This window comes from Tritonibacter sp. AK171 (assembly GCF_030127025.1).
Taxonomy (GTDB): Bacteria; Pseudomonadota; Alphaproteobacteria; order Rhodobacterales; family Rhodobacteraceae; genus Epibacterium; species Epibacterium mobile.
The window spans coordinates 2437675-2491544 of sequence record NZ_CP126134.1 but is presented as its reverse complement, the minus strand read 5'-3'; the positions used below and the strand labels follow the sequence as shown (position 1 = coordinate 2491544).

Annotated in this window: 59 protein-coding genes and 1 riboswitch (2 of these 60 only partly in view); of the genes, 39 read left to right on the top strand and 20 right to left on the bottom strand. The window is 58.2% G+C overall.

The genetic code is table 11. The annotated features are described in order from the left end of the window. From QNI81_RS11665 to uvrC, 3 genes are all read left to right on the top strand, one after another. On the top strand, nucleotides 1-405 hold the 3' end of the coding sequence (locus QNI81_RS11665; protein ID WP_005614283.1) for a calcium/sodium antiporter. Its footprint begins 540 nt before the window's first position; the window shows 405 of its 945 coding nt (coding positions 541-945); its start codon lies off the left edge, out of view; its stop codon occupies nucleotides 403-405. A 36-nt stretch (nucleotides 406-441) separates the two neighbouring features. Then, nucleotides 442-1218 carry an SDR family oxidoreductase gene (locus tag QNI81_RS11660; RefSeq protein ID WP_283966599.1) on the top strand — a complete coding sequence of 259 codons (777 nt, stop codon included), beginning with the start codon at nucleotides 442-444 and terminating at the stop codon, nucleotides 1216-1218. A gap of 334 nt (nucleotides 1219-1552) precedes the next feature. Further along, on the top strand, nucleotides 1553-3433 hold the full coding sequence (gene uvrC / locus QNI81_RS11655; protein WP_404976724.1) for an excinuclease ABC subunit UvrC: 1881 nt from the start codon (nucleotides 1553-1555) through the stop codon (nucleotides 3431-3433). A gap of 106 nt (nucleotides 3434-3539) precedes the next feature. Here the strand turns inward: uvrC and rpsU are convergent, their stop codons facing one another. After that, nucleotides 3540-3746: a 30S ribosomal protein S21 gene (gene rpsU / locus QNI81_RS11650; protein ID WP_005614280.1), complete on the bottom strand. Its 207-nt coding sequence runs from the start codon at nucleotides 3744-3746 to the stop codon at nucleotides 3540-3542. 117 nt (nucleotides 3747-3863) lie between these two features. Between rpsU and QNI81_RS11645 the strand changes: the two genes are divergently transcribed. Both QNI81_RS11645 and QNI81_RS11640 read left to right on the top strand, forming a co-directional pair. Continuing rightward, a complete protein-coding gene (locus QNI81_RS11645) occupies nucleotides 3864-4565 on the top strand; it encodes a COQ9 family protein (RefSeq protein ID WP_283966598.1) in 702 nt (233 codons plus the stop codon). Nucleotides 4566-4693: 128 nt separating this feature from the next. After that, nucleotides 4694-5698 (top strand): NAD(P)H-quinone oxidoreductase, encoded by a 1005-nt coding sequence (locus tag QNI81_RS11640; RefSeq protein ID WP_283966597.1) that lies wholly within the window; start codon nucleotides 4694-4696, stop codon nucleotides 5696-5698. 54 nt (nucleotides 5699-5752) lie between these two features. Here the strand turns inward: QNI81_RS11640 and QNI81_RS11635 are convergent, their stop codons facing one another. After that, a complete protein-coding gene (locus QNI81_RS11635; protein WP_126137641.1) occupies nucleotides 5753-6619 on the bottom strand; it encodes a DUF2189 domain-containing protein in 867 nt (288 codons plus the stop codon). A gap of 481 nt (nucleotides 6620-7100) precedes the next feature. Between QNI81_RS11635 and pyk the strand changes: the two genes are divergently transcribed. The 4 genes from pyk to rplT all read left to right on the top strand — a co-directional run bounded on the left by pyk (nucleotide 7101) and on the right by rplT (nucleotide 9503). Continuing rightward, complete coding sequence (gene pyk / locus QNI81_RS11630; protein WP_283966596.1) at nucleotides 7101-8546, top strand: pyruvate kinase; 1446 nt, start codon at nucleotides 7101-7103, stop codon at nucleotides 8544-8546. A gap of 37 nt (nucleotides 8547-8583) precedes the next feature. After that, nucleotides 8584-8805 (top strand): hypothetical protein, encoded by a 222-nt coding sequence (locus QNI81_RS11625; RefSeq protein WP_009177727.1) that lies wholly within the window; start codon nucleotides 8584-8586, stop codon nucleotides 8803-8805. Nucleotides 8806-8921: 116 nt separating this feature from the next. Then, a complete protein-coding gene (rpmI, locus tag QNI81_RS11620; RefSeq protein WP_209360579.1) occupies nucleotides 8922-9122 on the top strand; it encodes a 50S ribosomal protein L35 in 201 nt (66 codons plus the stop codon). A gap of 15 nt (nucleotides 9123-9137) precedes the next feature. Further along, entirely contained in the window at nucleotides 9138-9503 is a 366-nt protein-coding gene (gene rplT / locus QNI81_RS11615) for a 50S ribosomal protein L20 (protein ID WP_011539832.1), read from the top strand. 131 nt (nucleotides 9504-9634) lie between these two features. Here rplT and QNI81_RS11610 read toward each other — a convergent pair whose 3' ends face one another. Next, nucleotides 9635-10618: an adenylate/guanylate cyclase domain-containing protein gene (locus QNI81_RS11610; protein WP_283966595.1), complete on the bottom strand. Its 984-nt coding sequence runs from the start codon at nucleotides 10616-10618 to the stop codon at nucleotides 9635-9637. A gap of 226 nt (nucleotides 10619-10844) precedes the next feature. On the opposite strand from QNI81_RS11610, the gene pheS reads away from it, so the two are divergent. Next, the gene (gene pheS, locus QNI81_RS11605) at nucleotides 10845-11918 is read left to right on the top strand and encodes a phenylalanine--tRNA ligase subunit alpha (protein ID WP_005614259.1); all 1074 of its coding nucleotides are present in this window, start codon (nucleotides 10845-10847) and stop codon (nucleotides 11916-11918) included. A 144-nt stretch (nucleotides 11919-12062) separates the two neighbouring features. Here pheS and leuD read toward each other — a convergent pair whose 3' ends face one another. Genes leuD through QNI81_RS11590 form a run of 3 tightly spaced genes read right to left on the bottom strand, consistent with a single transcriptional unit; the run spans nucleotide 12063 to nucleotide 14239 of the window. Further along, the gene (leuD, locus tag QNI81_RS11600; protein WP_283966594.1) at nucleotides 12063-12668 is read right to left on the bottom strand and encodes a 3-isopropylmalate dehydratase small subunit; all 606 of its coding nucleotides are present in this window, start codon (nucleotides 12666-12668) and stop codon (nucleotides 12063-12065) included. A gap of 12 nt (nucleotides 12669-12680) precedes the next feature. After that, nucleotides 12681-14084 carry a 3-isopropylmalate dehydratase large subunit gene (leuC, locus tag QNI81_RS11595; RefSeq protein ID WP_283966593.1) on the bottom strand — a complete coding sequence of 468 codons (1404 nt, stop codon included), beginning with the start codon at nucleotides 14082-14084 and terminating at the stop codon, nucleotides 12681-12683. A gap of 56 nt (nucleotides 14085-14140) precedes the next feature. Beyond that, nucleotides 14141-14239: an isopropylmalate isomerase gene (locus tag QNI81_RS11590; protein WP_074712509.1), complete on the bottom strand. Its 99-nt coding sequence runs from the start codon at nucleotides 14237-14239 to the stop codon at nucleotides 14141-14143. A 129-nt stretch (nucleotides 14240-14368) separates the two neighbouring features. Between QNI81_RS11590 and QNI81_RS11585 the strand changes: the two genes are divergently transcribed. The 3 genes from QNI81_RS11585 (at nucleotide 14369) to rlmH (ending at nucleotide 16875) form a co-directional block, all read left to right on the top strand. Further along, on the top strand, nucleotides 14369-15772 hold the full coding sequence (locus QNI81_RS11585) for a mechanosensitive ion channel family protein (protein ID WP_283966592.1): 1404 nt from the start codon (nucleotides 14369-14371) through the stop codon (nucleotides 15770-15772). Between the two features lie 130 nt (nucleotides 15773-15902). Continuing rightward, nucleotides 15903-16262 carry a ribosome silencing factor gene (rsfS, locus tag QNI81_RS11580; RefSeq protein ID WP_239322409.1) on the top strand — a complete coding sequence of 120 codons (360 nt, stop codon included), beginning with the start codon at nucleotides 15903-15905 and terminating at the stop codon, nucleotides 16260-16262. Nucleotides 16263-16404: 142 nt separating this feature from the next. Then, entirely contained in the window at nucleotides 16405-16875 is a 471-nt protein-coding gene (rlmH, locus tag QNI81_RS11575; RefSeq protein WP_283966591.1) for a 23S rRNA (pseudouridine(1915)-N(3))-methyltransferase RlmH, read from the top strand. 6 nt (nucleotides 16876-16881) lie between these two features. Here the strand turns inward: rlmH and QNI81_RS11570 are convergent, their stop codons facing one another. Next, nucleotides 16882-17241, bottom strand: coding sequence for a hypothetical protein (locus QNI81_RS11570; RefSeq protein WP_283966590.1), 360 nt, complete (start codon nucleotides 17239-17241; stop codon nucleotides 16882-16884). A gap of 35 nt (nucleotides 17242-17276) precedes the next feature. Next, nucleotides 17277-17999, bottom strand: coding sequence for a DUF599 domain-containing protein (locus QNI81_RS11565; RefSeq protein WP_168611427.1), 723 nt, complete (start codon nucleotides 17997-17999; stop codon nucleotides 17277-17279). An 81-nt stretch (nucleotides 18000-18080) separates the two neighbouring features. Between QNI81_RS11565 and QNI81_RS11560 the strand changes: the two genes are divergently transcribed. The 7 genes from QNI81_RS11560 to QNI81_RS11530 all read left to right on the top strand — a co-directional run bounded on the left by QNI81_RS11560 (nucleotide 18081) and on the right by QNI81_RS11530 (nucleotide 24669). After that, nucleotides 18081-19529, top strand: a complete 1449-nt coding sequence (locus QNI81_RS11560; RefSeq protein WP_283966589.1) for an FAD-linked oxidase C-terminal domain-containing protein — start codon at nucleotides 18081-18083, stop codon at nucleotides 19527-19529. A gap of 58 nt (nucleotides 19530-19587) precedes the next feature. Next, nucleotides 19588-20679, top strand: coding sequence for an FAD-binding protein (locus tag QNI81_RS11555; protein WP_283967885.1), 1092 nt, complete (start codon nucleotides 19588-19590; stop codon nucleotides 20677-20679). 2 nt (nucleotides 20680-20681) lie between these two features. After that, nucleotides 20682-21050: a hypothetical protein gene (locus QNI81_RS11550; protein ID WP_283966588.1), complete on the top strand. Its 369-nt coding sequence runs from the start codon at nucleotides 20682-20684 to the stop codon at nucleotides 21048-21050. Nucleotides 21051-21054: 4 nt separating this feature from the next. After that, nucleotides 21055-22374: a glycolate oxidase subunit GlcF gene (gene glcF, locus QNI81_RS11545; RefSeq protein ID WP_283966587.1), complete on the top strand. Its 1320-nt coding sequence runs from the start codon at nucleotides 21055-21057 to the stop codon at nucleotides 22372-22374. A gap of 92 nt (nucleotides 22375-22466) precedes the next feature. Further along, nucleotides 22467-23321 (top strand): trypsin-like serine peptidase, encoded by an 855-nt coding sequence (locus QNI81_RS11540; protein WP_283966586.1) that lies wholly within the window; start codon nucleotides 22467-22469, stop codon nucleotides 23319-23321. Between the two features lie 141 nt (nucleotides 23322-23462). Continuing rightward, nucleotides 23463-23930, top strand: a complete 468-nt coding sequence (locus QNI81_RS11535) for an Hsp20 family protein (RefSeq protein ID WP_283966585.1) — start codon at nucleotides 23463-23465, stop codon at nucleotides 23928-23930. Between the two features lie 136 nt (nucleotides 23931-24066). Next, a complete protein-coding gene (locus QNI81_RS11530; protein ID WP_283966584.1) occupies nucleotides 24067-24669 on the top strand; it encodes a TetR/AcrR family transcriptional regulator in 603 nt (200 codons plus the stop codon). Here the strand turns inward: QNI81_RS11530 and QNI81_RS11525 are convergent. Together QNI81_RS11525 and QNI81_RS11520 are read right to left on the bottom strand one after the other, a co-directional pair. After that, nucleotides 24649-25542 carry a DMT family transporter gene (locus QNI81_RS11525; RefSeq protein WP_283966583.1) on the bottom strand — a complete coding sequence of 298 codons (894 nt, stop codon included), beginning with the start codon at nucleotides 25540-25542 and terminating at the stop codon, nucleotides 24649-24651. The genes QNI81_RS11530 and QNI81_RS11525 overlap by 21 nt on opposite strands. An 89-nt stretch (nucleotides 25543-25631) precedes the next feature. After that, a riboswitch (FMN riboswitch) is annotated at nucleotides 25632-25766 on the bottom strand. Nucleotides 25767-25900: 134 nt separating this feature from the next. Next, the gene (locus QNI81_RS11520) at nucleotides 25901-28072 is read right to left on the bottom strand and encodes an esterase-like activity of phytase family protein (protein WP_283967884.1); all 2172 of its coding nucleotides are present in this window, start codon (nucleotides 28070-28072) and stop codon (nucleotides 25901-25903) included. A 37-nt stretch (nucleotides 28073-28109) separates the two neighbouring features. Here QNI81_RS11520 and QNI81_RS11515 point away from each other — a divergent pair, with 37 nt between their 5' ends. Continuing rightward, on the top strand, nucleotides 28110-28673 hold the full coding sequence (locus tag QNI81_RS11515) for a globin domain-containing protein (RefSeq protein ID WP_283966582.1): 564 nt from the start codon (nucleotides 28110-28112) through the stop codon (nucleotides 28671-28673). Nucleotides 28674-28683: 10 nt separating this feature from the next. Here the strand turns inward: QNI81_RS11515 and QNI81_RS11510 are convergent, their stop codons facing one another. Then, nucleotides 28684-30156, bottom strand: a complete 1473-nt coding sequence (locus QNI81_RS11510) for an NAD-dependent succinate-semialdehyde dehydrogenase (protein WP_283966581.1) — start codon at nucleotides 30154-30156, stop codon at nucleotides 28684-28686. Nucleotides 30157-30259: 103 nt separating this feature from the next. Here QNI81_RS11510 and QNI81_RS11505 point away from each other — a divergent pair, with 103 nt between their 5' ends. Then, nucleotides 30260-31045, top strand: coding sequence for a hormone-sensitive lipase (locus QNI81_RS11505; protein WP_065324206.1), 786 nt, complete (start codon nucleotides 30260-30262; stop codon nucleotides 31043-31045). On the opposite strand, the gene QNI81_RS11500 is transcribed toward QNI81_RS11505, so the two are convergent. Next, on the bottom strand, nucleotides 31046-31225 hold the full coding sequence (locus QNI81_RS11500) for a hypothetical protein (protein WP_110362607.1): 180 nt from the start codon (nucleotides 31223-31225) through the stop codon (nucleotides 31046-31048). It abuts the gene before it with no gap. On the opposite strand from QNI81_RS11500, the gene QNI81_RS11495 reads away from it, so the two are divergent. Beyond that, entirely contained in the window at nucleotides 31224-32432 is a 1209-nt protein-coding gene (locus QNI81_RS11495) for an aminopeptidase P family protein (RefSeq protein ID WP_283966580.1), read from the top strand. The two genes, QNI81_RS11500 and QNI81_RS11495, sit on opposite strands and share 2 nt — an antisense overlap. A 168-nt stretch (nucleotides 32433-32600) precedes the next feature. After that, a complete protein-coding gene (locus QNI81_RS11490; RefSeq protein ID WP_009177472.1) occupies nucleotides 32601-33242 on the top strand; it encodes a DUF1523 family protein in 642 nt (213 codons plus the stop codon). 32 nt (nucleotides 33243-33274) lie between these two features. Here the strand turns inward: QNI81_RS11490 and QNI81_RS11485 are convergent, their stop codons facing one another. Next, entirely contained in the window at nucleotides 33275-34852 is a 1578-nt protein-coding gene (locus QNI81_RS11485) for a DUF5928 domain-containing protein (RefSeq protein WP_283966579.1), read from the bottom strand. A 138-nt stretch (nucleotides 34853-34990) separates the two neighbouring features. Between QNI81_RS11485 and QNI81_RS11480 the strand changes: the two genes are divergently transcribed. Beyond that, nucleotides 34991-35809, top strand: a complete 819-nt coding sequence (locus QNI81_RS11480) for a sulfotransferase family protein (protein WP_225261677.1) — start codon at nucleotides 34991-34993, stop codon at nucleotides 35807-35809. A gap of 236 nt (nucleotides 35810-36045) precedes the next feature. On the opposite strand, the gene ilvD is transcribed toward QNI81_RS11480, so the two are convergent. Both ilvD and QNI81_RS11470 read right to left on the bottom strand, forming a co-directional pair. Beyond that, the gene (gene ilvD / locus QNI81_RS11475) at nucleotides 36046-37890 is read right to left on the bottom strand and encodes a dihydroxy-acid dehydratase (protein WP_283966578.1); all 1845 of its coding nucleotides are present in this window, start codon (nucleotides 37888-37890) and stop codon (nucleotides 36046-36048) included. 125 nt (nucleotides 37891-38015) lie between these two features. Then, nucleotides 38016-39206, bottom strand: a complete 1191-nt coding sequence (locus QNI81_RS11470) for a benzoate/H(+) symporter BenE family transporter (RefSeq protein WP_283966577.1) — start codon at nucleotides 39204-39206, stop codon at nucleotides 38016-38018. Between the two features lie 142 nt (nucleotides 39207-39348). Between QNI81_RS11470 and QNI81_RS11465 the strand changes: the two genes are divergently transcribed. The 5 genes from QNI81_RS11465 (at nucleotide 39349) to QNI81_RS11445 (ending at nucleotide 42116) form a co-directional block, all read left to right on the top strand. Continuing rightward, the gene (locus QNI81_RS11465; protein ID WP_065328643.1) at nucleotides 39349-39912 is read left to right on the top strand and encodes a helix-turn-helix domain-containing protein; all 564 of its coding nucleotides are present in this window, start codon (nucleotides 39349-39351) and stop codon (nucleotides 39910-39912) included. Nucleotides 39913-39987: 75 nt separating this feature from the next. After that, entirely contained in the window at nucleotides 39988-40851 is an 864-nt protein-coding gene (locus tag QNI81_RS11460) for a DMT family transporter (protein ID WP_283966576.1), read from the top strand. 97 nt (nucleotides 40852-40948) lie between these two features. After that, nucleotides 40949-41425, top strand: a complete 477-nt coding sequence (gene smpB, locus QNI81_RS11455) for an SsrA-binding protein SmpB (protein ID WP_005644169.1) — start codon at nucleotides 40949-40951, stop codon at nucleotides 41423-41425. A gap of 128 nt (nucleotides 41426-41553) precedes the next feature. Next, nucleotides 41554-41925, top strand: a complete 372-nt coding sequence (locus tag QNI81_RS11450) for a hypothetical protein (RefSeq protein ID WP_009177428.1) — start codon at nucleotides 41554-41556, stop codon at nucleotides 41923-41925. Continuing rightward, nucleotides 41922-42116: a helix-turn-helix transcriptional regulator gene (locus tag QNI81_RS11445; protein ID WP_005644176.1), complete on the top strand. Its 195-nt coding sequence runs from the start codon at nucleotides 41922-41924 to the stop codon at nucleotides 42114-42116. Before QNI81_RS11450 ends, QNI81_RS11445 begins: the two co-directional genes overlap by 4 nt. Before the next feature lie 66 nt (nucleotides 42117-42182). Here QNI81_RS11445 and QNI81_RS11440 read toward each other — a convergent pair whose 3' ends face one another. Continuing rightward, a complete protein-coding gene (locus tag QNI81_RS11440; RefSeq protein ID WP_005644179.1) occupies nucleotides 42183-42773 on the bottom strand; it encodes an MlaC/ttg2D family ABC transporter substrate-binding protein in 591 nt (196 codons plus the stop codon). Between the two features lie 3 nt (nucleotides 42774-42776). Beyond that, nucleotides 42777-43538, bottom strand: coding sequence for an MlaA family lipoprotein (locus QNI81_RS11435; RefSeq protein WP_065321032.1), 762 nt, complete (start codon nucleotides 43536-43538; stop codon nucleotides 42777-42779). Between the two features lie 192 nt (nucleotides 43539-43730). Between QNI81_RS11435 and QNI81_RS11430 the strand changes: the two genes are divergently transcribed. The 6 genes from QNI81_RS11430 to QNI81_RS11405 all read left to right on the top strand — a co-directional run bounded on the left by QNI81_RS11430 (nucleotide 43731) and on the right by QNI81_RS11405 (nucleotide 49310). Beyond that, nucleotides 43731-45494 carry a type I secretion system permease/ATPase gene (locus QNI81_RS11430; protein WP_283966575.1) on the top strand — a complete coding sequence of 588 codons (1764 nt, stop codon included), beginning with the start codon at nucleotides 43731-43733 and terminating at the stop codon, nucleotides 45492-45494. Beyond that, complete coding sequence (locus tag QNI81_RS11425) at nucleotides 45491-46801, top strand: HlyD family type I secretion periplasmic adaptor subunit (protein WP_283966574.1); 1311 nt, start codon at nucleotides 45491-45493, stop codon at nucleotides 46799-46801. The genes QNI81_RS11430 and QNI81_RS11425 overlap by 4 nt, the downstream gene beginning before the upstream one ends. 112 nt (nucleotides 46802-46913) lie before the next feature. Further along, nucleotides 46914-47375, top strand: coding sequence for a RidA family protein (locus tag QNI81_RS11420; protein WP_283966573.1), 462 nt, complete (start codon nucleotides 46914-46916; stop codon nucleotides 47373-47375). 8 nt (nucleotides 47376-47383) lie between these two features. Further along, nucleotides 47384-47785, top strand: coding sequence for a glycerophosphodiester phosphodiesterase family protein (locus QNI81_RS11415; RefSeq protein WP_283966572.1), 402 nt, complete (start codon nucleotides 47384-47386; stop codon nucleotides 47783-47785). Nucleotides 47786-47832: 47 nt separating this feature from the next. After that, the gene (locus QNI81_RS11410) at nucleotides 47833-49020 is read left to right on the top strand and encodes a GNAT family N-acetyltransferase (protein WP_283966571.1); all 1188 of its coding nucleotides are present in this window, start codon (nucleotides 47833-47835) and stop codon (nucleotides 49018-49020) included. Then, nucleotides 49017-49310, top strand: a complete 294-nt coding sequence (locus QNI81_RS11405) for a 4a-hydroxytetrahydrobiopterin dehydratase (RefSeq protein WP_005644199.1) — start codon at nucleotides 49017-49019, stop codon at nucleotides 49308-49310. Before QNI81_RS11410 ends, QNI81_RS11405 begins: the two co-directional genes overlap by 4 nt. 184 nt (nucleotides 49311-49494) lie before the next feature. Here QNI81_RS11405 and QNI81_RS11400 read toward each other — a convergent pair whose 3' ends face one another. Together QNI81_RS11400 and QNI81_RS11395 are read right to left on the bottom strand one after the other, a co-directional pair. Continuing rightward, on the bottom strand, nucleotides 49495-50364 hold the full coding sequence (locus QNI81_RS11400; protein ID WP_283966570.1) for a CHAD domain-containing protein: 870 nt from the start codon (nucleotides 50362-50364) through the stop codon (nucleotides 49495-49497). A 52-nt stretch (nucleotides 50365-50416) separates the two neighbouring features. After that, nucleotides 50417-50902 carry a peroxiredoxin gene (locus QNI81_RS11395; RefSeq protein WP_005622931.1) on the bottom strand — a complete coding sequence of 162 codons (486 nt, stop codon included), beginning with the start codon at nucleotides 50900-50902 and terminating at the stop codon, nucleotides 50417-50419. Between the two features lie 124 nt (nucleotides 50903-51026). Here QNI81_RS11395 and QNI81_RS11390 point away from each other — a divergent pair, with 124 nt between their 5' ends. From QNI81_RS11390 to QNI81_RS11380, 3 genes are all read left to right on the top strand, one after another. Next, a complete protein-coding gene (locus tag QNI81_RS11390; protein WP_283966569.1) occupies nucleotides 51027-52238 on the top strand; it encodes an NAD(P)/FAD-dependent oxidoreductase in 1212 nt (403 codons plus the stop codon). Further along, nucleotides 52235-52801, top strand: a complete 567-nt coding sequence (gene rsmD, locus QNI81_RS11385; RefSeq protein WP_283966568.1) for a 16S rRNA (guanine(966)-N(2))-methyltransferase RsmD — start codon at nucleotides 52235-52237, stop codon at nucleotides 52799-52801. Before QNI81_RS11390 ends, rsmD begins: the two co-directional genes overlap by 4 nt. A 61-nt stretch (nucleotides 52802-52862) precedes the next feature. Further along, on the top strand, nucleotides 52863-53528 hold the full coding sequence (locus tag QNI81_RS11380; protein WP_283966567.1) for an HAD family hydrolase: 666 nt from the start codon (nucleotides 52863-52865) through the stop codon (nucleotides 53526-53528). Nucleotides 53529-53613: 85 nt separating this feature from the next. Here QNI81_RS11380 and map read toward each other — a convergent pair whose 3' ends face one another. Then, nucleotides 53614-53870, bottom strand: partial view of a type I methionyl aminopeptidase gene (gene map, locus QNI81_RS11375; protein WP_065324227.1) — the final stretch only. Its footprint extends 559 nt past the window's final position; 257 of the gene's 816 nt are visible here — the last part of the coding sequence; its start codon lies off the right edge, out of view — the gene reads right to left on this strand; the stop codon is at nucleotides 53614-53616.

The following is a 53870-nucleotide window of genomic DNA, read 5'->3' as shown; positions in this document are numbered from 1 at the left end:
CTCATCGGTCTGCCTCTGGGGGCGGAACTTCTGGTGGAGAACGCGACCATCATTGCGCGTATGTATGGCCTCTCAGAGACCGTGATTGGCCTCACACTTGTGGCACTCGGCACCTCGCTGCCTGAACTCGCAACGACATTGGTTGCGGCCATGCGTCGACAAGCGGATGTGGCGCTGGGCAATGTGATCGGGTCGAACATGTTCAACCTTCTAGCGATCATTGGCATCACCACCTTTATCGGGCCTATCACAGTTGATCCGGCGTTCCTGCATTTCGATCTGTGGGTGATGCTGGCGGCTTCGCTGCTGATTATTCCCTTCGTGTTCTTCCGTCAGGACATTACGCGTATTTGGGGCATCGCATTGACGGCTCTTTATGTGGTCTATGTGTGGTCACTGCTCTAAGTCTTTGTGCAAGACACAAAGATAAAGGGGACAGAGATGCGGGCATTGGTGACCGGCGCGGGCAAGCGCCTGGGTCGAGCGATGGCATTGGCATTGGCACAGGACGGCTATGATGTGGCCGTCCACTATGCATCCTCCGAACGAGACGCCGAGGATGTGGTGGCTCAGATCCGTAGCCTTGGACGCAATGCCGTGGCGCTTCGGGCAGATTTGCTGCAAGATGAGGAAACCGAGACATTGCTGCCGCGTGCAGCAGAGGCTCTTGGTGGGCATATCACATGTCTGGTGAACAATGCCTCCATCTTTGAGCCGGACGCGTTGGGAACCGTGACCCGACAAAGTTGGGATCGACACCTGCAGAGCAATCTTCGCGCACCGGTCGTGCTGATACAGGCGCTGGCTGCACAGTCTCTGCCAGATCTGAGGGACAATTCCGGTGAGCCGCTCGCTGCGGCTGTTGCGGTGAACATGGTGGATCAACGGGTCCAAAAGCTCACCCCCGATTTCATGAGTTATACCTTAGCAAAATCCGCGCTTTGGACACTGACGCAGACGGCGGCGCAGGCCTTGGCTCCTAAAATCCGGGTCAACGCGATTGGTCCGGGTCCGACGCTTCAAGGGCCACGCCAGAGCGCATCTGACTTTTCAGCTCAACGTGCATCGACGCCGTTGCTGCGTGGAGCAGGGGAAAATGACATCACTGCGGCTCTGCGCTATCTGGTCGCCTCTCCCGCTGTCACCGGGCAGTTGATTTGCGTGGATGGCGGTCAACATTTGGCATGGCAAACGCCTGATACCCTTCTTCCAGAGTAGTGTTGGCGACGGTCAAAACAGGTGTCGTCAAAGTACAAAAGTGCAACGTGAGCCGCGACTTATGCACCCGTCACAGATCCTTCACATGAGCGTTACAAAAACCTCATTGTTTTCAATGATTTGGAATGGGTGCGGGGAAAATGTAAGAAAAATCAGCCATTTGCGGCATCGCTTAATTTTTAGGCAAATCTGCGAAGTCGCGATATATAAAGGTAAAATTCCAACAAGCCCAAAGTTACCCGCACAGTTATCCACAAGAATGGTGGATTCATCACAGCTTGAAATCCCTGTCTGAAGATTGCAGCAAACCCCTCAGAATCATATGTCAGAGAACATGAGTGACCCCAGCGCAGAATCGCCCGGCCAGTCCGAGACGCCGCGCACCGGCTACGGTGTAATTCAGGACTATCTGAAGACGCTCGACTCCTCGCCCGGCGTGTATCGCATGCTCGATCATGAGAGCCGTGTTCTCTATGTGGGCAAGGCACGCAACCTGCGGGCGCGGGTGTCGAATTACACGCGCCCGGGCCACACGCCGCGCATCGAGAAAATGATCTCGCAAACCACCCGCATGATGTTTCTGACCACACGGACGGAGACTGAGGCGCTGCTGCTTGAACAAAACCTGATCAAACAGCTGAAGCCCAAGTACAACGTGTTGCTGCGTGATGATAAGAGTTTTCCCAACATTCTTGTTGGGAAGAACCATGCCTACCCGCAGCTGAAAAAACACCGCGGGGCCCGCAAGGAGAAGGGCAGCTATTTTGGGCCTTTCGCAAGTGCCAGCGCGGTGAACAGAACGCTGAACCAGTTGCAAAAGGCGTTTTTGCTGCGCAACTGCTCGGACACGATGTTTGAGAACCGCACGCGGCCCTGTCTCCAGTACCAGATCAAACGCTGTTCGGGGCCCTGTGTGGGGCTGATCTCGCATGACGACTATTCCGACAGTGTGCGCGACGCAGAGCGGTTCCTTGCCGGGCGCTCCACCAAGATTCAAGAGGAACTGGGCGCGCAGATGATGGCCGCCTCCGAGGCGATGGAATACGAACGCGCGGCGGCCCTCAGGGATCGGATCAAGGCGCTTACTCAGGTGCAGTCGGCTCAGGGTATCAACCCGCGTGGGGTTGCGGAGGCGGATATCATTGGCCTGCATTTGGAAAACGGGCTGGCTTGCGTGCAGGTGTTCTTTATTCGCGCCAATCAGAACTGGGGCAATCAGGATTTTTATCCGCGTGTGGCGGATGACATGTCCGCGGCAGAGGTCATGGAGGCCTTTATCGGCCAGTTCTATGACAACAAGGATGTGCCGCGTCAGTTGATCTTGTCCGACGATATTGAGAACGCGGATCTGATGGCCGCTGCTTTGGGCGATAAGGCTGGGCGCAAGGTTGAAATCCTGATCCCACAAAGAGGGGAGAAAACCGAGCTTGTGGCCTCTGCCGTACGCAACGCCCGCGAAAGTCTCGCGCGCCGGATGGCCGAAAGCGCGACACAGGCGAAGCTGTTGCGCGGTATTGCGGATGCCTTTGGTCTGGAAGGGCCGCCGAACCGGATCGAGGTCTACGACAACTCTCACATTCAGGGCACCAATGCCGTGGGCGGAATGATTGTCATGGGACCGGAGGGGTTCATGAAGAACGCCTACCGTAAGTTCAACATCAAGGATGGCGAGACCATCGCGGGGGATGACTTTGGCATGATGAAGGCGGTGCTGAACCGCCGGTTTTCGCGTCTGCTTAAAGAAGATCCTGACCGTCAAAAAGGCATGTGGCCTGATCTGTTGCTGATCGATGGGGGCGCGGGGCAGGTTTCTGCTGTTGCTGAGATCATGGAAGAACACGGTGTGCAGGACATCCCGATGATCGGCGTGGCAAAAGGCGTGGACCGGGATCACGGCAAGGAAGAGTTTTACCGTCCCGGCGAGAATGCGTTTGCGCTGCAGCGAAATGATCCGGTGCTCTACTTCATTCAGCGCATGCGGGACGAGGCACACCGCTTTGCAATCGGAACTCATCGAGCCAAGCGGGCAAAGTCTCTGGTCGCTAACCCGTTGGATGAAATCCCCGGTGTAGGCGCACGGCGCAAGAAGGCATTGCTGACGCATTTTGGCAGTGCCAAGGCCGTAAGCCGGGCGAACCTGTCGGATCTGAAAGCGGTTGATGGCGTGTCGGACGCGTTGGCGGAAACCATCTATAACTATTTTCAGGTGCGTTGAGTGGAAATGCACACGTGTCGCAAAAAATGAAACCCCCACGGCCATGGGCTGCGGGGGTTTTATTCTTAAACAGTATCCAGAAGCGACTGGAGACGGGCGAGGGGTCTTAGAGGAGACCTTCGCGCTGTGCTTTTTTGCGTGCCAGCTTGCGGGCACGGCGGATAGCTTCAGCTTTCTCGCGCGCTTTTTTCTCGGAGGGCTTCTCGAAATGTTGCTTGAGCTTCATTTCGCGGAAGACGCCTTCGCGCTGCAGCTTCTTCTTCAGGGCGCGGAGCGCCTGATCGACGTTGTTGTCGCGAACACTAACCTGCATGTGGTTTTCACCACCTTTCTAAGTTGAGTTGCAAGGATTTGCAGGAAGTGGCCGTATAGCAAGACAGTCCTAAATTGTCTAGTACTGGAGCCGCCGACACAAAGGAGCACGGGCATCATGGCAGAAAACCAAGGAAATTCCACCGATCAGGGCGCGGATTTGCAGGCCAAGCTGCTGGATGCGGCGCTGATGCATGTGGCATTCGACGGCTGGACCAGGGCGACTTGGGATGCGGCTGTTGCTGATTCGGAGGTCGATCCAACCCTTGCCGAGGCGCTATTTCCGCGTCATGCGCTGGATCTGGCGGTCGCCTATCACAAACGCGGTGATGCGCAGATGCTGGAACGGCTGAAGGATGCGGATCTGTCGAGTTTGCGGTTTCGTGACCGGGTTGCGGCTGCGGTGCGGTATCGTCTGGAAGCGGTTGGCGACAAAGAAGCAGTGCGTCGCGGCGCGACATTCTTTGCGCTGCCGCAAAACGCCGCTGAGGGCACCAAACTGATCTGGGGAACGGCGGATGCGATCTGGAATGCGCTTGGTGATACGTCAGAGGATGCAAACTGGTACACCAAACGAGCAACGCTTTCGGGGGTCTATTCCTCTACTGTGCTATTCTGGCTTGGCGATGACAGTCCCGAGCATCAAGCGACTTGGGATTTTCTGGATCGTCGCATCGACAATGTCATGCAGTTTGAGAGCCTTAAGGCCAGCGTAAATAAGAACCCATTGCTGAAGCCGCTGCTGGCAGGGCCAAATTGGCTGTTGAGCCATGTCCGAGCCCCCAAGCAGCGTGATGATCTGCCAGGTCGCTGGCAGTAGCCCCGCGTCGACGGTTGAGACATCCTGCGCCCGTCCATTCGCGGGGCGTTGCCAATGTGGCATGGCTTGGCCAGAGGCGTCGCGGGTGATAGCTCTCTAATGGAGATGCAGGGGAGAGGACCGCACCGATGACTTTAGAACTTCCGCAAACCATGCGTGCCGTCGAGATCTCAGAGTTTGGCGCTCCAAACGTTCTGAAAATGGTGGAGCGGCCAGTCCCCGAAGCCGCGCATGGGCAGGTGGTGATCCGTGTTGCCTATGCAGGTGTCAATCGCCCCGATGCGCTGCAACGTGCCGGGGCTTATGCGCCCCCCAAAGGCGCAAGCGACCTGCCGGGGCTTGAGGCATCCGGCGAGATTGTCGCCATCGGTGCAGGCGTCGCGGGCTGGTCCATTGGAGATCAGGTGTGCGCGCTTCTGCCCGGCGGTGGATATGCAGAATATGTGGCCACTCCGGCTGCGCACTGTCTGCCGCTCCCAGAAGGTGTGAGCCTGAAAGAAGCGGCCTGTCTGCCAGAGACCTGTTTTACTGTGTGGTCCAACGTGGTGACACGTGGGGGACTTGCTGCGGGCGAGCGCTTTTTGGTGCATGGTGGATCATCGGGGATTGGAACCACGGCAATTCAGCTGGCATCGGCCCTCGGCGCGCGGGTTTACGCCACCGCGGGGTCGGATGATAAATGTGCAGCTTGCGTTGGGTTGGGCGCAGATGTGGCGATCAACTATCGCGACGAAGATTTTGTCGAGATCATGAAAGCCGATGGAGGTGCGAACCTCATCCTCGATATGGTGGGCGGCGATTATATCCCCCGTAATATCAAAGCGCTGGCCGATGACGGAAGACTGGTACACATCGCCTTTCTGCAAGGGCCTAAGGCAGAACTCAATTTTGCCCAGATCATGGCGCGGCGATTGACGGTAACCGGTTCGACGCTACGCCCGCAAAGCGATTTGGCCAAGACCCGCATTGCGCGTGATCTGATTGAAGCTGTGTGGCCATTGATTGCGGCGGGCAAGCTGCGCCCGGTGATGGATTCGACCTTCCCGCTGGCGGAGGCGGCCATTGCGCACGCCCGGATGGAGGGCTCCACCCACATCGGGAAAATCGTGCTTGAGGTGGCTGGCGACAGCTAAACCCAGTCATTCAGTCCCGACCCAATCCGAGCGCCGCATGTCATTGCGCGGCGCTCACATCACTGCGCGGCGATAAAGATGCCATGTTGCATGTCCAAGCAGTGGCACCACGAAGATCAGGCCCGCAAACAGAGGCACTGAGCCGATCACCAACATGAGGCCCACTAAGGCACCCCACGCAAGGCAAACCACACGATTTTTGCGCATCACCTCAAGCGAGGTCGCCACGGCAATCGGAAGTCCGACATGGCGGTCGAGCAGGAGTGGGAAGGATACGATGCTGATGGCGAGCGCCGCATATGCAAAGGTGGCCCCAACCAGTGTGCCAACAATAATCATAGTCCAACCCGATGAAGTGTAGAACACATCGCGCACGAAGGCACTCAGCGTAGCAGGGCTCTCTGGTCCGAGGGTGGCGCCATAAATTGCTTCGGCAACCATGATCCAGATCACGAAGAGTGCCGCGAGATAGAAGGCGAGCATCAGGACCGACGCAAAAGCGGGGGATCGTATCACCGCGAAGGCTGACGCCCAGCCCATGGGTTGGCCTGCTTCGCGGCGGCGCGACATCTCATAGAGGCCAATGGCGGCGGCGGGGCCAACGAGTGCAAAGCCCATCACCATCGGAACCAGAAGCGGTAACACCTCGAGGTGAAACCCGCTGACGACCATCGCAAGGCCGATCAGCGGGTAGATGAACACCAGAAACATTGCGTCAGAGCGCGCGGCTTTGAAATCGTCCCAACCTGCCCGGAGGGCATGCGTAAGATCCGCCATGTCGAGGCTTCGAACACGTGGGCGACTGTGCGATGCGCCGCGGATCTCGTCGATTGCATCGGCGGTGCCATGACTGGCGGATTGCATCGATTGCAGAACCCAACTGGCTGGGTTGCCGATGGTTTTGGGGGCGGTGTCTGACATGGCTTGGCTCCTCCTGTGGCGCGCTGGGGCGTGCCGCGTGGACAGGCAGGATCTAAGCCGGGACCGGGCCAAGAAGGCGCAGACATGACGCGGCGGCTCTCGGTCGGTCCCGGTGGGAGGTTCCCACGATTGGGCCTGTGCGCGGCATGTCTGCGTTTCAGTGTAGCAGGATCGCTGCCGGTGCGGGATCAATTTCTGCTGAGGTCATCAGGTGCAGTCGTAGACCTCGCCCGGAAACGCGGTTGCTTGCTGCGTTGGCGATCAAATAGAATGGGTATGTCATATGCGCGTCATCGCGTTGTCATCAGTTGGTAGCCAAATCCAAGAAGAGTTGCGACGCAGGGCGAATTGAGCCATAAGACCAACAAGAATGTTTGCGTTAACGGAAGATGCGGTCACGAACTGATGCCGTGCAAGTCCACGCAAATTCAAATTTAAGAATTGCCGTATTTAAAGGCGGCTGTCGAAGGATGGAGATCCCATGAAACGCACGCGCAATGTCAAAATCGTGGCCACGCTCGGTCCTGCGTCCGAGACCTACGAGACCATTCGCGCGCTACATGAAGCGGGGGCGGATGTATTTCGCCTCAACATGTCGCACGGCAGCCACGAAGAAATCGCATCAAAGCACAAGATCATCCGTCAGATTGAAGCCGATCTGGATTCCACCATCGCTATCCTTGCTGACTTGCAAGGGCCGAAACTGCGGGTTGGTGTCTTTGCGAATGGGTCCGAAGAATTGGAGGAGGGTGCGAAATTTCGCCTCGATCTTGATCCGGCTGAAGGAAATCTTGATCGTGTGTGCCTGCCACACCCCGAGATTTTTCAAGCTTTGGAGCCGGGGGCGTCGCTACTGGTCAATGACGGAAAAATCCGCCTGAAGGTCGAAGATTGTGGTGAAGATTTCGCCAATTGCGTGGTGACCACCGGTGGCACCATCTCCAATCGCAAAGGGGTGAATGTTCCTGACGTGATCCTGCCTCTGGCGGCGCTTTCGGAAAAAGACCGTGCTGATCTGGAATTTGTGTGTGAGCTGGGTGTCGACTGGCTGGCGCTGTCTTTTGTGCAGCGCGCCAAGGATGTCTTTGAAGCACGCGCGCTGGCTGATGGGCGTGCTGCGATCCTGTCTAAAATCGAGAAACCCGCTGCGGTCGACAATTTTGCCGAAATCCTAGATGCCTCTGACGGGATCATGGTGGCACGTGGTGACCTTGGGGTGGAGCTGCCAGTATCGCATGTGCCGCCAATTCAGAAACGTCTGGTGCGCAAGAGCCGGGCAGCGGCGAAGCCCGTCATTGTGGCGACTCAGATGTTGGAAAGCATGATCGAGAGCCCGATGCCGACCCGCGCCGAAGTTTCAGATGTGGCCACCGCAATCTATGAAGGCACTGACGCCATCATGCTCAGCGCAGAATCTGCGGCCGGTCAGTACCCGATCGAGGCGGTCCAGACCATGGATAAGGTCGCGACCGAAGTGGAGCAAGACCCGACATATCGTGACATCATCGCGGCGTCGCGGTCCTCTAAGGGGGACACGATTGCAGACGGGATTGTGGCCGCTGCACGCGAAATCGCTGAGAAAACAGAGATTAAGGCGATCTGTTGTTTTACTCAATCGGGCACTACTGCGCTGCTGACCGCGCGCGAACGCCCCTATGTGCCGATTCTGGCTCTGACACCGCTGGAGAAAACCGCGCGCCGTCTCTGTCTCAGCTGGGGCTGCAATTGCGTGATCACCCTCAAGGTGGACCGTTTCAAGGGGGCCGTGGTCTCGGCGGCGCGTGCTGCGCGTTCGGGCGGTTTTGCTTCTGAAACGGATCAGGTTGTGGTGACTGCGGGTGTGCCATTTAACGTGCCCGGAACCACCAATATTTTGCGAATTGCGCCTTGTGATGAACGCCTGATTTACAACACCGATCCGGAATAATACGCTTTCCCCTGTGTATTTAAGGGGTAAGGCAAATATGGACACGGATCTGTTGCTGGTGGCTGGGCTGGTATTGGCTTGGCTTGGTGTGCCGGCGTTCTTTTCGGCCTATGCCCACCGCCGCAGCCCGGTAATGGCTGCGGCACTGCTTGTGCTCGGGGGCGGCTGCATTGCATGGGCAGTGCTCACCAACCCTGGAGGGTATAGCCTCGCTGAGGTGCCGGATGTATTTTTCCGGGTTCTGGGACGCTTTCTCTGACCAAAATCTCTTGCCCTTTATAACTAGCTGACGTAAAGGGCACCCCTGTTCGCGCGACCGGCCAATGTGGCATGCCGAGTCGCGTGTGTAGCGAACCTACGAATAAGGAGACGGAAATGCCCAAGATGAAGACAAAATCGAGCGCCAAGAAGCGCTTTAAAGTGACCGCGACCGGCAAGGTCATGGCTGGTCAGGCCGGCAAACGCCACGGCATGATCAAACGTCACAAGAAATTCATCCGTGATGCCCGCGGAACCACCACCCTGTCCGCACCGGACGCAAAGATCGTCAAGGGCTACATGCCCTACGACCGCTAAGAGGAGATCTGAGATATGTCCCGCGTTAAAGGTGGTACCGTCACTCACGCCCGTCACAAGAAGGTCATCAAGGCAGCCAAAGGTTACTACGGCCGTCGCAAGAACACCTTCAAAGTTGCCCGTCAGGCCGTCGATAAGGCCAACCAATATGCAACTCGTGACCGTAAGAACCGCAAGCGCAATTTCCGCGCGCTGTGGATTCAGCGTATCAACGCTGCTGTCCGTAGCCACGACGAAGCGCTGACCTACTCCCGCTTCATCAACGGCCTGAACCTGGCCGGTATTGAAGTGGACCGTAAGGTTCTCGCAGACCTCGCCGTTCACGAGCCCGAAGCTTTCGGTGCAATCGTGCGTCAGGCACAGGATGCGCTGGCCGCCTGAATTCAGGTGTAGCCGAACAAATTGGACCCGTCGGAGCGATCCGGCGGGTTTTTTTTATACCACGATTTACGAATGGTCCTGCCGCCGACCGGTGCAATGGAGCTGAGTGGTGGGGGTGATTGAGCGCAGGTCTATTCAGCCTGCGAGCGACGTCGTTTGAAGAGGGAAAATATTGCGATTCCGCCAATCGGCCAGAGCGACCAGAGCGCGCCTTCCCAGCTGAACAGGTTCACCAGAAACAGGAAACCTGCGATCACGCAGAGTTTCACCGGGATGCCAAGGAACTCGGATCGACCCAGAATGCGGTGGCCATCCCGAAGGCCGATCACCATCGCAAGCGCAAGCATCGGCCAATGAGCCCAGATACCGCGCCCCGATATAATATCTAACAGAAACAACCCTGCAGCAACGACGGCGAGTTTCTTGCTGCCATCACTTAGCGGAAGGCGCCGCCCAAACAGCCGGTCTAAACCCTTAAGGGGGCGATCATCTGTGTCTTCGGGCGTATCCGGGAGCGCATAATCCCGTTTCGGCGCGCCAGAGAAAGGGTCGGGATCTTCCCACACCTGCGCACTGCGGCCCGCATGATTGGTGCGGCTGGGGCGTGGCGCACCAAGTGAGATGCGATAGACCGCGATATCCTCGGTCAGGTTGCGAGGGCGACGGTCCCCAAGATATTCAAACCCGATGGTGAGCTTGTTTTTCACATGGTCATAGACCTGCTGCGAAATCAAAACGCCGCCGGGCTCTGCCATGGTTTGCAAACGGGCAGCGAGGTTTACACCCTCGCCAATCAGATCGTCACCATCGCAGATCACGTCGCCCAGATTGACGCCGATACGAAAGGAAAGGGCACTGTCCTTGGCGGCAAGTTCCTGCTGCACCTCTATGGCGCATTGCACCGCCTCAACGACGGAAGGGAAATCTGCGATCAGCCCGTCACCTGCGGTATTTGCCACCCGGCCACCGTGCCGCTCGATCAGTTTGAAAAACACATCACGGGCCGACTGCAGCTCGGCATAGGTGCCGACCTCATCCGCCGTCATGGCCGTGCTGAACTGCTCAGCATCGGCTGCGAGGATCGTAGTCAACTTGCGTGTGATGCGATCATGCATGAAAGGCGCCCAAGTAAGTATGAGACCAAAGTGGGCCTTTGCGCCTGCGCATGCAAGGGGTTTGCGCATTCCTGGTGACAGGTGTTGGCATTAGCCGCACCGCAAGAGCACGGGCGTGGATGGAGGGCGACAACATCCGTCTATGTGGCGGCTCATGACCCTCGGGTGCTTGCTTTCGACGCCTCGTGTGGTAGCAGGACAACAAAGCGAGACTTGAGGGGCCGTCATGGACGATCTTAAAGCAAAATACCTCGGCCAGATCGCCGAAGCCACGGATGAAAACGCGCTGGAGGCCGTGCGCCTCGCTGCTGTAGGCAAGAAGGGCGAAGTGGCCCTGAAAATGCGCGAGCTGGGCAAAATGACGCCCGAAGAACGTCAGGTGGCCGGCCCCGCGCTCAATGCGCTGAAGGATGAAATCAACTCGGCACTGGCCGCCAAGAAGGCAGCCTTGGGCGATGCCGCGCTGGATGAGCGTCTGCGCTCCGAGTGGCTTGATGTGACCTTGCCAACACGTCCGCGTCGGCAAGGGTCGATCCACCCCATTTCGCAGGCTTCAGAAGAGCTCACCGCGATTTTTGCCGAGATGGGTTTCTCGGTGCAGGAAGGCCCCCGCGTCGACACCGATTGGTATAATTTTGACGCGCTGAATATCCCCGGCCATCACCCGGCCCGCGCCGAGATGGATACGTTTTACATGCACCGTGCCGAAGGCGACAATCGTCCGCCGCATGTGCTGCGCACGCATACCAGCCCCGTGCAGATCCGCTCCATGGAGAAGCTGGGCGCGCCGCTGCGCATCATCTGCCCCGGCGGTGTTTATCGCGCCGATTACGACCAGACTCACACACCGATGTTCCATCAGGTCGAAGGGCTGGCGCTGGATGAGAACATCTCCATGGCGAACCTCAAATGGGTGCTTGAGGAGTTCGTGAAGAGCTTCTTCGAGGTGGACGAGGTGGAACTGCGTTTCCGCGCGTCGCACTTCCCCTTCACCGAGCCATCCGCAGAGGTCGACATCCGCTGTAGCTGGGACAATGGCCAGCTGAAAATCGGTGAAGGTGACGACTGGATGGAGATCCTCGGCTCCGGCATGGTGCACCCGAAGGTGATCGCTGCGGGCGGGATCGACCCCGAGAAGTATCAGGGCTTTGCCTTTGGCATCGGGATCGACCGGTTGGCGATGCTGAAATACGGCATCCCCGACCTGCGCGCCTTCTTTGAAAGTGATCTGCGCTGGCTGCGTCATTACGGGTTCAGCTGTCTGGACGTACCGACACTTCATGGCGGACTTAGCCGCTAAGTGTTCCTGTTCGGCGAATATCTGGCGCGGTACATCGACTGGTGTGCCGCGCTTTTTTTGACCTAGCGTTCGCCGGCGTATCACTTGCAAAAAAAGGCCGCCCTAATCAGGGCGGCCTTTTTGTATTCTTCAGATCGCTTCGGATCAGACCCAGGGACGTTCCTGTGCGACGCGCTCCTCGTAGGACTTGATCGCATCCGCTTTCTCAAGCGTCAGGCCAATATCGTCGAGACCGTTAAGCAGGCAGTGCTTGCGGAAGGGGTCAATGTCAAACTTGATGACCTCGCCCTCCGAGGTTGTGATCTCCTGCGCCTCAAGATCCACGGTCATGCGGGCATTTTCGCCCTTTTCCGCGTCTGACATCAGCAGGTCGACCTGTTCCTGAGGCAGGACAATCGGCAGCATGCCGTTCTTGAAGCAGTTGTTGAAGAAGATGTCAGCAAAGGACGTTGAGACCACCACTTTGATGCCGAAATCCGCCAGCGCCCAGGGCGCATGCTCACGCGAGGAGCCACAGCCGAAATTATCGCCTGCCACCAGAATGGAGCTTTCGCGATAGGCGGGCTTGTTCAGCACGAAGTCAGGCACTTCGTTACCTTCGCGATCAAAGCGCATCTCGTCAAAGGCGTGCACGCCAAGGCCGGAGCGTTTAATGGTCTTCAGGAACTGCTTTGGGATGATCATATCGGTGTCGATATTGACCAGCGGCATTGGCGCCGCGATCCCGGTGAAGGTTTCGAACTTATCCATGGGTTTCTTCCTTCAGAGCTCGCGAACGTCGGTCAGTTTGCCGGTGACAGCAGCAGCGGCGGCCATCGCGGGCGACACCAGATGCGTGCGTCCCTTAAAGCCCTGACGGCCTTCAAAGTTACGGTTGGAGGTGGAGGCGCATCGCTCGCCTTCGCTCAGCTGGTCGGGATTCATCGCCAGACACATGGAGCAGCCCGCCAGTCGCCATTCAAAGCCTGCGTCCTTGAAGATATCAGCAAGGCCCTCTTCTTCAGCCTGAGCCCGCACGAGGCCGGAACCCGGAACCACCATGGCGCGCATGCCGTCCTTGATCTTCTTGCCTTTGACGATCTCAGCGGCGGCGCGGAGGTCTTCGATCCGGCCATTGGTGCAGGAACCGATGAAGACGGTGTCGATCTCGATGTCCGAGAGCTTCATGCCCGGTGTCAGCCCCATGTAATCCAGCGAACGGCGCGCGGCTTCGACCTTGCCACCGGTAAAGTCCTCTGGTGCGGGGACGGTTGCGGTGATCGGCAGCGCGTCTTCCGGGCTGGTGCCCCATGTGACGGTCGGGGCAATGTCCTCGCCACGGATCGTGACGACCTTGTCCCAATGGGCGTCGTCGTCAGAGTAGAGCGTCTTCCACCAGTTCACGGCTGCTTCCCACTGCGCGCCTTTCGGGGCATGTGGGCGGCCTTTGACATACTCAAAGGTGGTCTCATCCGGTGCGATCAGGCCAGCGCGTGCGCCGCCCTCGATGGCCATGTTACAGATGGTCATCCGGCCTTCCATCGACAGATAGCGGATCGCTTCACCGCAATATTCAATGACGTAGCCAGTGCCACCACCGGTGCCGGTTTCGCCGATGATCGTAAGAACCACGTCTTTTGCAGTGACACCGGGCGAGAGCTTGCCGGTGATCTCCACCTTCATGTTTTTGGATTTCTTCTGGATCAACGTCTGCGTTGCCAGGACGTGTTCCACCTCGGAAGTGCCGATACCATGGGCAAGCGAGCCGAACGCGCCGTGGGTCGCGGTGTGGCTGTCGCCGCACACCACGGTCATGCCGGGCAGGGTCCAGCCGTTTTCAGGGCCGACGATGTGCACGATGCCCTGACGGATGTCCGTGACCGGGTAATAATGCACGCCGAACTCGCGGGCGTTGGTGTCCAGTGCGGCAACCTGGATACGGCTGTCTTCCGGCATCTGATCTGGGTTTTCGCGCCCCGCAGTGGTGGGGACGTTGTGATCTGGAACCGCGATGGTCTTGTCCGGGGCATGCACTTTGCGGCCGGACATGCGCAGGCCTTCAAACGCCTGCGGGCTGGTCACTTCGTGAACCAGATGGCGGTCAATATAGAGCAGACAGGTGCCGTCTTCGGCCTCTTGCGCGACATGCGCGTCCCAGATCTTGTCGTAGAGTGTTTTGGGGGACATCGGTCCTCTCCCGTATGTGGGTAAATGTGCTGGCGTAACTGGTCTGGCGGCGCAGCTTATAGGCGCGCAAGAACCGTGCGGGCGGCACCAAAGAACCGCTCACGCAGTCGCGCGCGGTCCTGAAGGGCAATAGTCTGAGCCAATACGTGAGTCATGCCTTGTGGAATATATCCACACCTTCCGACAATCAAGATTCGTTCTCGGGCTTGTGAGCACTCAAGTTCCGGAGTTCCCCTTGCCTCAGGCCCACCGTGCGGGACATGCTGGAGCGAAGGAGGACCGGAATGGAGCAAGACATTCTGCCCGAGGCAGTGCAGGGCACATTGCAATATCTGATCGCGCAGGCGCAAATCTATTGGGAAATGGCGCTAACCCCCGGTTGGCGCCAGTATCAGGTGCTGATCGTCATTGCGTTGGTGCTGGCCTCCATCGTGATGCGCAAGGTCACGCATGGACGTTGGGAAGCATGGGCAAGATCACGTGAGGGTTGGCCCAAATGGCGTCTGCGTTTGCTGGTGCAAGTGCTCAGGCGGTTGTCGCTGATCTACTTCACGGTGTTCTCTTGGGCCGTTTACGCGATCATGCGCGAGGTCACATGGCCGTCCCGCAGTTACCTGATCGGAGCGGTGGCAAAACTCGCGGCAGCGTGGCTGGTGATCGCACTTATCTCGCGGTTCATCGCCAATCCGACATTGCGAAAACTCGCATCATGGCTTTTGTGGATCTACGCGACACTGGCGGTGTTCAATCTGGTGGACGATACCGCTCAGATCCTCGATTCCATCGCATTGAATTTCGGTTCTCTGCATCTGTCGTTGCTGGTCGTGCTAAAGGCCGTGGTGCTGGCAACGGCAATGCTGACGCTGGCGCGGATGGGCTCCGGGCTTGCGGAACGTGGCCTGAAGGGGAACGAGGATCTCTCCCCATCTATGAAAGTGCTGGCGGGCAAGGCCGTTCAGGTCCTGCTCTATGGGGTTGCCTTTGTGATCGTCATTCGGTCGGTCGGCTTTGATCTCACCGGGCTGGCTGTTCTGTCTGGTGCCGTCGGCGTTGGGATCGGTTTTGGCCTGCAAAAGGTGGTCTCGAACCTTGTGTCGGGCATCATCATCCTGATGGACCGGTCCATCAAGCCGGGCGATGTGATCTCCCTTGGCGAGACCTTCGGCTGGATCAATGCGCTGGGCGCGCGCTACGTGTCGGTGGTGACGCGGGACGGCAAGGAATATCTGATCCCGAACGAGGACCTGATCACCTCGCAAGTGGTGAACTGGTCGCATTCCAACCGGTTTGTGCGGCTCGATATCAATTTCGGCACCAGCTATGATGACGACCCGCATCTGGTCCGCAAGGTCGCGATTGCGGCGACCATGACCGTCGACCGGGTGCTGGAACGCGAGGGGATGAAGCCCGTGTGCCATATCGTCGGGTTCGGCGACAGCAGCGTGGATTACATCCTGCGCTTCTGGATCACCGACCCGACGGGGGGGCTGACGAACATCCGCGGCAATGTGTTTCTGGCGCTCTGGGATGCGTTCAAGGCCGAGGGGATTTCCATTCCCTTCCCGCAGCGGGAGTTGCGCCTTTTGAATGATCGACTGGCTGTGCAGATGGCAGAGGGACAGAGCGCGCCGGGGGACGCCGATGACCTTGGGTCACAGTCACGCGGCAGTGCGGCGCAGCTTGATTGAAATGGGGGCGCTCTGTTGCTACATTTGAGGTATCCCCAGCGCCGGGGGTCCGTCGGCGCGCAGCAAGGAGGACAATGTCCTGGCACCCCAACCTCAGGCGGCAGTTGCCGCCCCGTCCGGAGCAGCCGTGATGGCCGCTTCTGCACCGCAATTCTCCAGCGAGGACCTGCTGGAGCGCATCCTTTCCTCTCTCGACGACGACAAGGCCGAAGATGTCACGCGGATTGACCTGCGCGGCAAGACGTCCATTGGCGACTATATGGTCGTGGCCTCTGGCCGTTCGACCCGTCAGGTCGCGGCGATGTCCGAGAAACTGACCGAGAAGCTGAAGCATGAATTCGGCATCTCTTGCAAAGTCGAAGGCAAGGACGCAGGTGACTGGGTTCTGATCGATACCGGTGATGTGATCGTGCATATCTTCCGTCCCGAAGTGCGCGAGTTCTACCAGATCGAGAAGATGTGGCTGCCCGCAGGCGCAGTCGCCAGCTAAAAGACGGTTGTACCCGAGGCCCGTCGCGGGTCGGGCGTTGCCTGACCCGAAAGGCCTTTGTTATATCCCGGCATTGCAGTCTTGGTCCCGCCAGGCACGCATGCAACCGCCGGGCCTTCCCTTCTGACATCAGGAATCCCTCATGCGCGTGCATATCTGCGCGGTCGGGCGGTTGCGCACCGGGCCGGAAAAGACATTGATCGATGACTATTTGCAGCGATTTGATCGCAGCGGTCGGGCACTCGGTCTTGGCCCGGCCAAGGTGATCGAGGTCGAGGACAAGAAAAACGCCGGTATGGGCGCGGAGGCGGATCTGTTACGCAAGGCGCTGCCCAAGGGGGCCTTGATCTGCACGCTGGATGAGCGTGGCAAGGTGATCTCTTCACCGGATTTTGCGGATCGGCTTGCAGGCTGGCGCGACATGGGGCGGCAGGATCTGGCGCTGATTATCGGCGGCGCAGACGGGATCGACCCCTCACTGCGGGCCGAGGCGGATTTTTCGATTTCATTCGGGAAAATGGTCTGGCCGCATATGATGGTGCGCCTGATGCTGGCGGAACAAATCTATCGGGCCGCGACCATCCTGTCCGGCAGCCCTTATCACCGGGTCTGACGGGCTTCAGGGCAGGTCGATCACCGTGGTGTTCTGCGCCCAGCCGTCGACGCTGCACCGCGCCTGTATTTGCACTTTTCTGACGCCTTCTGGCACCTGAACGCCACCGAGCGAACGCGTGAAGGGTTGCTCGTTTACATGCGGATGCGCCAACACGCGCAGACCGAGTTCGTTGCCTTCCATATCCAGAACCCGCCATCCGTCGGCGTAGTGATCCCAGCCCGTGTCCGGGTGGGACAGCGTGACGGAAAAGCTCCAGCTGTCGCCACGCTTCACTGCGGTCGCGTTTTCGACAACGGGATCCGCCGCCAGGGCTATCTGTGGTGTGACGAGGAAAAGCAGCGATATGAGGACATGTTTCAACATGCGCTCAGGCTAGTCAATTCCCGGGGGGAGTGCGGTCACATTTTGGTGGGGGCGGTGATTTTGGGTTCTGACTGCATCAGGATGCGGCGGGACCGCGAGATGAACTCGCGACGATAAAGCACCGCAAGGGTGATCACGGTGGCGAGGATGAGCGCCTCGGCGCCCACCAACCACGCCAGCCCGGCAAGCGAGAAATAGGTGGCCCGCAGGCCGCGATTGAAACTGCGTGCCGCCGTGATGTTGATTTCGGCAGCCTGTTGCGCCCGCGGATAGGCGCGGGGATCGCTGGGCTCATTCGGGACTGCGGCCATCAGAACCGAGCAGTAGCCAAACAGCCGGTGCGACCAGACAAAGGCAAGAAACGCGTTGGTGAGTGCGGCCAACACCAACAGGATCTTGATCTCCCAGACAAAATCCGGGGTTTGCCCCAGTGCCAGATCCTGCGCCACGCCGGCGAGTTGTTCTGTATTGCCGATCAGCGCCAGCCCCGCCCCCAGCGCCAGCATGGTGGCCGATGCAAAAAAGGCGGTGGCCTGCCGCAATGAGGAAATCACCTGCGAATCAAAGATCCGTGGAGACCGGGTCACCATCTCTTTCATCCACTCGCGCCGGAAATCCGCCATCAGAAGCGAGACCGAGGGCCGTGATTTGCTGGGGTTCTCAATGCGCCAGCCGATCCATACCCAGCCCAGTATGTAACAGGCCAGGCTTATGAAATCCCACGCAGAAAACAGTGACAGTCGCTCGATCCAGATCATGGCCCGACCCTAGCTCAGTCAGTTCGCCCTTGCCAGTAGAGATGAATTGGTAATATTATTTTACCAAAGAGGAGAGCCCGCATGGAGATGCCTACCCCCAATGCCGCCATCCTGGCCCGAAAGGCCGAGTTGCTGAAACGATTGCAGCAGGTGCTGCCCGATGATGCGTTGATCTCGGATGAGGCGGAGACGCGCGCCTATGAGTGTGATGCGCTGACGGCCTACAAATGCCCGCCGATGCTGGCTGTGTTGCCACGCTCGACCCAAGAGGTGTCGGATGTGCTGCGGATCTGTCACGACATGAATGTGCCGGTGGTACCGCGCGGTGCTGGGACGTCTCTTGCCGGTGGGGCACTGCCAACCGCCGATTGTGTGATCCTCGGTGTGGCACGAATGAACGAGGTTCTGGAAACCGATTACGCCAATCGCATCATCCGGGTGCAGACCGGACGCACAAACCTCTCGGTCTCTGGCGCGGTGGAAGAAGAGGATTTCTTCTATGCGCCCGACCCATCCTCGCAGTTGGCCTGCGCGATCGCGGGCAACATCGCCATGAACTCTGGCGGGGCGCATTGCCTCAAGTACGGTGTGACCACCAACAACCTTCTTGGGGTGACGATGGTGATGATGGATGGCACCGTGGTCGAGATTGGTGGCGCGCATCTGGACGCAGGTGGGCTGGATCTGCTGGGTGTGATTTGTGGCAGCGAGGGGCAGCTGGGCGTGGTGACTGAGGCAACCTTGCGTATCCTGCGCAAACCCGAGGGCGCGCGGCCCGTGCTGATCGCCTTTGACAGCAATGAGGTGGCGGGGGCCTGCGTGTCGGACATCATCAAGGCCGGCGTGTTGCCTGTTGCGATCGAGTTCATGGACCGCCCCTGTATCGAGGCCTGCGAAGCTTTTGCCAAGGCAGGGTATCCGATGTGCGAGGCGCTGCTCATCATCGAGGTCGAGGGGGCGGAGGCGGAAATTGCGCATCAGTTAGGGTTGATCGTGGAGATCGCGCAACAGCATAACCCGGTGGAATTGCGCGAAGCGGGCGATGCCGATGAGGCCGCGCGGATCTGGCTGGGGCGAAAATCGGCCTTTGGGGCCATGGGGCAAATCAACGACTACATGTGTCTGGACGGAACCATCCCGGTGTCTGCCCTGCCGCTGGTCTTGCGCCGGATCGAGGAGATGAGCGCAGAATTTGGCCTGAAAGTCGCAAATGTCTTTCATGCGGGGGATGGCAATATGCACCCGCTCATCCTGTTTGACGCAAACAAACCTGGCGATTTGGAACGTTGCGAAGCCTTTGGGGCCGAAATTCTGAAGCTGTGTGTCGAAGTGGGAGGCTGTCTGACCGGAGAGCACGGCGTGGGAATCGAGAAACGCGATCTGATGCTGCACCAGTATGAGGTTGCGGACATCGAGGCGCAGTTGCGTGTGAAGGATGTGTTCGATCCGAAGTGGCTGCTCAACCCGGCGAAGGTTTTTCCGCTGTCGAGCACAGAGAGCCGCCGCACCGTTTGTCTTGCCGCAGAGTGACACGCCATGGGGGCTTTGCCCCCCAGACCCCCAAGGATATTTGGAAGAAGATGAAATGATGACACCGCAAAGTGAGGCTGAACTGGCCGACATCATTGCCGGGGCAAACGGGCCTCTTTGCATCGAGGGCGGCGGGACTCGGGGTATTGAGGTGCCCGGTGAGCGGCTGAGAATAGGTGGTCTGTCAGGCGTGACGCTCTATGAACCGGGGGCGCTGACTCTGGTGGTGCAGGCGGGTACGCCGGTGGCCGAGATTGAGGCGCTGCTGGCGACGGAAAACCAGCGTCTGGCGTTCGAACCTGTGGATTTCCGTCCTGTTCTGGGGACAGAAGGGGAGCCGACAATCGGTGGCGTTGTTGCCACCAATGCCTCCGGCCCGCGGCGCATTCAGGGGGGGGCTGCGCGGGACTTTCTGCTTGGCGTGCGGTTCGTCGATGGGCGCGGCGAGGTGCTGCGCAATGGTGGCCGGGTAATGAAAAACGTCACCGGCTATGATCTGGTCAAGCTGATGGCGGGATCACATGGCACGCTTGGGGTTTTGACGGAGGTCGCTCTCAAGGTGCTGCCACGTTCCGAGACCGAGGCCACTCTGGCGGTTGAAGAGATTGATCTTGCCGCCGGGATTGCCTGTTTGTCGGCAGCTCTGGGCTCTCCGTTTGATGTGACCGGGGCCGCATATGACCCGGACGCGCAACGGGCCTATGTGCGGCTCGAGGGGTTTGAGGCTTCTGTGGCCTATCGCGCTAAGGCATTGCGAGAGCAGCTTGGGCGCTATGGCGCGGTGACAGAGGTGTCTGGCGCGGGTGAGCTGTGGCGCGGTCTTCGTGATCTGCATGATTTTGCGGGGCTGGAGGGCGATATCTGGCGGGTGTCTGTCAAACCGACGGACGCGGTGGACCTGATCCCGACATTGGGGGCAACGAGATGTCTCTGTGATTGGGGCGGTGGTCTGGTCTGGGCCTTGATGCCCGGAGGCGTGGACTTGCGGCAGCGCATGACGGTGCCCGGTCATGCAACATTGATCCGGCGCGGCGCGGGCACATCGGTGCCGCGCCACCATCCGGAGCCCGCACCGCTGGCGGCGATTTCCGCGGGATTGCGTCGGCAATTTGATCCGCGACACATTTTGAATGCAGGATTGATGGGGTAGCGATGGACGTGATTTTTATCTTTGTGGCGGGCGTTCCTGTCTTTGTGGTGCTGTCGGTGATCCCGGTGGCGAGACTGGGCCTCGCCGCCAGCCTCATCGCCGGGGCCGGGATCATTGCCTATAGCTTTGGTCTGGCGCCGATCACGGGCAACGATCCGGCGGGGAACGCGATGTCCAATGGCTACCGCGGGATATTGCATATCTCGGCAGCCGGTGGGGCAGGGGTTGCCGCGCTCTATCATCTGACCCGCATATATATCCCGAGTTTTCCCGAGCCTGCGCTCAATATCCTGCGGTATATTGTGTTCCTACTGCTGAGCTTGCCCGGTGGGATGATGGGAGCTTGGATCGTGGCAGAGGCGTTGGTGTAGGACGATGCAGACCAGTTTTACCGATGAACAACTTCAGAACCCCGGAACGCAACGCGCGAATGAGATCCTGCGCACATGCGTGCATTGCGGTTTCTGTACCGCCACCTGTCCGACCTATCAGGTGCTGGGCGATGAACTCGACAGCCCGCGCGGGCGGATCTACCTGATCAAGGACATGCTGGAAAACGAGCGCGTCCCGGATGAGAAAACCGTCAAGCATATCGACCGCTGCCTGTCTTGTCTGGCCTGCATGACCACTTGCCCGTCTGGTGTGCATTACATGCATCTGGTGGATCATGCGCGCGCCTATATCGACAAACACTACAAACGGCCCTTTGGCGATCGCGCACTGCGCTGGATCCTGGCGCATGTGTTGCCCTATCCGACCCGTTTCCGGCTGGCGCTTCTGGGGGCGAAGATTGCGCGGCCCTTCCGGGGATTGATGCCGGATGCGAGGCTGCGAGCGATGCTGGAGATGGCACCCAAAGTGATCCCGCCGGTGAGCCGTAATGACGACCCGCAGAGCTTTGCGCCGGAAGTTGCGCAGGTAAAGCGCGTCGCGTTGATGACGGGGTGTGCGCAAAAGGCGCTGAACACCGATATCAATGACGCCACCATTCGCCTGCTGCGGCGTTTGGGTTGCGAGGTCGTGGTGGCCGAAGGCGCAGGCTGCTGCGGCGCGCTTACGCACCACATGGGACGCGAGGACGAGAGCCACGGGGCGGCGGCAAAGAATATCCGCGCCTGGATGGCAGAAAAACATGGCAAAGGGCTGGACGCGATTGTTATCAACACATCCGGCTGCGGCACCACCGTCAAGGACTACGGTCACATGTTCCGCAACGATGCGTTGGCGGAGGATGCGGCAACGGTCTCTGGCCTTGCGATGGATGTCTCTGAATTGCTGATGCAGCTTGACCTGCCTGAGGGCGCCGACAAGGGGCTGACTATCGCCTATCATGCCGCCTGTTCCTTGCAGCACGGACAACAGATCAAGACTCCTCCGAAGACCTTGCTGAAACGTGCCGGGTTCAAAGTGGTGGAGCCAGCGGACAGCCATTTGTGTTGCGGCTCTGCCGGGACTTATAATCTGTTGCAGCCGGAAATTTCGGCGCAACTGAAGGCGCGAAAACTGCGCACGCTTGAGGCTAAGAACCCGGATATTATTGCAGCTGGCAACATTGGGTGCATGATGCAGATCGGGTCTGGCACCAACATCCCTATCGTGCATACGGTTGAGCTGTTGGACTGGGCGACTGGGGGACCCAAACCACCTGCGCTGGAAGCGAAGTGCAGCCGACCCAATGTTCCCATCTTGCGTTGAACCTGCGCAAACGGCATCACCAAGGGATGCGCGGAATCGCCCACGCGCGCCCAATTTTTGCCCGAAGCGTTGGCTAGACTGCCGCATGAGGGATGTGGAGAGTGTCTGTGCTGCCGATGAAGCGTTTGATTTTGAGCGGGGTGCTTTGCGCCTTGTCTGCTACCGCGATGGCGGGCACGACCCTGAGCGGGGAGAATACCCGGCTCAAGAGCCTGGAGACCACCGACGCGGGGCGCGATTGGGAGGCGGTTGGCCGTCTGGATCGCAAGGGCGAGGGGTTTTGCACAGGTGCGTTGATTGCGCCCGACATTGTTTTGACGGCCGCGCATTGCCTTTATGATCGTGACACGATGGAGCAGATCGACCCGACCTCCATCGAGTTTCTGGCGGGGTGGCGCAATGGGCGTGCCTCGGCCTATCGCGCGGTCAAGCGTGCGGTGCTGCATCCATCTTATGTCTACGATGGCACGCTATCGGCAAAACGGGTGCGCAACGACATTGCCTTGCTGCAATTGCAACGCCCCATTCGTAATACCACCGTCACACCGTTTGAGACGGACGCCCGCCCGCGTAAGGGCGCACGGGTCGGTGTGGTGTCCTACGCTCAGGATCGGTCCGAGGCCCCATCGCTGCAGGAGGTCTGTATGGTAATCGCCCGTCAGGATGGCGTGCTGGTCATGTCCTGCGATGTGGATTTCGGCGCGTCCGGCGCGCCGGTGTTTTCCTTTGAGGGGGAGCGTCCCCGGATTGTTTCCGTGGTTTCCGCCAAGGCGCGGGTGGAGGGATCTGCAGTTTCGCTTGGCGCATCACTGGCGGATGAGCTGGCGCTACTGGAGGCACAACTGACAGGTGCCCATGTCGGGAGCCGTATGCCGCAAGGTGTTGGCCGGGTGCAGGTTGGCGAGCCACGCCGCAATGATCTCGGCGCAAAATTCATCTCCAATTGAGCATGAACCTCTTGAAACTGCGATGACCCTTCATAAATCGATGGGTGTTCAGGGCGCCAATGATTGGGCTCTGAGAAAGAACCGCCCGTCCCGAGTTGGGAGGGCTTCATAGCAGTTATCGCTCAAAGATGAGGATGAACCATGCGTACGTTTGATTTTGCTCCGCTGCACCGCGCAACGGTTGGATTTGACCAGATTGCAGACCTGATGGATCGGGTGATGAGCTCGGATATCCAGCAGCCCAGCTACCCCCCTTACAACATCGAGAAGACCTCAGAAGATGCCTACCGCATCTCGATCGCCGTCGCCGGGTTTTCCGAAGATGAGCTGAACGTCGAGGTGAAGGAACACGCCTTGGTCGTGTCGGCGCGCAAAACCGAAGACGCTGGCGAGCGCACCTATCTGCATCGCGGTATTGCCACCCGCGCGTTTGAGCGCCGCTTTACGCTGGCGGATCACGTGCGGGTCGAAGGTGCAAGTCACGCCGACGGTATGCTCCATATCGACTTGGTGCGCGAAGTTCCCGAAGCGCTGAAACCGCGCCGGATTGAAATCGCATCCGCCGCAGGATCGAAGCCCAGGGAAATCGCGGGCTCGACCGTGAACTGATCCCTCCCCGGGATGCACCCGCATCCTGTTTGCAGCGCCCCTGGTCTTACGGCTGGGGGCGACTTTATTTGTGGATTTGCGCATCCCTACCAATCGGTAGGTTGCCGCCCACGTGATCACCTGCGCTAATGGCGCAATGACATTACGTGATGCGCCATCCAATACCCGCACCCAGCTTATTGAGAGCGCGTGCCGCCTGTTTGCGGCGCATGGCTATGCTGGGGCCTCGATCTCAAGCATCGCCAAAGAGTTGGGCCTGAGTAAGCAGGCGCTTTTGCACCACTTTGGCAGCAAAGGCGCATTATATACGCTCGCGGTCGAGCAGGCGGCGGCAGCGGTGCTGCAATTGCTGTTTGATGCCATGGAAGATGATCACCCGCCCGAAGATCAGTTGGCGGCTTTCTTTGCGTGCTATCATCGGCTCTTGAGCGTCGACTCCACAGCTGGGCAACTCGTACTGCGTGAACTATTGGACCACGCCCTGACCACGGACGCAGGGGGCGCTTTGGACACGTTACTCGAAAGCCTCGTTGCCACCGTGCAGGCGACCGAGCGCTGGCAGGGCGCGGGTGTTGCCGGGGCGTTGGCAGTCGTGACGCAGCTGTTGGGGGCTGCGTCACTCATGTCATCGGCAGAGAGCGCGCTGAGCGCAAAATTTGGCAGTACTACTGTAACGAAAGCTCAATCGCACACGGCAGCAATCTCTGCAGAACTGTTCTCAGGCATTTTGCGCGGGTGACGTTGGTCGGGCACGGGCTTCCCGATTCAACAGATAGATGCTGGCCACAAGGATCAGCAGGGTGCCGAGCCACATATTCCCATCTGGCATAAATCCAAAGACCATCGCGCCAAGACCGACGTTGAACACCAGTTTGAGGTGGTCAAACGGCTGCAGGAACGCCGCATCGGCAAGCGTATAGGCGCGCACCAATGTATGTTGCGCCAGTGCGGTCAAAAGCCCGGCCCCGATCACCAACCAGATCGTGGCTTGTGGCAGGGCAAAGCCGGTGCTGACCGTAAGCAACGCATTGGCGGGGCTCAGAAGCAGCAGCAGGTAAATGGTGACGGTCTCGGTGTTGTCGCGGCGGGTGAGTTGCTTGGTCACCACGGAACTTGCAGCCCAGAAGGCAGCAGCAGCCACCGGGAGCAGTGCCGCCAGTTGAAACCGGTCCGACCACGGCGCAAGGATCACCATGCCGCCGATGATGCCCACGACAACCGCGCCCCAGCGATGCAAAGAGACCTCTTCGCGCAGGAACAGCCCCGCCCCGATGGTGACAAAAAAGGGCGACAACAAGATCAGCGCAATTGCCTGCCAGATCGGCACATGGGCAAGCCCCAGCGTCCAGAGCTGTACGCCGCCCACGGCCAGCGCGACACGCAGCACATGGGATGCGATCTGTCGGGTCGACAGCACAGCCGACCGGTTGCGCCAGATCCATGGAATATAAAACAAAAGCGCGATCAGATACTGCCAGAAGGTCACCGTCGGAGCAGAAGCCCCATGGAGCATGGTGGCCGATTGCAGCGCGGTGTTGACCAGCGCGAAACAGGCTCCGGCGATGACCATGAGGCCAGCCGCCTTGAGCGGGGTGGGGAGCGTTTGAGCCATCTGCGTGTCGTCCTTTCCTCGGTACGCATGTGACCCAAGGCAGACGAACAGACCCGGTGCCGCCTCCAGATTGGGGGCGGTGCGGGGCTCTCCATTCTCTTCCATCCGGACTATGACCGTCGGCCCCGGAATTGCGCCGGGTCTGCTGACACCTTTGCAAAAGCAAAGGCCGCTCGTGGGCTGTGACCACCGGTAGGGAATTTCACCCTGCCCTGAGAATATCACCTCACTCTCATGAGGTGACAAAGACATAGCCAAGCTGACCGGCAAAGAAAAGCATCCCGTGCATAACGTGAAAGAGGCCCCCGTTTGGAGGCCTCTTTGCGTGGTCGGTATGTCGGCTGGATGAGCGAGCGGGTTACTCGACCTTGAAGGACCAGAACATGGTCTCGCCAGAGCTGTCATCGACGCCGTCGTTGTCGGTGGCAACCCATGCGGTGCCATCCGCCATGATGGCCAGGCCTTCGACCTTATCGAGGACATAACCGCCGGTGGATTTCAGATCGGGCAGCAGGTCGCGGACCTCTTCCTTGGTCACGACAGGCAACTCGCCACCGAGCGGAGCCGGGGTCATTTCAGACAGGGCAACGCGGTAGATCTTCTTTGTGACCGCGCGATCATCATGCTGGTTGTCACGTTCGATGACATAGACATGGTCGCCATGTGCCACGATCTCGGACAAGCCGACCCAGCCGGTTGCAGGCTCTGCCTTGGGATAGTGCACGGCGCCCCACTCCTTGGTTTCCAGGTTGTAGGACACCAGTTTTACAAGGTTTTTGGGGTCGTCTTTCCACTCGCGCTGCACCGGCATCCAGAGTGTGTCGCCAACCTTGGTGATGCCTTCGAACCCAAAGCGCTTTTCCACCGCTTGCAGTTCTGCCGGGATGGTGATCTCGCCCTTGTTGGTCTTGATCAGACCATCAGCGCTGACGTGATAGATCGCATGTGGAATGGCACGCTCCGTGCGGCCTTCGGAGGCCACGTAAAAGCCGCCCTTGCCGTCCAGTGTGATGCCTTCGAGGTCAAGCTTTTGAGCCGCATCGCCATTGGCGCGATGAATGCGGATCACATCGGTGATGCGTGCCGGCGTCTGTGACGGGTCGATTTTAAAGATGGAGGGCTGGAAGCCATAGAAGCTGTCGTTCACAGCCCAGATCATCCCGTCTTCATCCGCGACCATGCCCGAAATTGCACCCCAGCCGATCAATTCATCTGCGCCCGCAGAGGTCAGATGCGGATAGACCGGCGCGCCATCCTGACGTTCGAACAGCATCACATGCGCCCGCGCGCCGCCGTCCTCGATCAGGTCTGCCTCGTTGGCGGAGACCAGCAGGCCGCGCTCCGGAATGGTGACATAGCCCTCGGGACCGGTGCCCGACGGCAGCAGCTGGGTCAGAACCGGGTTGGCCGGGTCGGTCACGTCATAGACCCCCACGACCGAGGCTCGCTCAGCCCCGACAAAGACATAGGGCGTGCCGTCGAATTCGGCGAAGGTCACGGATTCAGGTTCCACGCCTTTGGCATCGGACCGTTTGTCCGGATAGTGGCCGATCTGAATGATGGCATGTTCAAAATCGACGCCGGAATCGTACACGAGCGTGCCATCTTTGTTGAAGATGCTCCAGCCACGCGAGCCGCCGTTGTAATCGCCTTCGTTGGCGATGGCGAAATGCTCATCATCAATCCATGTCACCGCATCGGGTTCGCGCAGGCGACCCTGCTGGCTCTCGGTGAAGATCAGCGCGCCACGCTCATCCGTGGCGTCGATCCCGTCGAGGTCAACAGACCCGGCGGAGAAATGGTTCAGGATCTCGCCCTCCTTGGAGACCACAACCAGATGGTTGTTTTCCTGCAAGGTCACGACGGTTTCGCCAAGGCCGTTGATCGACACATACTCGGGCTCGGGATCGGAACCGGCGATGTCGGCCAGCCCGGTCAGGTCGACCATCTTCATGCTGGCACAGTCGAGGCCGTTCTCGGTGGTGTTGACCATCACCAGATTGCCCGCAGGCATTTGCGGGATGACGCCGTCGTTCAGGTCCTCGTCGCGTTCATTCTCGATCGCGATGGACAGGAAGGAACCATCTTTGGCGTTGGCAACAGAGTCCGGCTGACCGCCGAGATCGCAGGAGGCAAGTTCCTTGCCTGTGGCCGTATCAAAGGCCATGAACTGGCCGGAGGGCTGGGTGTAGCTCTCGGAGGTATTGACGCCCACGTAGGCGATGGTGCCGATGACGGCGACAGAGGTCGGTTCACCCGGCAGAGCGATGTTGCCCTTCGGGGTCGGGTTGGCGGCGTCGGTAATGTCGACCAGGCCAAGCACGCCCAGCGGGCTGTCGGTATAGACCAGTGTCATGCCATCTGCAGTGACGTCGATGATCTCTGGCGAGCTTTCGCGGGTTTGGTCTTCGCCTTCGGCCATGTTCTTGATGACGGGGAAGGACGCGATCCGGTTAAAGGATTTCTCAGCCTGCGCAAAACCAGCGGTCAGCGCGAGGGCAGAAGTCAGGCACACAAGGCGCAAGGACATCGGCAGCTCCTGTTGGAATTGTTGCAATGCCTTGGCCATGCCGATCCTGTGCAAAGTATTTGCGACGGTTTTCTGTAAATTTAATGACGCATGCATAAGTCCGCATTTACGAAGTTTCGGTACTGTTCCTGACAATACGCTGCAAAAACCAACTCTGCCGGGGTGTGCAATGGGGATAGCCATACTGCATCAGATTGATGCTCAACTGGTAAAAGGAAGCTTCAGGCAGGTTTTTGCGCGCAAGGCTGCGCTCACGGACAAATTCTACGAGTACCTGTTTCTGGAAATGCCTGACACCAAGGCCATGTTCACCGGTGACTTCTCTCATCAGAAAGAGATGTTTGCCAGCGTGCTGGCAACGGGTGTGCGCAGTCTTGGTCAAGACGCGGAATTGTTAGCGCTGATTGATCGCTTACTGCTGCGACACAGGCATCTGGGCCTGACCTCTGGGCATATGTATATGGCGCAAAGGGCGCTGCTGTTGGCGTTTCGCGAGGTGATGGGGCCGCATTTAACCGCAGCCGAGGCGTCTGCATGGGGGGCGGCGATCCGCCGTCTCTGTCAGACGCTGGCGGCGGGGATAGACACCCCCGCCACCTGAATACCTGTCCTCAGACGGACATGCAGAGGTATTTCATCTCGAGATAATCCTCGATGCCGTGGTGGCTGCCCTCACGTCCCAAGCCGGATTGTTTAACGCCACCGAAGGGTGCCATTTCAGTTGAGATGATCCCGGTGTTGATACCGACTATGCCATATTCCAGCGCCTCTGCGACCTTGTACACGCGGCTCAGATCCTTGGCGTAGAAATAGGATGCGAGGCCAAAGATGGTGTCATTTGCCATCTCAATCACCTCGTCTTCGGTCTCAAACTTAAAGAGCGGTGCAAGCGGGCCAAATGTCTCGTCCTGAGCGAAGGCCATTTCTGGTGTTGCTCCGGTTACGATGGTCGGCTCAAAGAAAGTTCCGCCGAGCTCGGATGGATTGCCGCCAAGGATCACCTCAGCGCCCTTGTCCTTGGCATCCGCGATATGATCCTCGACTTTTTTGACCGCGGCGTCAGAGATCAGCGGGCCGAAATGGATGCCATCTTCAAGACCGTCACCGACCTTCATGGCGGCAACTTTTTCTTTCAGCTTGGCCGCAAAGGCATCATAGATCCCTGCCTGCACGTAGATCCGGTTGGCGCAGACGCAGGTTTGGCCGTTGTTGCGGAATTTGCACATAATCGCGCCTTCGACTGCCGCGTCGAGGTCGGCGTCGTCAAAGACGATAAAGGGTGCGTTGCCGCCCAACTCCATCGAACATTTCATCACCTGATCTGCAGCCTGCCGCAGCAGAATACGACCGACATTGGTGGAGCCAGTGAACGTCAGCTTGCGCACAATCGGGTTTTCGCAGAATTCCTTGCCAATGCCCGATGCATCGGATGCGGGAATGACATTGAACACACCTGCGGGGATGCCAGCACGCTCTGCCAAGACCGCCAGCGCTGTTGCCGAGAGCGGTGTCTCGGACGCGGGACGCGCCACAAAGGCACACCCTGCGGCAAGCGCTGGGCCAGCCTTGCGAGTGATCATGGCATTGGGAAAATTCCATGGTGTGATAGAGGCCGCAACGCCAATCGGCTGCTTGATGACCGTGATGCGTTTGTCACGTTGGTGGCCGGGAATGGTCTCGCCGTAGACTCGCTTGGCTTCTTCGGCAAAGAACTCGATGAAGGACGCGCCATAAGCGATTTCACCGCGCGCCTCGGCCAGAGGTTTTCCCATCTCCGCAGTCAGGATTACGGCGAGGTCTTCTTGGTGCTCCATCATCAGATCAAACCATTTGCGCAGAACGCCCGCGCGCTCTTTGCCGGTCCATTTCGCCCACTCTTTCTGGGCCGTATTGGCGGCTGCAATCGCCTCGCGGGCCTGCATGCGGCTTACGTCCGCCACCTGCGCGATCACGTCACCACGTGCCGGGTTTGCCACTGCGAAAGTGCCCTCGCCAGCCACGAAGGCGCCGTTGATATAGGCACGCTCTTCCAGAAGGCTTGGATCCTTTAGAAGGGATTTCAGATCAGTTGTTGCGTCGAGCATGGGTTCCTCCGCAGATTCAGGTCTCGCAAATCAAAAGCAGTTGCGCCTAATGTTGTCCAGTGACAGCGATAAGTCTAGAAAATTAACACGTTAAGGGAATGTTATGGAACTCGACGACGCCTATGCAAACGGAGCCTATATCGAAGGAGCCGCAGACTACCCCCCGCGCTGGGCGGCCTCAGCCGAAGATTTCCGCAATAGCCTGCAAGAGCGGGCGCGACTAGACATCGCTTACGGCACGGGAGCGCGTCATAAATTCGATTTGTTCCTGCCAGAAGGCGAGCCTGTGGGGGTCTTCGTTTTTGTGCATGGCGGCTATTGGCTTGCCTTTGATAAATCCAGTTGGTCGCATCTTGCTGTCGGTGCGCTCGAGAAGGGCTGGGCGGTGGCGATGCCGTCTTATGATCTTTGCCCGGATGTGCGCATTCCTGAGATCACGCAACAGATCGCGCAGGCGGTTCAGGCAGCGGCCAAAGAAATCGATGGCCCGATTGTGCTGGCAGGGCATTCGGCGGGCGGACATCTGGTTGCACGGATGCTCGATAAGTCAGTCCTGCCTGAGGCGGTCGGGAGCCGGATTCGAACCGTCGTGCCCATTTCGCCATTGTCGGATTTACGACCTTTGCTGCGCACCTCAATGAACGAGAAGTTCAAGATGGATGCGGAAGAAGCCGCAGCTGAGAGCCCGGTAGAGATGCAAGACCGCTATGAGGCCAATGTGACGGTCTGGGTTGGTGGGGCGGAACGGCCTGCCTTCCTTGATCAGGCGATCTGGCTGGTGGAGGCATGGGAAGCGGATCACGTCATTGCCTTTGAAAAACACCATTTCAACGTGATTGAACCGCTCGCAGATCCTGAGAGCGATCTCGTCGCGGTGATTACGGGCTAATCATATGCCCTGCCCGGACCGTCGTTCGGGCAGGCCAAAAACACCTTGCCGCATCGGTGATTTCATCCCATCATCGGTGCGGAACCAGCGATGGCGTCGCGCGTGGGGTGACCACGGGTTCCACATTCCGAACAACATCCTGAACGCCGGGATCTTCTTGTCAAAAGGAGGGTCCAGCATGACTGCTCGTCCTGAAATGTATCGCTTTCACAATGGTGAGAAAGCGCCGCTGCAATTTGCCGTGGCGGAGTATGAAGCACGCATCGCGCATCTGCGCAGTATCATGTCTGAACTGGGAGTAGAGGCTGCGGTTTTTACGTCCATGCATAATATTTCCTACTACTCGGGCTTTACCTATTGTTCCTTCGGGCGGCCCTATGGGCTGGTTGTGACGGCGGATCAGGCGGTAACCATCAGTGCCGGAATTGACGCGGGCCAACCCTGGCGGCGGTCGTTTTGCGACAACATCACCTATACTGACTGGCAGCGAGAGAACTTCTGGCGCGCGATCCTGTCGGTGACGGGTGCCGCGCAAGTGGTGGGATATGAAAGTGACCATCTCACACTGCTTCAACGTGGTAAGCTGGAGCACTTCCTTTCTCCCAAGCAGACTGTCGATCTCTATGAAGCCACTATGCAGCAGCGGATGCACAAGTCTCTGGCCGAGCTGGAAATTATCCGGGCCGGGGCGGCTGTTGCTGATGTGGGTGGGTTTGCCATTCGCGATGCGGTTAAAGCGGGCGTGCGCGAGATTGACGTGGCCATGGCGGGCCGGGACGCGATGGAGATGGAAATCGCCAAACGGTTTCCAGACGCCGAGTATCGCGACACATGGGTGTGGTTCCAGTCTGGTTTGAACACCGATGGCGCACATAATCCGGTGACAGCACGTCAGTTGCTGCGCGGCGATATCCTGTCGCTGAACACCTTCCCCATGATCTCTGGGTACTACACCGCATTGGAGCGGACGATGTTTGTTCAGGAAGTCGATCCTGACAGCCTGAAGATCTGGGAAGCCAATGTCGCGGCCCATGAATACGGCATGTCACTGCTGAAGCCAGGGGCGAGCTGCGCTGAGATCACCAATTCTATCAACCGTTTCTTCGAGGAGCGCGACCTCTTGCAACACCGCACATTCGGCTATGGGCATTCTTTTGGTGTTCTGTCGCATTACTACGGTCGCGAAGCTGGGCTGGAACTGCGTGAAGATATCGACACGGTGCTGGAGCCCGGCATGGTGATCTCGATGGAGCCGATGTTGACAATTGCCGCAGACCAGCCCGGTGCTGGTGGCTACCGTGAGCACGACATTCTCATCATCACCGAAGATGGCAATGAGAACATCACGAAATACCCCTATGGCCCTGAATTTAACGTTGTCGGCTGACCAGCGATAAAACCCTTGACCGGCCCGCGTATGACTTGCATCCAGCGCGGGCCGGTGCGCAACTGGGGTTTCACCCCCGGCACCGCGAATAATTCGCCCTATGTCATTGTTTCGGGAGGCCGGATGCCCGACATTGGATAGAGTGGCTCAGCGTGTGAAGGGGGCGAAATGGCCTATGTGAAGTGGATTTTCATTCTGATCTTCTGGCTCTTTGTCGGAGGCTTCCTGCACTACACGTTGCCGCAATATGACGTGGTCCGCATCGTTAACACCTATGAAGAGCGCAAAGAGCTTGGTGATTGGACGCGGATGTTCTGGTCGACCCCGGACACCCAGAGCAGTGGCCTGTCCAATCGGGATGTTCAGTTCATTCAGGCCGTGCGCCCCAATGGCAAAGCGATCGTGTATCGCAATGAAGACACCGGCTGGAACTGGCCGCCCTATTTCAAGTTCGACACTGCGAACCTCTATACTGAGGCCAATGATGCGATTTCTACCAAGGATGACCCGGAATGGGTGCGTATCATGCATTATGGCTGGCGCAGCGAGTTGCTTTCGTCCTTTCCGAATGCGGTATCCATCTCTGCTGCGGCAGGGCCGGATGACAAGCCGATCAACTGGATTTCCATCACCATACTTGTGTTGCTAGCAGCAATCTTCTGGGCCATTTTCGTGCGCCTGCGCCGCTTCAAACGCAACCGTCTGGACCCGATGTTTGAAAATGTTGAGGATGGGTTCTATGCAGCCGGAGACGCCATTGACGACCGCACGCGCGGCGTGCGGCGCTGGTTTGGGCGTAAATCCAAATAGCCCCTTGGCGCTCTGCCTTATGTGGTGAGTGCTCAATCAGCAAACAGATGTGGCGTGCGCACGACCTCAAAAGCGGTATCCATCGGCACGTCGAGAAACTGTGCAACCGCGCTTGCGTTGTCTTTTTCAAAGGCGCGCTCGGCCACCGCCCAGTGACGCTCAAAGCCGGCATCCCGGATCTGGTCGACCTCATTGCTGATATCGTTGCGGATCGCGGGCAGCAGTCGCTCCAGCGTGGCTTTGGCCGCATGTTCCCCCGCAAGTCCCACCCTATGCGCGTGTCCGATCAGATAGTCATCGGCGAACTCACACTCGATCCGCAACAGGCGCGTGTGTGAGCGATCAGAGAAAAAGTCATGCATCAGATCCAGTGCGGATGGATCCAGACAGATGATCATGCGATCTGTTTCAAAGTAGTCAAACAACATGCGCACCAAAGCGCGCCGATGCCGGGTGCGTTTGGCCAACGTGCGCTGGATGCCACCAAGATCAGGAAGCGGCGTGCTCTCCTCGTGAAAGAGGTACTCAATCGCTGGGGTGTTGGTAAGTTTTCGGATTTGCTCCAGCATGCGTTTGGCAACGTGCCATTTCTTGCAAGTGAGGATCAGCAATTCCCGCTCGCGTCCCAAACTGCTCTCTGTTTCCCAGAACCGCGAGGCAAAGCGCTGCCCCGTGCGGCCGCGTTCTGACAGGAATTTATAAAGGTTGCGCCCCTCATTGGAGATCTTGAACTCTACATCGCGCGCGGCATAAAGGCGCCCGAGGCGGGTTTTGAGTTCTTTTGCATCCGGGCTGATCTTACGCGCGAACAGGAAATCCTGTCCCAAGAGCAGATCGTAGTGATCATTATAGAAGGTCACCGGCATGCCGTAGTCGCTGAACATCAAAAACGTCAGCGTCCGGCATTCTATTTCGTTCTCTGGGATCAGGTGACGGACAAGGGTTTGAAAAAATGTCTCGTCAGGGATCCACGTGGTGGAGAAAAACCGCATCACATCCCGGCGCTTACGCGTCATGGACAGAACCGCCTCAACGGTGCGACGACGCAAGCACCACCATTGACTGCCGATCTGAACCTGAATGTCATTGGGAACATCGCGCGTCAGGTTCAGCTTCTTCTGTAGCTCATAGGATGCATAAAACAGTTGTTTTTGCGTGCGTTCGTTGAAGTAATGGCGATAGATCAGCCGGTCGTCTTTCATACCAGTCTTGATCCAGTCGCTTTCAAAGAAATCAAAGCTTTCGATGAAGTCTTTGTCATGTTGGTCAAGAAACGCACGCGCATATTCGGCGGTCTTGATGGCCATGCAGTCACCGGACAACATGTAAAAATGTGTCGCACGCGGGAATTCGTCCACTGCGGCCTGCAATGCGTTGAGCGTGGCGCGCACCAGTGACCATTCCCCCCACCCACATTTCACCCGACGCTTTGCGAAGGTCACATTGGGATTGTCACAAAGCGCAGCACGTATGGTGCGGAAATCGCGTGCTTTGGCGCGGGCATCAAAGTGGATTGCCATGAAATCGCCAGTCGCAGTCAGCCGGTTGGCCTGCTGAATGATGGCCTCCGGATCCTTGTGGCAGAGCAGAATATAGGCGATTTTTGCCATAGTTGGGATGCAATAGCCTGTTTTATCGAACTGTTTCCTTGATAAAGTGGAACTAGGACTGAATAAACCAGATTGTTCTGCATTTACGAACAGATCGGGCATTCTTGCCCCAAGAGAGACGCAGGGGACGTTTAAGAGATGGGATTTCCGGGCACTTGGATGACCGAGAGCGAGAGCGTGGTGTACCGCGTGGTGCCAAAATGCGCGTGCTCTACTATCGGCCAGATCATGTTCTATTCAGACCACGGGCGCTTTTTTGATGGGGATATCCACGACTCGACTGCCGGGTTGCACAAGTGGGCGCAAGAGGAAAGCAAGCCTCTGATCCAGTCTAATGTGACATCTCACAGCGCCTATGCCTTCACCTGCGTGCGGAACCCCTACACGCGGATACTCAGTTCGTTTTTCGACAAGATTTGCGGAATTCAACGCAATGGGCGGCGCTACCGCGGTAATTTGGTGCCCCAGCTGGTCTATGAATACGGGATCGAGGTGGGTGGCGAAGATGGCAAGCAAGAGTTTGACCAAATCAAGAGCTTTCGCCGTTTCCTGCTTTTTGCACGCGATACCATTCGCTGGCGCCGACCGATGGATCCGGACATCCACTGGTCTGCGGCGTCGGGTCATGTGTCGACGTTCATTGTGAACGGCGGGCGCTACGACAAGGTGGTGTGGACAGAGAACTTCAACGACGGCATGCAGGATGTGCTCGATGCGATTGAGACGCCGCATAAGGTAGATCTGGCGTCGATCCCGCGTTTTAATGAGAGTGAGGGTCACGGGCCGAAACGGGCCCATCCGGTCGAGGACTACTTTGACGATCTGTCGATGCATCTGGTTTATGAGATCTACAAGCGTGACTTTGAGGTTTTCAAATATGATTTTGAGAACCCAGCCAATAAAATGCCCATCGGTGAGATCGACCTTGATGAGCTGCACGCCAAACTGGGCGATTGATTAAAGTCTCAGAGGCGGGGGAGCTCCCGCCCGTCCTGCGATCATTGAAATGATCTGGTCCAGTTGGGCCCGGCGCCGGGCTGACGCCCGGCGTGCGCTTTGTGGCAACGCGACGCTGTTGCAGATCAAGCGGGGTGCTGATCTCGCACGGGCAGCGCAGGGGCGGCAGCCCAAATCAATAAGGCCCCTACGCGGAGATCGCGAGGGGCCTTTTGTGTAGCATCAAAGGGGCGTGCTTACTCGTCTTCGGGCACCTGACGTACCGCACCTTTGGCGGCCGAGGTGGCAAGCATCGCATAGGCTTTGAGCGCCGTTGACACCTTGCGCTTGCGCTTCGCTTCGGGCTTCCAGCCTTTTTCATCCTGCGCGGCACGGCGCGCGGCCAGAGTGGCCTCATCCACCGCCAGATGGATCGAACGGTTAGGGATGTCGATTTCAATGGTGTCGCCATGCTCGACCAGACCGATGGTGCCGCCTTCGGCAGCTTCTGGCGAGACATGTCCGATCGAGAGGCCGGAGGTGCCGCCTGAGAAGCGCCCATCCGTGAGCAAGGCGCATTCTTTGCCGAGCCCTTTGGATTTCAGGTAGGAGGTCGGGTAGAGCATCTCCTGCATGCCCGGTCCGCCGCGCGGCCCCTCGTAGCGGATCACCACCACGTCGCCTGCGCTGACCTTGCCGGTCAGGATGTCATTGACCGCCTGATCCTGACTTTCGCAGACATAGGCGGTGCCGGTGAATTTCAGGATTGAGGCATCCACACCGGCGGTTTTCACGATACAGCCATCCAGCGCGATGTTGCCGAACAGCACGGCAAGACCACCGTCCTGACTGAAGGCATGTTCTTTGGCGCGGATGACGCCGCCCTTACGGTCGGTGTCGAGGTCCTTGAACCGGTTGGCCTGACTGAAGGCTTGCGTGGTGCGCACACCACCGGGAGCGGCCTTGAACAGCTCTTCGGCCTCCGGGTTGTTGGCGACGGCAATATCCCATTTGGCGATGGCACTGCCCATGGACGGACTGTGCACGGTCGAGACGTCGTTATGCAGCAAATCGGCGCGGCTCAATTCGCCAAGGATCGAGAAGATCCCACCGGCGCGGTGAACGTCCTCCATATGGACGTTCTCAATATTGGGCGCGACCTTGCACAGGCACGGCACCTTGCGGCTGAGGCGGTCGATGTCCTGCATTGTAAAGTCCACCTTGCCCTCGTGTGCAATCGCGAGAAGGTGCAGTACGGTATTGGTGGAACCACCCATGGCGATATCGAGGCTCATGGCGTTCTCGAAAGCCTCGAAGGTGGCGATTTCGCGTGGCAATAACCCCTTTTCGTCATGCTCATAGTGGCGTTTGGTGATCTCGACGATCTTGCGCCCGGCCTCAAGGAACAGATTTTTCCGGTCCGCGTGAGTTGCCAGTGTGGAGCCATTGCCTGGTAGCGCCAGACCCAGAGCCTCAGCCAGGCAGTTCATCGAGTTCGCGGTGAACATGCCCGAGCAGGAGCCGCAGGTGGGGCAGGCGTTTTCCTCGATATGCAGCACCTCTTCGTCGGTGAGCTTGTCGCTGGCGGCGGCCACCATTGCATCGACGAGGTCGACCTTTTTCGCATCAAGGGATTCGATGTCGATTTTGCCCGCTTCCATCGGGCCACCGGAGACGAAGATCACCGGAATGTTGAGGCGCATAGCCGCCATCATCATGCCCGGCGTGATCTTGTCGCAGTTGGAGATGCAGACCATCGCGTCGGCGCAATGGGCGTTGACCATATACTCCACGCTGTCGGCAATCACCTCGCGGGAGGGCAGCGAGTAGAGCATCCCATCGTGGCCCATGGCGATGCCGTCATCGACCGCGATGGTGTTGAATTCCTTGGCCACACCGCCTGCGGATTCGACTTCGCGGGCCACCATCTGGCCGAGATCCTTGAGGTGGACGTGGCCGGGCACGAACTGGGTGAACGAGTTCACGATCGCGATGATCGGCTTGCCAAAGTCGCTTTCGGTCATGCCGGTGGCGCGCCAGAGGCCGCGTGCGCCCGCCATATTGCGACCGTGGGTGGAGGTTCTTGATCGGTACATCGGCATAATGCTGGTTCCCTATATTTTTGCCCACAGGGACACTATTCGCGCAGTAAAGGCAACATGTCGGGGCGGGTTGTGGTCACGAAATTGCTCTTGAGGCTGGGATTTCGTGGATTTGCGAAAGATGGTCAGGGTGCGGGGCGGGCGCGTACGGGTTGAGGTTTGGATGGATTGAACAGGTAATTCACGGCAAGCCCCATCAGCAAGGCCCAGAACGGAGCACCAATTCCAAAGAAACTGACACCCGAGACGGTCATCATGAAGGTGATCAGAGCCGCCTCGCGTCCCCGGCTGTCTGACAGCGCAGCGGAGAGGCTGTTGCCGATGGTGGACAAGAGCGCAAGCCCCGCCACCGTGGCGATCAACGCTTTGGGCGCGATCAGGAACAGGCTGATGACGGTCGCGCCGCCGAGACCCACGAGGCAGTATAGCACACCTGCAACGACGCTGGAGAGATAGCGGTTCTTGGGGTCATCATCCGCCTCCGGCCCGGCACAGATCGCGGCGGTGATGGCGGCGAGGTTGAAAGCAAAGCCGCCAAAGGGTGCAAGGATCAGCGAGGCCAGCCCGGTGACGGTCAGACTGGCGGACACCGGCGGCGTGTAGCCTGCGCCTCGCAAGGTCACCACGCCGGGCATGTTCTGCGAGCACATGGTGACGATATAGAGAGGCAGCCCCACGCCGATAAGAACAGGGAGCGAGAAGGCTGGTGCGACGAATTCCGGCACGCTGATGCTGAGATCAAGGGCCTCCACATCGCCAAACGACCCCGAGAAACCAGCCCAGAGGCAGCCAGCCACCAGCACGGCAGGAATGGTGTAGCGGGGAAACATGACCCGGCCAGCGAGGAAGGTCGCCCCCATGATACCCACCAGGGCCGCATCATCGCCAAGCGCTGCAAAGGCCGAAAGCCCAAATTGGAACAGGATTCCGGCCAGAAGGGCATTGGCCAGCGCGTCCGGTATCAGCCGAGCCAGGCGCTCGAACCAACCGGTGAGACCAGTGAGTGTCAGCAACGCGCCGCAAAACAGAAACGCTCCCACCGCTTCGGAGATCGGAACGCCGTTTAAGCCAGTGGCCAAGAGGGCGGCACCGGGTGTCGACCAGGCGGTGAGGATCGGCATCCGAAACCACAGCGATAGGATCAGACTGGTCAGCCCCATCCCGAGCCCCAAAACCACCAGCCAGCTGTTGGCTTGTGCCTGTGTCGCGCCCACCGCCTCGATGGCCTGAAAGATGATCGCGACGGAACTTGTATAGCCCACTAGCACCACAATCGCCCCCGCAGTGAGATGTGAGAGTTTTAATCTGCTCAGCATGCGGGTTTTCCTCCGGCGGTGGCTGGGGTAGGTGTTGTGCGTTATAGCGCACACTACAATCCGTGCGCTATAACGCACAAGTGTTTTTTGGGAGTGGCTTTCGAGCGGTGGAATATTGGCCACCCGGAGCTGAGGGAGTGGCATGAGCGACGAAAGTATCACGTTGAACTTGCGGGACATTCGCGCATCTGCGGGGTTGAGCCTGTCACGTGCCGCCGAGATCACCGGCGTCAGCAAGGCCATGTTGGGGCAGATCGAGCGTGGCGAATCAAGTCCGACGATTGCCACGCTCTGGAAGATCGCCAAGGGGTTTCACCTACCGCTGACGGCACTGATCGAAGAGAGTACGCGCCCCTCGGGGGTGAGCGGCGAGGTCTATCGCACGGTGCAGTTTCCTGGCAGTATTTCGGTCAAGATCGTCTTTCCCTTTGATCCACAGCTCGGGGCGGAGACGTTTCATGTCAGCCTGAAACCCGGCCAAAGCCATGAATCGCAGCCTCACGACAGCGGGGTCACCGAAGAGGTCTTTGTGCTGGAGGGCAGAATGGAAGTGCTGCGGGGCGGCGATTGGGTTTCATTGGAGCCGGGGCAGGGGCTGAGGTTTGCAGCTGACCAGCCGCATGGATACCGAAGCCTTGAAACCGGTGCGGCCTTCCTGAACATGCATCACTATCGAAACGCGGGTCTGTTCCGCGCGGCAGATTGACGCCGCGGGCTTGTTCTTTGCCTGCTCCAGCGCGTACCACTTGCGTTAAGATCTTTTCTTATCGGGATAATTTATATGGATCGGGACACCCTGCGCGGCAGTCTTTTGATGGCGCTGGCGATGGCTGCTTTTGCAGTTGAGGATATGATCATCAAATCGGTAGCGGGCGCGATGCCAACGGGGCAGGTGCTGATCTTCTTTGGTCTCGGCGGCATGGCGATCTTTGCCGTGGTGGCGCGTGCGCAAGGTTCCACCCTCTGGCATCCGGGGTTTTGCACGCGCCCGCTGTTGTGGCGCTGTGTGGCCGAGGTTTCGGGGCGGTTGTTTTTTACACTGGCGATCGTTCTGGCCCCTCTCTCCTTGGCGTCTGCGATCCTGCAAGCCACGCCATTGGTGGTGACCGCAGGTGCGGTGGTGTTTTTTGGCGAAACCGTTGGCTGGCGGCGCTGGCTTGCGATCTGTCTCGGATTTGTCGGTGTTTTGATGATCCTGCGTCCGGGAATGAGCGGCTTTGAAGCGACCTCATTGTTGGCGGTCGCGGGTATGCTTGGGTTTGCGGGTCGTGATCTGGCGACACGCGCAGCGCCCAAGACCATGAGCAATGCACAATTGGGCATTTTTGGCTTTGCGATGCTGGTGATTGCAGGGGCAATCCTGTTGATCTGGACCGGTGGCGCGGTCTGGCCCACTGCGGGGCAGAGCGGCGCGCTTGCTGCGGCGGTGATTGTGGGCGTGTTGGCCTATATGGCGCTCACTGGCGCGATGCGGACGGGGGAAATTTCCGTCGTGGCTCCGTTTCGCTACACACGTCTGGTGTTTGCCATGGCGCTGGGCGTCATGGTGTTTGGCGAACGCCCGGATCTGATGACAATCCTCGGGTCTGTCGTTGTGGTCGCCAGTGGTATTTTCACGCTGCTAAGAAGCCAGAAGACCGCATGAGAACGGCGATTAATTCTGGCGTTTGCAGCACAGGTTGTCTGCTTTGTGCATCAGGTGATCTTGCACGTGGATGCAGGGCGACTTACATCTGCGCCCCATGGCTCAACAAAAGACAGACCCGAATTACAAAGTCATAGCGGAAAACCGTCGCGCGCGGTTCGACTATGCTATCGAGCAGGATCTCGAATGCGGCATCGTGCTCGAAGGGTCCGAGGTCAAATCCCTGCGTGCGGGTGGCTCCAATATCGCGGAGTCCTATGCTGCGGTCGAGGAGGGAGAGCTTTGGCTCGTGAACTCCTACATTGCGCCCTACGAACAGGCTAAAGTCTTTAAGCATGACGAACGCCGTCGCCGTAAGCTATTGGTGTCGCGCAAGGAAATGGCCAACCTGTGGAATGCGACGCAGCGCAAAGGCATGACGCTTGTGCCGCTGGTTCTGTATTTCAACCATCGCGGTATGGCAAAAATCAAGATCGGCATCGCCAAAGGGAAGAAGAACCATGACAAACGCGAGGCGCAAGCCAAGCGAGATTGGTCACGGCAAAAGCAGCGTTTGCTAAAAGACCACGGCTGACCCCCATACGCCCGCTTCGCAACGCTCGCCACATCGGCGGGCGTTTTGTTTGGTGAGGCCATGTAAAGGATGCTTGACATTGCTTGGCGCCTCACCTCATGTAAAGGGTGTTTTACATGAGGTGAGATATGCTCAAATATGTTTCTCTGCTCTGTCTAGGTTTGATCGCCTATGCAGGGGTTTTGGTGGCAGCGCAGCTGCGTCTGGCGCAGGGCATTGATGACGGCGCGATCGAGGTTCTGCTGTCTGTGCTTCCAATGCTGCCTGCGCTCTTTATTTGTTGGGTGGTGGTGACAGGTATCCGCGACATGGATGAGCTGCAGCGCAAAGTGCAGTTTGAGGCTCTGGCGCTCGCATTTGCGGGCACCGCGCTGATCACGTTTACTTATGGTTTTCTTGAGGGCGCCGGGTTTCCAAAGCTCTCAATGTTCGTAGTCTGGCCGCTGATGGCCGGGCTTTGGGTTATCGGCGTCATGATGGGGCGATTGCGGTACGGATGAAAAACAACATCCAAGAGTTGCGCCAAATAGCGGGTTGGTCGCAAGCGGAGCTGGCCAAGCGGTTGAATGTGTCGCGCCAGACCGTGAATGCGTTAGAGCGCGGACGCTATGACCCCAGCCTGCCGCTTGCCTTTGCCATTGCGCAGTTGTTTGAGCGCCAAATTGAGCAAGTTTTTCAGCCAGATACATAACTCACAATAAAAAACGCCCCGGAGAAGATGTCTCTCTTCCGGGGCGTTTCCAATGCTTGGTAATGATCAGCTGAGCTTTTTCAGGTCCGCGATCATCTTGTCGATGTCCCCACCGTTGCGGTCGATCATCGCGCCAATTTCGGTGCGTTCGGTCAACAGAAGGTTCACGCCTTCGATAAACATATTGAAGAACAGATCTCTGCCGGAGCGGTCCGAGACGTGGAACGTGACCTCGAACGGGGATTGCCCACGCAGGTAGGCCACGCAGGAGACCTCGTACCACTTTTTGACTTTCTTGACGCCAGTGACCTCAAGGCGGCCACCGATGAACTCCCGAAAGCGGCTGCCGTATTTGCGAGCAATGTACCCCTGAAACGCATCGGAGAAGGCACGTTTTTGCGCACTAGAGGCACGCCGTGCATCCACTCCCATCGCGTAGGCCGCGATATAGGAGGTATCGCTGTAGCGCTGGAAGATGCGCTCAAAATCGCCATACATGGAGCGCTCCGACTTGCCGGAGGCGATCACTTTGTTGATGTCGGCAACGAGATTGTTGATTAGAGCCGATGCAGAGCTTTCGTTCAGAGCGAAGGCAGGCAAAGCGGCGACGGATGCGCCAATCGCACCAAGCGAAGCGAGGAATTTACGGCGAATCATGGTTTAGAACCCTCCGGTGTCTAGTTCGAACGGATCGATCTCAGAATTGACGTCTTCCTGCCCCAGCTCAAACCGGCGGTTTTGCAGATAGATCTGTCGGCCCTGCGCGTAGCTGTCTGCGCTCTCGTAGAGAATCGAATCGATCGTGTCGGAATATGTACCGCGATTGCCAAGCTGATCCACGATCTCGGCTGGGATCTGCAGGTCTTCGGCGGGATTGTTCTCAAACTGGCTAAGCGGGTTGGTGAAAAAGTCCACAACGATGCCAACCGCATCGCGCGTGGTGGAGGGGCCGTAGGCAGGCAGTTCTACATAGGCCCCTTCACCGGCACCCCAAATATGCAAGGTCTCGCCAAAGTCAGTGCGTGCTTCTGGCATTTTGAAATCTGACGCCGGATCACCAAGGCCACCGATCCCGAGCACGGTGTTGATCGCAAAACGTCCCAAGGCCTGACCTGCGCCCTTTATATTGCCTTGCAGCAAGTAGTTGACGGCATCTCCCGGTTTGGAGAGGTTCTCGGCGAAATTGCCAAATGCAGTGACCATATCGGGCGGAACGACCGTTACATACCCTTTGGACGCGGGACGGAACGCATAGCGGTCCAGCCCCTTGTTGAACTGGTGAATGGATCGGTTGGTTTTCTCATAGGGATCGAAAATCTCTCCGGCAGCCTTTGCTGCAGGGTCCTGTGTTGCACAGGCCGAGGTCAGGACCGCCACAGAGAGGGTCATCGCGATCACGGGTTTTTTCAACAGGGCAATCATGTCTACCAATTCAGTTCTAACTGGCGCCGGGGGTCACGCTTCCTAGGGTCACTTAGCAATCTCTGTGACACTTCCCAGCCCGCATCACAGCAAAGCCAGATAATGTGACAGATATAGAACAGATTCCAGACACTCTTTGAAAAGAGTTTCCAGACTTTATAAGGGAGCACAGGCGCGCTCTACTGGGACGATATGAACAATAAATTTACAAACGCGGGACGAGAAGAGCTTTTGGCAGTACGTCGCCAGAGCCGCAATCTCTACTGGACGGTCGCGCTGTTTAGCGCATTTGTGAACATACTGATGCTCACCGGGCCGCTCTACATGATGCAGGTCTATGACCGGGTGCTGGGCAGTCGGTCAGAGGCCACATTGCTGGCGCTCTCGCTCCTTGTGATATTTCTCTACGGGATGATGGGGCTTTTGGATGCGGTGCGTGGGCGTATCATGCGCCGGGTCGCCGCGCGCTTTCAGTCTGCCTTGGATCGACGGGTTTTTGACGCCATGATCCGCCGCTCTGCAGTTGCGAATGATCCAGAGGCGCAAACCGGGTTAAACGACTTGGAGAGCGTCCAGAAACTGATTGCGTCTCCGGGTGTAATGGCTGCGTTTGACTTGCCGTGGACACCGATTTTTCTTGCCGGGATTGCCCTCTTCCACCCTTGGCTCGGCTGGCTCGCGATTGGTGGCGGGAGCGTATTGATCGCGATTGCACTTCTCAACCAGCTGCTGAGCACCGCACCCAGTAAGGCGGCCATGACGAGCAGTCATCAGGCGATGTTGCAGTCCGAGGAAATCCGCACCGAGGCCGAGATGATCCAAGCCATGGGAATGCGCGAAGCTGCGTTTCAACGTTGGCGGCAGGCACGGGGCAAGGCGCTTGCAGACAATATGGTTGCCTCAGACGTCACCGGAACCTTTAGTACGGTCACCAAAACTCTGCGCCTGTTTCTGCAATCGGCCATGCTGGGCCTAGGGGCCTACTTGACGCTTGAGGGCGAAGTAAGTGCTGGTGCCATGATTGCAGGCTCAATTCTCTTAGGGCGCGCGCTTTCACCTATCGAGGTCGGATTGGGCCAATGGCCGTTGGTTCAACGCGCGCGCAAGGGCTGGCAGAACCTTGAAACGCTATTGACCAAAACCCCGCCAGAGCCTGAGCGCACCTCCTTGCCGAAACCACGTGCAATACTGGATGTGGAAGCCATCGCGGCCACTGCACCGGGTGAAAACCGTCCTTTGCTGCGCAATGTGACTTTTCGGGTTGAGCCGGGCGAGGCCGTCGGCGTGATTGGCCCGTCGGGTTCTGGAAAGTCGACCCTTGCGCGTGTTCTGACAGGTGCGTGGCGAACTGCGGCTGGCACCGTGCGCCTTGATGGGGCGTCTTTGTCGCAATATGACCCGGCAGTGCTTGGGCATCATATCGGTTATCTGCCTCAACGGGTCGAGCTGTTTGATGGCACAATCGCACAGAACATCGCGCGCTTGGCCTCCGCACCGGATGCCGACGCGGTGGTCGAAGCTGCAAAAGCGGCTGCGGCGCATGATATGATCGTTAAACTACCCGAGGGTTACGACACGCCTGTGCGTTCTGGGGGCGGGCGGCTCTCGGGGGGGCAGATGCAGCGTATCGGGCTTGCCCGTGCTCTTTATGGTGACCCGGTCATCCTGATCCTTGATGAGCCGAATTCCAATCTCGATAACGACGGCTCCGTGGCGCTGAACAACGCGATCAAGCGCCTAAAATCGCAGGGAAAATCTGTACTGATTATGGCCCACCGCCCGGCTGCCATTCAGGAATGCGACAAGATCTTAGTTATCGAACAGGGCAAGATGGCGGCCTTTGGACCCAAGGATGAGGTGCTTCGCAAAATGGTGGCCAATCACCGCGACATCCAGCAGGCGGGCGGCCCACGTACTGCGCGAGGCGCACCGGTGGTGAAGGGAAACACGCCATGAGCCAGCCGCAAAACAACACGTGGTCCGTGCGTGGCACGCTTGTCGTCGGCGTGCTTGGCATTCTCGTTCTGCTCGGTGGATTTGGGTCATGGGCCGTGCTTTCCAATATTGCAGGTGCGGTCGTCGCCTCTGGTCAGATTGAGGTCGATCGCAACCGACAGGTGGTTCAACACATCGATGGCGGTGTGGTTGAAGAAATCCTTGTGGATGAAGGTGATCTGGTCATGGCCGGTCAAACCCTGTTGCGGTTGGATGCGGTGGATTTGCGTTCACAGCTGACGATCACCGAGGGGCAGCTTTTTGAAATGATGGCCCGGCGCGGCAGGCTCGAAGCGGAGCGCGATGAGGTCGATACCATCAGTTTTGACGCCGAGTTGCTGGATCTCGCCAGCCAACGCCCTGAGGTCGCTGAATTGGTGGAGGGTCAGGACCGCCTGTTTCGTGCTCGCCGAGAGTCGGTACGCCGCGAAGTGGAGCAGTTGGAAAAGCGCGCGGTTCAGATCGAAGATCAGATCAAAGGTGTCCTGGCGCAACAAGAAGCCACGCGCGAACAGTTGCTTTTGATCGATGAGGAATTGACCAATCAGCAATCCCTTCTGGACCGCGGTCTGGCACAGGCTTCTGTAGTTTTGAACCTGCGGCGCAATCAGGCCAACCTGCAAGGCACGCTTGGCGAGTTGATTGCAACAGAAGCGCAGGCCCGAGGACGGATTACCGAACTGGAGATTGAGACACTCAAACTCAGCACGCAACGCCGCGAAGAGGCGATCACGCGTCTGCGAGATTTGCGGTACAAAGAGCTGGAGTTGATCGAAAAACGCCGGTCACTGATTGACCGCTTGGGGCGACTAGACATCACGGCACCTGTCTCTGGCGTCGTCTATGGCATGAGTGTCCGCACACCACGCTCGGTGATCCGGCCCGCCGATCCGGTGCTTTATCTGGTCCCACAGGACCGACCATTGGTTATTGCTGCGCGGGTTGCCCCGACAGATATCGATCAGATTCATGTCGGGCAGGCGGTTTCAATCCGACTACCCGCTTTGGACCAGCGCCAGACGCCTGAGCTTTTTGGGACGGTCACGTTATTTTCTGCGGACGCCTTTCGCGATGAGGGGACAGGTGTTTCCTACTATCGTGCGGAGATTGAGTTGAACGAGGGCGAAATGGAACGACTGCCGCAGGGCACGGTCCTTATACCGGGCATGCCGGTGGACAGTTTCATTCGTACGGCTGATCGCTCGCCCCTCGCCTATCTGGTGAAGCCGCTCGCTGACTACTTTGTGAAGGCATTCCGTGAAAGTTGACCGGGGGTGATCAAAGGCACCCAAAGGGGTCGCATTTGCCTCTTTTCCGGCGGGGGCTTCCCCTGTAGCGTCCGCCACAACAACAGACGGATACTCACACAGGAGCCCTCACATGAGCATTGATGCGAAACTGCAGTCCCTTGGCCTGACCCTGCCTGATGCCCCGGCTCCGGCGGCGAACTACGTGCCCTTCGTAGTGTCTGGCAATATGGTCTATGTGTCCGGTCAAATTTCGGCTGATGAAAACGGCCTGATCACTGGCTGTCTTGGCGACGATCTTGATGTGGAAGCGGGGCAGGCGGCTGCAAAACGCTGTGCCCTGTCGATGTTGGCGCAGGTTAAAGCCGCCTGTGGTGGTGATCTCAGCAAGCTCAAACGTGTGGTCAAACTCGGGGCCTTTGTGAACTCCACCGCCGACTTCACCCAGCAGCCGCAGGTGGTGAATGGGGCTTCTGATCTTCTCGTCGAAATCCTGGGTGATGCGGGTCGTCATGCTCGCTCCGCCGTGAGTTCACCGTCACTGCCGCTTGGTGTTGCGGTCGAGATTGACGGCGTCTTTGAGATCGAAGGCTAATATTCGTCATGTCAGGCCCGCGCCTGCCCGCGGCATTCTTGCAGCGCCCGATCACGCATCGCGCGCTGCATGGTTTGCGCGAAAAATGTCCCAAGAACAGACGCGCGGCCGTTCGCGCAGCCATCAAGGCGGGGTACGGGATTGAGATTGATCTGCAATTGTGTGCTGATGGGCGGGCGATGGTCTTTCACGATGACGAGTTGCGCGACATCCCAGATTTTGAACGTGTGGGCGCCAGCTTCATCAATCACGAGGCCGGTGACGTGACACGAGACCGCGTTCAGTCTCTTCGACACCATGGGCTGCCGGTTCGCAGCTGGACCTCGCGCTCGCCTGAGCAAGAAGCTGAGGTTGCAGCTTTGGTTGATAACGTGACCTTTGAAAATTATCTTTCTGCCTTCGGTGCTTGATCAGATGAAACCTGCGCCCAAATAGAACTTAGGCGACGAGGGGTGGCATGGATCAGGCGCAAATCGAAATCCAAGTGTTCAGCAGCTTGTCGCAAATCGCGGCGTCGGATTGGGACGCCTGCGCCTGCCCCGAGGCATCAGACGGCGCGCGACCGCTCGATCCTTTTACGACGCATCGCTTCCTGCATGCTCTTGAGGCAAGCGGGTCTGTGGGACGCGGCACTGGCTGGCAGCCTCAATATTTGACCTGCCATCTGGACGGGCAGTTGATTGCCTGCGCGCCGCTTTATGTCAAAGGGCACAGTCAGGGCGAATATATCTTCGACCATAACTGGGCCCATGCCTACGAGCAGGCGGGAGGGCGCTATTATCCGAAATTGCAGATCGCGGTGCCCTTTACACCTGCAACCGGGCGGCGGTTCCTTGTGCGTCCCGGCTATGAGGAAATCGGTGTCTCGGGATTAATTCAGGGCGCGGTGCAGCTGGCGTCTGACAACCAGATCTCTTCTCTACATGTCACGTTCTGTACCAAAGCTGAGTCAGAGATCGGGAAACAGATCGGGTTGATGCCGCGTTACACCCAGCAGTTTCATTGGTTGAACGATGGCTATGAAGGATTTGAAGACTTTTTGTCGGCGCTCTCATCGCGCAAGCGTAAGAATATCCGCAAGGAACGAAAACAGGCTCAAGAGTTTGGCGGTACAATCGAAACTTACACCGGTGCGGATTTGCGCCCGGAACATTGGGATGCGTTCTGGAGGTTTTATCAGGATACCGGCAGCCGTAAATGGGGCTCACCCTATCTGACGCGAGCGTTTTTCGACATCGCGCATGACACCATGGCGGATGATATAGCGTTGGTTCTGGCGGAACGTGATGGCGTACCGGTTGCGGGTGCATTGAACTTTATCGGCGCAAAGACATTGTATGGCCGCTACTGGGGCTGCACAGAGCATCACCCCTGCCTGCATTTCGAACTGTGCTACTATCAGGCCATCGACCTTGCCATCGAGATGGGGCTTGAGCGCGTGGAGGCCGGGGCGCAGGGTGAGCACAAATTGGCGCGCGGCTATTTGCCAACAGAAACGTATAGTTTGCATTGGGTGGCTGATCCCGGCTTTCGCGCCGCTATCGAACAATATCTGGATGCGGAACGTGCAGCAGTGGATGAGGAGATCGAAATTCTCACCAGTTACGGCCCGTTCAAAAAGACTGAAGTGGAGGAACAGGAATGACCGAAAAACTCTCCGAGGAAACCCGCGGGCCTTTGTTGAAACCTTTGTTCGACACCGGGTGGGAACTGGTCGAGGGCCGAGATGCAATCCGCAAGACTTTCAAGTTTGGTGATTTTGTCGAGGCCTTCGCTTTTATGACAAAGGCGGCAATCTGGGCAGAGAAATGGAACCACCATCCTGAGTGGAGCAATGTCTACAATAAGGTGACGGTCTTGCTTACGACCCATGATGTCGAGGGTTTGAGCGCGCTGGATGCGAAGCTTGCCCGAAAAATGGACGGATTGATCTAAGCGGAATTGTCATGAGGTTTTGCGCTGCGCATGGCGCATCGCGAGGGGGCGGGGGCCGCGCCTTTGGCGCGGCCCCCGCCCGGCCCAACGCTTTTGGGGCAGCCTTTGGCTGTTCCTGAAAGGGGCGGGAGCGCACCCGTTCTGGCCGAAACAAGGGCATGCGCACGGTGCTGGCGGCGTGCTGTTAATGCAGTGGCAACCCGACCGTGGCGCGCCACAACTTTTGCAAACGCTTGTGGTCGAGCCCTACCGCGGCTTCCTTGGCTTTGATCAGTTCTTGCGCGATATGACGCTCGGCAGAGCCTTCTTCCATATCATGCATCAGGTCTTCGAGCCGATCCCGCACCGCACTTGCGTCCCGTGCTGCAACCATCGAATCCAAGAGCTTTTTCAATTGCTTGAGGAAGGCTTTGGTCTTTTTAGACGCAAACATCGACTGGGTGAATTCGGCTGTTGCGCGCAGTTTGCGCAGGCTTTTGCGGAAGCTGTCGCGCGCTTGGCTGTCCAGCCGCTTCAGTGTCTCGCCATGTTTAAGTGCCTGATTGAGCCTGAGTTCCAGCGTCTCAATGCACAGGCTTTCCAGCTTTTCACGGCTTTGTGCAGCTGGGCGCCAGAAATCCGGATCGCTCATCTCACGTCCGCGCGCCATCAGGTCACGGACCCGTTCACCGTCGAGCAGCGCCCGCAACTGGGTGCGTTCGCTCTTGATGCGGGCAAGCACGCGTTCCTCAAGCGCCCGCAGCGCATCATTTTCAGGCAAGGCTACGCGGGCGGGCGTTAGAGTGTCCTGCCAAAGCAGGTAGAAATCCCGCAGTCGCGTGACCTCAACGGCCAGCCAGCGTGCCTCGTCCAACAGTGCCTTGTTGTGATCTGGCGGCAGCATCGGTCGAAACAATGTCAACCCGCTGCGCAGCCGCCTGAGCGCCACGCGCAACGCCTGCGCACTATCAAAGGAATCATCCCGCGCCACAAAGGCGCGAGAGGCATCGATTTCGTCCATGACCTCCGCCATGATGAGGGCGGGGTGGTTCGCAGAGTGGTGCGCGTCAGTCATTCGTCTTCGTTCAAGGCCTTAGCTAAGCTGGCGTGTCCGGGATCTGCAGCAATTACAACGCATCAAGCAGCGCTTCGCCAGCAGACACTTCGCAAGTGCCCGGACTTTCCTCGAGGTGCAGGATTTTTACCTCACCATCCTCTACGATCATCGCGTAGCGCTTGGAGCGGCCAATCAATCCAGCTGGAGGGGCATCGAACCGCATTCCGATCGCATCGGTAAAGGCGCATTCTGCATCGGCGAGCATTGAAATACCGGCCTCTGCCGCCCCGGTCGCCTCACCCCAGGCTTTCATAACGAAGGGGTCGTTGCCAGAAACGCAGATGATTTCATCAACACCCTTGGCTGCGAATTGATCCTTGGTGCGAATGAAACTTGGTACATGTGCAGAGTGACACGTGGGGGTGAACGCCCCCGGGACTGCAAAAATCGCCAGTTTTCGTCCTTGAGCGAGGTCCGAAATTGCGACCTGTTCCGGGCCATTTTCGCCGATCCGGGTCAGGGTGGCAGCGGGCAGCTTGTCTCCAACAGAAATCATCTGGTCAATCCTTTGTGGTTTTCATGAGTGCCACCGCGGGTTTGGACAATTGCATCGCGGTAGGCCCTGCATGTAGGGTTCTGCGCAAACGGTATATGAACTGCATCAGGAGACAAGAGCGCACATGACTCATATCGCGGTGATTGGCGCAGGTCAGGCAGGAGCGTCGCTCGTAGCCAAATTGCGCAAGAGCGGATTTGACGGTGATATCACCCTGATCGGTGCTGAAGACGTGCTCCCCTACCAACGCCCTCCTTTGTCCAAGGCTTATCTCTTGGGAGAGATGGAACTGGAGCGCCTGTTTCTGCGACCTCAGAGCTTTTATGCGGAAAATAATATCACCTTGCGACTGGGCACCAAGGTGGATTCGATTGATGCGGATGCCAAGACCATCCACATCGGGGATGAGGCGATCTCTTATGATCAGTTGGCCCTGACCACCGGTTCGCACCCGCGTCGCCTGCCGGCCTCAATTGGGGGTGACCTTGATGGCGTACATGTGGTGCGTGATCTGGGAGATGTGGATGCGATGGCCCCTTCGGTATCTGAGGGCGCGCGCACGCTTATTGTTGGTGGCGGCTATATCGGTCTTGAGGCGGCAGCGGTTTGCGCCAAGCGGGGCGTCTCAGTCACTTTGGTCGAGATGGCTGACCGCATTTTGCAACGGGTCGCCGCCCCTGAAACCTCAGACTATTTCCGAACTCTCCACCGCTCGCACGGTGTCGATATCCGCGAAGGCGTTGGTCTCAACCACCTTGAGGGGGAGGATGGGAAGGTCACGCGCGCTGTCCTGAGTGATGGCAGTATGATCGAGGTGGATTTCGTGGTTGTTGGTGTCGGGATCGCGCCAGCATCGGAATTGGCGGACGCCACCGGGCTTGAGATTGAGAATGGCATCCGTACGGACGCGCATGGCCGCACCTCTGACGCGTCGATCTGGGCAGCGGGAGATTGCGCATCCTTCCCTTTCAAAGGTCAGCGTATCCGTCTGGAAAGTGTCCCCAATGCCATCGACCAGGCCGAAGTGGTGGCTGAAAACATGCTGGGTGCACAAAAAACCTATGTGGCGACACCTTGGTTCTGGTCCGATCAGTATGATGTGAAGCTACAAATTGCAGGTCTCAATTCGGGTTATGATAATGTGGTGACCCGGCAGGGTGCAGAGGGGGCCGTCTCCTTCTGGTACTATACGGGCGATCAGCTCGTTGCCGTGGATGCAATGAACGACCCGCGCGCCTATATGGTGGCCAAACGCCTGATTGAGGCAGGAAAAACGGCTGATAAATCGGTTGTGGCCAATTCTGACGCGGATCTGAAGCCGCTTTTGAAGGCGTGAGGATTATCGCAGGAGATTTCCGCGGACGCGCCCTTGCGTCCGTGGGCAAGGGCGATGCAGGTGCGCATTTGCGTCCTACCACGGATCGTGTGCGCGAAAGCCTCTTTAACGTCCTCAATCACAAGATAGAGTTTCAGGGCAAACGCGTCCTTGATGTGTTTGCGGGTACGGGCGCGCTTGGGCTGGAGGCCCTGTCACGCGGCGCAGAGAGGGTCACCTTTGTGGATGACGGTCGAGTCGCGCAGGGATTGATCCGCAAAAACATCGATATTTGTCGCGCCGGGGCGAATGGCCAGTTGCTGCGCCGTTCCGCACTCAAGCTCGGCAATAACCCTGACCCGGCATACGATCTGATTTTCCTGGATCCGCCTTACGGGAAATCCTTGGGGCAAAAGGCGCTTCAGGTTTTGCTTGATGGCGCATGGATCGCACCAAACGCGCTTGTGGTCTGGGAGGAGAATTCTCCAATGGAGGCCATTCCGGGTTTCATATTGGAGGATGTGCGCAAATACGGCGACACACATGTGACACTGCTCTGGTCCCAAAGTGATGACACGGACTGACCTGTCGTAAGGGGCGGTAGAGAATCCATTCCTCCTTACCGCGTGGCCGGAGCAGTTGTTCATGCCCAAAACCTACCCTAGACCGAAGCTGGTGATCTTTGATTGTGACGGAGTGCTGATCGATAGTGAGCCGGTCTTCAACGCTGTGCTTGTTCAAAACCTTGCCCGCCACGGCTTGTGTCTTACGCCGGAGCAAAGCCAACTCACTTTCTCAGGCCTTGCGATGACCGAACTTGCCAGAATGGCATCGCAGATGGGGGCCGTGCTGCCGCAGGACTGGATCACAGAGGTTTACGACGAGGCATATGCTCTCCTGCGTAAGGGGGTGCCACTTATTCCCGGCGTGCTGGCGGTGATCCGGCGACTGGACGAGGAAAATATTCCTTGCTGCATTGTTTCCAACGGGAGTGAAGAAAAGATGCAGATCACCTTGGGACCCCATGGCTTATGGGATCGGTTCCACCCCAACGCCATGTTCTCCGCCCATACGCTGAAGGTCGCGAAACCTGATCCGGAGATCTTCCTCACAGCTGCCGCTCATTTTGACGTGCAGGCGCGCGACTGTGTGGTGATAGAGGATAGTGCAACAGGGGCCCGAGGCGCTGCGCGGGCCGGTATGCAGTGTTTCGGCTATGCTGCCAACACTCAAGAAACGGCGCTCTTAGCCGAAGGAGCCGAGATCTTTCACCACATGAAGGACTTGCCGCGACTGCTCGGTCTACGTTGACGCCCTGTCCTCTTCTAACCCTGAATATCCCGGGGTGAATGACCCATCAGGGCCAGAGGGGCAGCGCCCCTCTATGCGGGGAAGGTCAGTCTTGGTCGTAGGTGGGATGAAAACGGCCTGCGGGGGACAGGGTGAAAATATCCACGCCATCTGCAGTTACCCCTACGGAATGTTCAAATTGTGCCGACAGCGATTTGTCACGGGTGACCGCAGTCCAGTCATCTGCCAGCACCTTGGTTTCCGCGCGGCCCAGATTAAGCATCGGCTCAATCGTGAAAAACATGCCTTCTTCAAGCACAGGCCCAGTGCCAGGGCGGCCATAATGCAGAACGTTTGGGGGGG

What these genes read in the sequence shown, in the direction of transcription:
- QNI81_RS11585 (WP_283966592.1), top strand. Translation starts at nt 14,369, where the DNA reads ATGGAGCAAGACATTCTGCCCGAGGCAGTGCAGGGCACATTGCAATAT.
- QNI81_RS11625 (WP_009177727.1), top strand. Translation starts at nt 8,584, where the DNA reads ATGGACACGGATCTGTTGCTGGTGGCTGGGCTGGTATTGGCTTGGCTT.
- QNI81_RS11560 (WP_283966589.1), top strand. Translation starts at nt 18,081, where the DNA reads ATGGAGATGCCTACCCCCAATGCCGCCATCCTGGCCCGAAAGGCCGAG.
- QNI81_RS11565 (WP_168611427.1), bottom strand. Translation starts at nt 17,999, where the DNA reads ATGATCTGGATCGAGCGACTGTCACTGTTTTCTGCGTGGGATTTCATA.
- QNI81_RS11660 (WP_283966599.1), top strand. Translation starts at nt 442, where the DNA reads ATGCGGGCATTGGTGACCGGCGCGGGCAAGCGCCTGGGTCGAGCGATG.
- QNI81_RS11525 (WP_283966583.1), bottom strand. Translation starts at nt 25,542, where the DNA reads ATGGCTCAAACGCTCCCCACCCCGCTCAAGGCGGCTGGCCTCATGGTC.
- rpmI (WP_209360579.1), top strand. Translation starts at nt 8,922, where the DNA reads ATGCCCAAGATGAAGACAAAATCGAGCGCCAAGAAGCGCTTTAAAGTG.
- QNI81_RS11465 (WP_065328643.1), top strand. Translation starts at nt 39,349, where the DNA reads ATGAGCGACGAAAGTATCACGTTGAACTTGCGGGACATTCGCGCATCT.
- QNI81_RS11480 (WP_225261677.1), top strand. Translation starts at nt 34,991, where the DNA reads ATGGGATTTCCGGGCACTTGGATGACCGAGAGCGAGAGCGTGGTGTAC.
- QNI81_RS11485 (WP_283966579.1), bottom strand. Translation starts at nt 34,852, where the DNA reads ATGGCAAAAATCGCCTATATTCTGCTCTGCCACAAGGATCCGGAGGCC.
- QNI81_RS11510 (WP_283966581.1), bottom strand. Translation starts at nt 30,156, where the DNA reads ATGCTCGACGCAACAACTGATCTGAAATCCCTTCTAAAGGATCCAAGC.
- rplT (WP_011539832.1), top strand. Translation starts at nt 9,138, where the DNA reads ATGTCCCGCGTTAAAGGTGGTACCGTCACTCACGCCCGTCACAAGAAG.
- QNI81_RS11420 (WP_283966573.1), top strand. Translation starts at nt 46,914, where the DNA reads ATGAGCATTGATGCGAAACTGCAGTCCCTTGGCCTGACCCTGCCTGAT.
- QNI81_RS11540 (WP_283966586.1), top strand. Translation starts at nt 22,467, where the DNA reads ATGTGGAGAGTGTCTGTGCTGCCGATGAAGCGTTTGATTTTGAGCGGG.
- QNI81_RS11450 (WP_009177428.1), top strand. Translation starts at nt 41,554, where the DNA reads ATGCTCAAATATGTTTCTCTGCTCTGTCTAGGTTTGATCGCCTATGCA.
- QNI81_RS11645 (WP_283966598.1), top strand. Translation starts at nt 3,864, where the DNA reads ATGGCAGAAAACCAAGGAAATTCCACCGATCAGGGCGCGGATTTGCAG.
- uvrC (WP_404976724.1), top strand. Translation starts at nt 1,553, where the DNA reads ATGAGTGACCCCAGCGCAGAATCGCCCGGCCAGTCCGAGACGCCGCGC.
- QNI81_RS11470 (WP_283966577.1), bottom strand. Translation starts at nt 39,206, where the DNA reads ATGCTGAGCAGATTAAAACTCTCACATCTCACTGCGGGGGCGATTGTG.
- QNI81_RS11380 (WP_283966567.1), top strand. Translation starts at nt 52,863, where the DNA reads ATGCCCAAAACCTACCCTAGACCGAAGCTGGTGATCTTTGATTGTGAC.
- QNI81_RS11515 (WP_283966582.1), top strand. Translation starts at nt 28,110, where the DNA reads ATGCCGATCCTGTGCAAAGTATTTGCGACGGTTTTCTGTAAATTTAAT.
- QNI81_RS11610 (WP_283966595.1), bottom strand. Translation starts at nt 10,618, where the DNA reads ATGCATGATCGCATCACACGCAAGTTGACTACGATCCTCGCAGCCGAT.
- QNI81_RS11555 (WP_283967885.1), top strand. Translation starts at nt 19,588, where the DNA reads ATGACACCGCAAAGTGAGGCTGAACTGGCCGACATCATTGCCGGGGCA.
- leuD (WP_283966594.1), bottom strand. Translation starts at nt 12,668, where the DNA reads ATGGATAAGTTCGAAACCTTCACCGGGATCGCGGCGCCAATGCCGCTG.
- rsfS (WP_239322409.1), top strand. Translation starts at nt 15,903, where the DNA reads ATGGCCGCTTCTGCACCGCAATTCTCCAGCGAGGACCTGCTGGAGCGC.
- QNI81_RS11405 (WP_005644199.1), top strand. Translation starts at nt 49,017, where the DNA reads ATGACCGAAAAACTCTCCGAGGAAACCCGCGGGCCTTTGTTGAAACCT.
- QNI81_RS11425 (WP_283966574.1), top strand. Translation starts at nt 45,491, where the DNA reads ATGAGCCAGCCGCAAAACAACACGTGGTCCGTGCGTGGCACGCTTGTC.
- QNI81_RS11495 (WP_283966580.1), top strand. Translation starts at nt 31,224, where the DNA reads ATGACTGCTCGTCCTGAAATGTATCGCTTTCACAATGGTGAGAAAGCG.
- rlmH (WP_283966591.1), top strand. Translation starts at nt 16,405, where the DNA reads ATGCGCGTGCATATCTGCGCGGTCGGGCGGTTGCGCACCGGGCCGGAA.
- glcF (WP_283966587.1), top strand. Translation starts at nt 21,055, where the DNA reads ATGCAGACCAGTTTTACCGATGAACAACTTCAGAACCCCGGAACGCAA.
- ilvD (WP_283966578.1), bottom strand. Translation starts at nt 37,890, where the DNA reads ATGCCGATGTACCGATCAAGAACCTCCACCCACGGTCGCAATATGGCG.
- QNI81_RS11570 (WP_283966590.1), bottom strand. Translation starts at nt 17,241, where the DNA reads ATGTTGAAACATGTCCTCATATCGCTGCTTTTCCTCGTCACACCACAG.
- QNI81_RS11505 (WP_065324206.1), top strand. Translation starts at nt 30,260, where the DNA reads ATGGAACTCGACGACGCCTATGCAAACGGAGCCTATATCGAAGGAGCC.
- QNI81_RS11430 (WP_283966575.1), top strand. Translation starts at nt 43,731, where the DNA reads ATGAACAATAAATTTACAAACGCGGGACGAGAAGAGCTTTTGGCAGTA.
- QNI81_RS11530 (WP_283966584.1), top strand. Translation starts at nt 24,067, where the DNA reads ATGACATTACGTGATGCGCCATCCAATACCCGCACCCAGCTTATTGAG.
- rpsU (WP_005614280.1), bottom strand. Translation starts at nt 3,746, where the DNA reads ATGCAGGTTAGTGTTCGCGACAACAACGTCGATCAGGCGCTCCGCGCC.
- QNI81_RS11390 (WP_283966569.1), top strand. Translation starts at nt 51,027, where the DNA reads ATGACTCATATCGCGGTGATTGGCGCAGGTCAGGCAGGAGCGTCGCTC.
- leuC (WP_283966593.1), bottom strand. Translation starts at nt 14,084, where the DNA reads ATGTCCCCCAAAACACTCTACGACAAGATCTGGGACGCGCATGTCGCG.
- pyk (WP_283966596.1), top strand. Translation starts at nt 7,101, where the DNA reads ATGAAACGCACGCGCAATGTCAAAATCGTGGCCACGCTCGGTCCTGCG.
- QNI81_RS11410 (WP_283966571.1), top strand. Translation starts at nt 47,833, where the DNA reads ATGGATCAGGCGCAAATCGAAATCCAAGTGTTCAGCAGCTTGTCGCAA.
- QNI81_RS11400 (WP_283966570.1), bottom strand. Translation starts at nt 50,364, where the DNA reads ATGACTGACGCGCACCACTCTGCGAACCACCCCGCCCTCATCATGGCG.
- QNI81_RS11490 (WP_009177472.1), top strand. Translation starts at nt 32,601, where the DNA reads ATGGCCTATGTGAAGTGGATTTTCATTCTGATCTTCTGGCTCTTTGTC.
- QNI81_RS11460 (WP_283966576.1), top strand. Translation starts at nt 39,988, where the DNA reads ATGGATCGGGACACCCTGCGCGGCAGTCTTTTGATGGCGCTGGCGATG.
- QNI81_RS11435 (WP_065321032.1), bottom strand. Translation starts at nt 43,538, where the DNA reads ATGATTGCCCTGTTGAAAAAACCCGTGATCGCGATGACCCTCTCTGTG.
- QNI81_RS11535 (WP_283966585.1), top strand. Translation starts at nt 23,463, where the DNA reads ATGCGTACGTTTGATTTTGCTCCGCTGCACCGCGCAACGGTTGGATTT.
- smpB (WP_005644169.1), top strand. Translation starts at nt 40,949, where the DNA reads ATGGCTCAACAAAAGACAGACCCGAATTACAAAGTCATAGCGGAAAAC.
- QNI81_RS11445 (WP_005644176.1), top strand. Translation starts at nt 41,922, where the DNA reads ATGAAAAACAACATCCAAGAGTTGCGCCAAATAGCGGGTTGGTCGCAA.
- QNI81_RS11635 (WP_126137641.1), bottom strand. Translation starts at nt 6,619, where the DNA reads ATGTCAGACACCGCCCCCAAAACCATCGGCAACCCAGCCAGTTGGGTT.
- QNI81_RS11590 (WP_074712509.1), bottom strand. Translation starts at nt 14,239, where the DNA reads ATGACTCACGTATTGGCTCAGACTATTGCCCTTCAGGACCGCGCGCGA.
- pheS (WP_005614259.1), top strand. Translation starts at nt 10,845, where the DNA reads ATGGACGATCTTAAAGCAAAATACCTCGGCCAGATCGCCGAAGCCACG.
- QNI81_RS11415 (WP_283966572.1), top strand. Translation starts at nt 47,384, where the DNA reads ATGTCAGGCCCGCGCCTGCCCGCGGCATTCTTGCAGCGCCCGATCACG.
- QNI81_RS11395 (WP_005622931.1), bottom strand. Translation starts at nt 50,902, where the DNA reads ATGATTTCTGTTGGAGACAAGCTGCCCGCTGCCACCCTGACCCGGATC.
- QNI81_RS11640 (WP_283966597.1), top strand. Translation starts at nt 4,694, where the DNA reads ATGACTTTAGAACTTCCGCAAACCATGCGTGCCGTCGAGATCTCAGAG.
- QNI81_RS11500 (WP_110362607.1), bottom strand. Translation starts at nt 31,225, where the DNA reads ATGCTGGACCCTCCTTTTGACAAGAAGATCCCGGCGTTCAGGATGTTG.
- QNI81_RS11520 (WP_283967884.1), bottom strand. Translation starts at nt 28,072, where the DNA reads ATGTCCTTGCGCCTTGTGTGCCTGACTTCTGCCCTCGCGCTGACCGCT.
- QNI81_RS11440 (WP_005644179.1), bottom strand. Translation starts at nt 42,773, where the DNA reads ATGATTCGCCGTAAATTCCTCGCTTCGCTTGGTGCGATTGGCGCATCC.
- QNI81_RS11550 (WP_283966588.1), top strand. Translation starts at nt 20,682, where the DNA reads ATGGACGTGATTTTTATCTTTGTGGCGGGCGTTCCTGTCTTTGTGGTG.